The 44,902-nt window shown below is 56.1% G+C and carries 53 protein-coding genes and 4 tRNA genes; 52 read left to right on the plus strand and 5 right to left on the minus strand.

Translation table 11 applies throughout. From position 1 onward, the window contains the following. The first annotated feature begins 66 nt into the window (after nucleotides 1–66). The 50 genes from birA to bfr all read left to right on the plus strand — a co-directional run bounded on the left by birA (nucleotide 67) and on the right by bfr (nucleotide 36,635). Nucleotides 67–1,020, plus strand: a complete 954-nt coding sequence (birA, locus tag NTD85_RS08905; protein ID WP_262141990.1) for a bifunctional biotin--[acetyl-CoA-carboxylase] ligase/biotin operon repressor BirA — start codon at nucleotides 67–69, stop codon at nucleotides 1,018–1,020. Continuing rightward, nucleotides 1,010–1,759 (plus strand): pantothenate kinase, encoded by a 750-nt coding sequence (locus NTD85_RS08910; protein ID WP_003228764.1) that lies wholly within the window; start codon nucleotides 1,010–1,012, stop codon nucleotides 1,757–1,759. Before birA ends, NTD85_RS08910 begins: the two co-directional genes overlap by 11 nt. A gap of 7 nt (nucleotides 1,760–1,766) precedes the next feature. Then, nucleotides 1,767–2,204: a hypothetical protein gene (locus tag NTD85_RS08915; protein ID WP_003228761.1), complete on the plus strand. Its 438-nt coding sequence runs from the start codon at nucleotides 1,767–1,769 to the stop codon at nucleotides 2,202–2,204. A 142-nt stretch (nucleotides 2,205–2,346) separates the two neighbouring features. Beyond that, nucleotides 2,347–2,431: transfer RNA gene (locus tag NTD85_RS08920), tRNA-Tyr, on the plus strand. Nucleotides 2,432–2,455: 24 nt separating this feature from the next. Further along, nucleotides 2,456–2,529 (plus strand) — tRNA-Gly (locus NTD85_RS08925). A gap of 26 nt (nucleotides 2,530–2,555) precedes the next feature. Next, a tRNA-Thr gene (locus NTD85_RS08930) sits at nucleotides 2,556–2,631 on the plus strand. A gap of 84 nt (nucleotides 2,632–2,715) precedes the next feature. Continuing rightward, nucleotides 2,716–3,909: an elongation factor Tu gene (gene tuf, locus NTD85_RS08935; RefSeq protein WP_024164425.1), complete on the plus strand. Its 1,194-nt coding sequence runs from the start codon at nucleotides 2,716–2,718 to the stop codon at nucleotides 3,907–3,909. A 53-nt stretch (nucleotides 3,910–3,962) separates the two neighbouring features. Next, nucleotides 3,963–4,038 (plus strand) — tRNA-Trp (locus NTD85_RS08940). A 45-nt stretch (nucleotides 4,039–4,083) separates the two neighbouring features. Continuing rightward, entirely contained in the window at nucleotides 4,084–4,452 is a 369-nt protein-coding gene (secE, locus tag NTD85_RS08945) for a preprotein translocase subunit SecE (protein ID WP_003228759.1), read from the plus strand. A gap of 9 nt (nucleotides 4,453–4,461) precedes the next feature. Then, the gene (nusG, locus tag NTD85_RS08950) at nucleotides 4,462–4,995 is read left to right on the plus strand and encodes a transcription termination/antitermination protein NusG (protein WP_025113545.1); all 534 of its coding nucleotides are present in this window, start codon (nucleotides 4,462–4,464) and stop codon (nucleotides 4,993–4,995) included. A 117-nt stretch (nucleotides 4,996–5,112) separates the two neighbouring features. Beyond that, nucleotides 5,113–5,544 (plus strand): 50S ribosomal protein L11, encoded by a 432-nt coding sequence (gene rplK / locus NTD85_RS08955; RefSeq protein WP_003228756.1) that lies wholly within the window; start codon nucleotides 5,113–5,115, stop codon nucleotides 5,542–5,544. Then, nucleotides 5,544–6,239, plus strand: a complete 696-nt coding sequence (gene rplA / locus NTD85_RS08960; RefSeq protein WP_003228754.1) for a 50S ribosomal protein L1 — start codon at nucleotides 5,544–5,546, stop codon at nucleotides 6,237–6,239. Before rplK ends, rplA begins: the two co-directional genes overlap by 1 nt. A gap of 198 nt (nucleotides 6,240–6,437) precedes the next feature. Continuing rightward, entirely contained in the window at nucleotides 6,438–6,938 is a 501-nt protein-coding gene (rplJ, locus tag NTD85_RS08965; RefSeq protein ID WP_003228752.1) for a 50S ribosomal protein L10, read from the plus strand. Between the two features lie 74 nt (nucleotides 6,939–7,012). After that, nucleotides 7,013–7,378, plus strand: coding sequence for a 50S ribosomal protein L7/L12 (rplL, locus tag NTD85_RS08970; RefSeq protein ID WP_003228750.1), 366 nt, complete (start codon nucleotides 7,013–7,015; stop codon nucleotides 7,376–7,378). 221 nt (nucleotides 7,379–7,599) lie between these two features. Further along, the gene (rpoB, locus tag NTD85_RS08975) at nucleotides 7,600–11,673 is read left to right on the plus strand and encodes a DNA-directed RNA polymerase subunit beta (RefSeq protein ID WP_003228748.1); all 4,074 of its coding nucleotides are present in this window, start codon (nucleotides 7,600–7,602) and stop codon (nucleotides 11,671–11,673) included. Nucleotides 11,674–11,736: 63 nt separating this feature from the next. After that, on the plus strand, nucleotides 11,737–15,936 hold the full coding sequence (rpoC, locus tag NTD85_RS08980; protein WP_003228747.1) for a DNA-directed RNA polymerase subunit beta': 4,200 nt from the start codon (nucleotides 11,737–11,739) through the stop codon (nucleotides 15,934–15,936). Between the two features lie 215 nt (nucleotides 15,937–16,151). Continuing rightward, nucleotides 16,152–16,523, plus strand: coding sequence for a 30S ribosomal protein S12 (rpsL, locus tag NTD85_RS08985; protein WP_003186084.1), 372 nt, complete (start codon nucleotides 16,152–16,154; stop codon nucleotides 16,521–16,523). A 107-nt stretch (nucleotides 16,524–16,630) separates the two neighbouring features. After that, nucleotides 16,631–17,104 carry a 30S ribosomal protein S7 gene (rpsG, locus tag NTD85_RS08990; protein ID WP_003228745.1) on the plus strand — a complete coding sequence of 158 codons (474 nt, stop codon included), beginning with the start codon at nucleotides 16,631–16,633 and terminating at the stop codon, nucleotides 17,102–17,104. A gap of 30 nt (nucleotides 17,105–17,134) precedes the next feature. Beyond that, nucleotides 17,135–19,240, plus strand: a complete 2,106-nt coding sequence (fusA, locus tag NTD85_RS08995) for an elongation factor G (RefSeq protein WP_003228743.1) — start codon at nucleotides 17,135–17,137, stop codon at nucleotides 19,238–19,240. Nucleotides 19,241–19,271: 31 nt separating this feature from the next. Next, nucleotides 19,272–20,465 (plus strand): elongation factor Tu, encoded by a 1,194-nt coding sequence (gene tuf / locus NTD85_RS09000; RefSeq protein WP_024164425.1) that lies wholly within the window; start codon nucleotides 19,272–19,274, stop codon nucleotides 20,463–20,465. A gap of 158 nt (nucleotides 20,466–20,623) precedes the next feature. Beyond that, nucleotides 20,624–20,935, plus strand: a complete 312-nt coding sequence (rpsJ, locus tag NTD85_RS09005; protein ID WP_003186070.1) for a 30S ribosomal protein S10 — start codon at nucleotides 20,624–20,626, stop codon at nucleotides 20,933–20,935. Nucleotides 20,936–21,015: 80 nt separating this feature from the next. Continuing rightward, the gene (rplC, locus tag NTD85_RS09010; protein ID WP_003228738.1) at nucleotides 21,016–21,651 is read left to right on the plus strand and encodes a 50S ribosomal protein L3; all 636 of its coding nucleotides are present in this window, start codon (nucleotides 21,016–21,018) and stop codon (nucleotides 21,649–21,651) included. Nucleotides 21,652–21,663: 12 nt separating this feature from the next. After that, on the plus strand, nucleotides 21,664–22,266 hold the full coding sequence (gene rplD, locus NTD85_RS09015; RefSeq protein ID WP_003228735.1) for a 50S ribosomal protein L4: 603 nt from the start codon (nucleotides 21,664–21,666) through the stop codon (nucleotides 22,264–22,266). Beyond that, nucleotides 22,263–22,562, plus strand: a complete 300-nt coding sequence (gene rplW / locus NTD85_RS09020; RefSeq protein ID WP_002555488.1) for a 50S ribosomal protein L23 — start codon at nucleotides 22,263–22,265, stop codon at nucleotides 22,560–22,562. The genes rplD and rplW overlap by 4 nt, the downstream gene beginning before the upstream one ends. A 14-nt stretch (nucleotides 22,563–22,576) precedes the next feature. Next, nucleotides 22,577–23,401, plus strand: coding sequence for a 50S ribosomal protein L2 (rplB, locus tag NTD85_RS09025; protein WP_003228734.1), 825 nt, complete (start codon nucleotides 22,577–22,579; stop codon nucleotides 23,399–23,401). A gap of 16 nt (nucleotides 23,402–23,417) precedes the next feature. Continuing rightward, nucleotides 23,418–23,693: a 30S ribosomal protein S19 gene (gene rpsS, locus NTD85_RS09030; protein ID WP_003228731.1), complete on the plus strand. Its 276-nt coding sequence runs from the start codon at nucleotides 23,418–23,420 to the stop codon at nucleotides 23,691–23,693. Between the two features lie 11 nt (nucleotides 23,694–23,704). Continuing rightward, nucleotides 23,705–24,037 carry a 50S ribosomal protein L22 gene (gene rplV, locus NTD85_RS09035; RefSeq protein ID WP_003103908.1) on the plus strand — a complete coding sequence of 111 codons (333 nt, stop codon included), beginning with the start codon at nucleotides 23,705–23,707 and terminating at the stop codon, nucleotides 24,035–24,037. A gap of 13 nt (nucleotides 24,038–24,050) precedes the next feature. Further along, nucleotides 24,051–24,737: a 30S ribosomal protein S3 gene (rpsC, locus tag NTD85_RS09040; protein WP_003176422.1), complete on the plus strand. Its 687-nt coding sequence runs from the start codon at nucleotides 24,051–24,053 to the stop codon at nucleotides 24,735–24,737. Between the two features lie 12 nt (nucleotides 24,738–24,749). Then, nucleotides 24,750–25,163 carry a 50S ribosomal protein L16 gene (gene rplP / locus NTD85_RS09045; RefSeq protein ID WP_003228729.1) on the plus strand — a complete coding sequence of 138 codons (414 nt, stop codon included), beginning with the start codon at nucleotides 24,750–24,752 and terminating at the stop codon, nucleotides 25,161–25,163. Beyond that, the gene (gene rpmC, locus NTD85_RS09050) at nucleotides 25,163–25,354 is read left to right on the plus strand and encodes a 50S ribosomal protein L29 (protein ID WP_002555481.1); all 192 of its coding nucleotides are present in this window, start codon (nucleotides 25,163–25,165) and stop codon (nucleotides 25,352–25,354) included. Before rplP ends, rpmC begins: the two co-directional genes overlap by 1 nt. Nucleotides 25,355–25,356: 2 nt before the next feature. After that, a complete protein-coding gene (rpsQ, locus tag NTD85_RS09055) occupies nucleotides 25,357–25,623 on the plus strand; it encodes a 30S ribosomal protein S17 (RefSeq protein WP_003194644.1) in 267 nt (88 codons plus the stop codon). 23 nt (nucleotides 25,624–25,646) lie between these two features. Next, a complete protein-coding gene (gene rplN / locus NTD85_RS09060) occupies nucleotides 25,647–26,015 on the plus strand; it encodes a 50S ribosomal protein L14 (RefSeq protein WP_002555479.1) in 369 nt (122 codons plus the stop codon). 11 nt (nucleotides 26,016–26,026) lie between these two features. Next, nucleotides 26,027–26,341 carry a 50S ribosomal protein L24 gene (rplX, locus tag NTD85_RS09065; RefSeq protein WP_003186046.1) on the plus strand — a complete coding sequence of 105 codons (315 nt, stop codon included), beginning with the start codon at nucleotides 26,027–26,029 and terminating at the stop codon, nucleotides 26,339–26,341. 20 nt (nucleotides 26,342–26,361) lie between these two features. Next, on the plus strand, nucleotides 26,362–26,901 hold the full coding sequence (gene rplE, locus NTD85_RS09070) for a 50S ribosomal protein L5 (protein WP_003210069.1): 540 nt from the start codon (nucleotides 26,362–26,364) through the stop codon (nucleotides 26,899–26,901). Nucleotides 26,902–26,914: 13 nt separating this feature from the next. Further along, the gene (gene rpsN / locus NTD85_RS09075; protein WP_003228726.1) at nucleotides 26,915–27,220 is read left to right on the plus strand and encodes a 30S ribosomal protein S14; all 306 of its coding nucleotides are present in this window, start codon (nucleotides 26,915–26,917) and stop codon (nucleotides 27,218–27,220) included. A gap of 209 nt (nucleotides 27,221–27,429) precedes the next feature. Then, nucleotides 27,430–27,822 carry a 30S ribosomal protein S8 gene (rpsH, locus tag NTD85_RS09080; protein ID WP_003228724.1) on the plus strand — a complete coding sequence of 131 codons (393 nt, stop codon included), beginning with the start codon at nucleotides 27,430–27,432 and terminating at the stop codon, nucleotides 27,820–27,822. A 12-nt stretch (nucleotides 27,823–27,834) separates the two neighbouring features. Next, nucleotides 27,835–28,368 (plus strand): 50S ribosomal protein L6, encoded by a 534-nt coding sequence (gene rplF / locus NTD85_RS09085; protein ID WP_003228722.1) that lies wholly within the window; start codon nucleotides 27,835–27,837, stop codon nucleotides 28,366–28,368. A 10-nt stretch (nucleotides 28,369–28,378) separates the two neighbouring features. Then, on the plus strand, nucleotides 28,379–28,729 hold the full coding sequence (gene rplR / locus NTD85_RS09090; RefSeq protein ID WP_003186037.1) for a 50S ribosomal protein L18: 351 nt from the start codon (nucleotides 28,379–28,381) through the stop codon (nucleotides 28,727–28,729). Nucleotides 28,730–28,732: 3 nt separating this feature from the next. Further along, the gene (gene rpsE / locus NTD85_RS09095) at nucleotides 28,733–29,233 is read left to right on the plus strand and encodes a 30S ribosomal protein S5 (protein WP_003176409.1); all 501 of its coding nucleotides are present in this window, start codon (nucleotides 28,733–28,735) and stop codon (nucleotides 29,231–29,233) included. A 2-nt stretch (nucleotides 29,234–29,235) separates the two neighbouring features. Beyond that, a complete protein-coding gene (gene rpmD, locus NTD85_RS09100; protein ID WP_003176408.1) occupies nucleotides 29,236–29,412 on the plus strand; it encodes a 50S ribosomal protein L30 in 177 nt (58 codons plus the stop codon). Between the two features lie 3 nt (nucleotides 29,413–29,415). Next, entirely contained in the window at nucleotides 29,416–29,853 is a 438-nt protein-coding gene (rplO, locus tag NTD85_RS09105; RefSeq protein ID WP_003228720.1) for a 50S ribosomal protein L15, read from the plus strand. Continuing rightward, a complete protein-coding gene (gene secY / locus NTD85_RS09110) occupies nucleotides 29,854–31,182 on the plus strand; it encodes a preprotein translocase subunit SecY (RefSeq protein ID WP_003228718.1) in 1,329 nt (442 codons plus the stop codon). Nucleotides 31,183–31,209: 27 nt separating this feature from the next. Continuing rightward, a complete protein-coding gene (gene rpmJ / locus NTD85_RS09115; protein WP_002555468.1) occupies nucleotides 31,210–31,326 on the plus strand; it encodes a 50S ribosomal protein L36 in 117 nt (38 codons plus the stop codon). 130 nt (nucleotides 31,327–31,456) lie between these two features. Further along, complete coding sequence (gene rpsM, locus NTD85_RS09120; protein ID WP_008374135.1) at nucleotides 31,457–31,813, plus strand: 30S ribosomal protein S13; 357 nt, start codon at nucleotides 31,457–31,459, stop codon at nucleotides 31,811–31,813. Nucleotides 31,814–31,843: 30 nt separating this feature from the next. After that, nucleotides 31,844–32,233 (plus strand): 30S ribosomal protein S11, encoded by a 390-nt coding sequence (gene rpsK / locus NTD85_RS09125; protein WP_002555466.1) that lies wholly within the window; start codon nucleotides 31,844–31,846, stop codon nucleotides 32,231–32,233. An 18-nt stretch (nucleotides 32,234–32,251) separates the two neighbouring features. Beyond that, nucleotides 32,252–32,872, plus strand: a complete 621-nt coding sequence (rpsD, locus tag NTD85_RS09130; RefSeq protein ID WP_003176404.1) for a 30S ribosomal protein S4 — start codon at nucleotides 32,252–32,254, stop codon at nucleotides 32,870–32,872. 22 nt (nucleotides 32,873–32,894) lie between these two features. After that, entirely contained in the window at nucleotides 32,895–33,896 is a 1,002-nt protein-coding gene (locus NTD85_RS09135) for a DNA-directed RNA polymerase subunit alpha (protein WP_003186012.1), read from the plus strand. Nucleotides 33,897–33,938: 42 nt separating this feature from the next. Next, nucleotides 33,939–34,325 (plus strand): 50S ribosomal protein L17, encoded by a 387-nt coding sequence (gene rplQ / locus NTD85_RS09140; RefSeq protein ID WP_003176402.1) that lies wholly within the window; start codon nucleotides 33,939–33,941, stop codon nucleotides 34,323–34,325. 240 nt (nucleotides 34,326–34,565) lie between these two features. Next, nucleotides 34,566–36,020, plus strand: a complete 1,455-nt coding sequence (locus NTD85_RS09145; protein ID WP_262141991.1) for a catalase — start codon at nucleotides 34,566–34,568, stop codon at nucleotides 36,018–36,020. 150 nt (nucleotides 36,021–36,170) lie between these two features. Then, nucleotides 36,171–36,635, plus strand: coding sequence for a bacterioferritin (gene bfr, locus NTD85_RS09150; RefSeq protein WP_003228714.1), 465 nt, complete (start codon nucleotides 36,171–36,173; stop codon nucleotides 36,633–36,635). A gap of 64 nt (nucleotides 36,636–36,699) precedes the next feature. Here bfr and uvrA read toward each other — a convergent pair whose 3' ends face one another. After that, entirely contained in the window at nucleotides 36,700–39,534 is a 2,835-nt protein-coding gene (gene uvrA, locus NTD85_RS09155; protein ID WP_003228713.1) for an excinuclease ABC subunit UvrA, read from the minus strand. 191 nt (nucleotides 39,535–39,725) lie between these two features. Between uvrA and NTD85_RS09160 the strand changes: the two genes are divergently transcribed. Further along, the gene (locus NTD85_RS09160; protein WP_003228711.1) at nucleotides 39,726–41,123 is read left to right on the plus strand and encodes an MFS transporter; all 1,398 of its coding nucleotides are present in this window, start codon (nucleotides 39,726–39,728) and stop codon (nucleotides 41,121–41,123) included. Nucleotides 41,124–41,132: 9 nt separating this feature from the next. Next, nucleotides 41,133–41,651: a single-stranded DNA-binding protein gene (locus tag NTD85_RS09165; protein ID WP_003228709.1), complete on the plus strand. Its 519-nt coding sequence runs from the start codon at nucleotides 41,133–41,135 to the stop codon at nucleotides 41,649–41,651. Nucleotides 41,652–41,850: 199 nt separating this feature from the next. Here NTD85_RS09165 and NTD85_RS09170 read toward each other — a convergent pair whose 3' ends face one another. From NTD85_RS09170 to NTD85_RS09185, 4 genes are read right to left on the minus strand one after another with little or no spacing between them, the layout of a single operon-like run. After that, on the minus strand, nucleotides 41,851–43,008 hold the full coding sequence (locus NTD85_RS09170) for a glutathionylspermidine synthase family protein (protein WP_262141992.1): 1,158 nt from the start codon (nucleotides 43,006–43,008) through the stop codon (nucleotides 41,851–41,853). A gap of 2 nt (nucleotides 43,009–43,010) precedes the next feature. Further along, the gene (locus NTD85_RS09175; protein WP_262141993.1) at nucleotides 43,011–43,697 is read right to left on the minus strand and encodes a DUF1190 domain-containing protein; all 687 of its coding nucleotides are present in this window, start codon (nucleotides 43,695–43,697) and stop codon (nucleotides 43,011–43,013) included. Nucleotides 43,698–43,714: 17 nt separating this feature from the next. Then, nucleotides 43,715–44,140, minus strand: a complete 426-nt coding sequence (locus NTD85_RS09180) for a DUF350 domain-containing protein (protein ID WP_003228704.1) — start codon at nucleotides 44,138–44,140, stop codon at nucleotides 43,715–43,717. A 15-nt stretch (nucleotides 44,141–44,155) separates the two neighbouring features. Further along, a complete protein-coding gene (locus NTD85_RS09185; protein WP_003228702.1) occupies nucleotides 44,156–44,806 on the minus strand; it encodes a DUF2491 family protein in 651 nt (216 codons plus the stop codon). Nucleotides 44,807–44,902 lie beyond the last annotated feature (96 nt).

The following is a 44,902-nucleotide window of genomic DNA, read 5'->3' on the forward strand; positions in this document are numbered from 1 at the left end:
CTTGATTTCTATGCAATCGCCCGGCTCATGGCTATTATTCGGGCCTCATTGTGAGGCGAGACCTGCATGCTGACGTTGTTGAATCTTTTGAAGGATGGTCGATTCCATTCTGGCGAGGCTCTCGGGCTTGCCTTGGGTATCAGTCGGAGTGCGGTATGGAAGCAGCTTCAGCATCTTGAGGCTGAACTCGGGTTGTCCATTAACAAAGTGCGGGGCAGAGGCTATCAGCTGGCTGCGCCCTTGACGCTGCTCGATCCTCTCAAAATTGGTGCCTTGGCAGCGGTTTGGCCAATTACAGTCTTTGATTCCATTGATTCCACCAATGCAGAAGCGCTACGCGCGATCAATCAAGGTCGAGTGGCACCGTTCCTGGTATTGGCAGAGCGGCAGATTTCTGGTCGTGGCCGTAGGGGGCGTAAGTGGGTAAGCCCCTTCGCTGAAAATCTCTATTACAGCCTTGTCCTGCGCATCGAAGGTGGCATGCGCCAGCTTGAGGGCTTGAGTCTGGTGGTCGGTTTGGCGGTTATGCATACCCTGCGAAGGCTGGGCGTGTCGGGAGCTGGATTGAAGTGGCCCAACGACGTGCTGGTTGGAAACAAGAAAATCGCCGGTATCCTCCTCGAGCTTGTAGGTGATCCAGCAGATGTATGCCATGTGGTGTTGGGTATAGGCATCAATGTAAACATGCAGATTGCTGATGAGGTTGACCAGCAATGGACATCGATACGGCTGGAGACAGGCAAAAGCTGTGATCGCAACGTCTTGGTGGCTGAACTGAGTGAGCAACTGCGCGGCTATATCCAGCGCCATCAGGCCGATGGCTTTTCGGCGCTCCAGGAGGAGTGGGAGAAGGGGCATATGTGGCAGGGTCGACCGGTTTCTTTGATTGCCGGCGTTAGTCATATAGAAGGTGTAGTGCTCGGCATTGATGGTCAAGGTGCGTTGCGCTTGATGGTGGATGGCGTGGAAAAAGTATTTAGTGGTGGTGAGCTCAGCCTGAGGTTGCGTGATGATTCTTGAGCTCGACTGTGGGAACAGCTTTATCAAGTGGCGCGTATTGAGTACTGCGGCTGGAGGTCTTTTCGCGGAAGGCGTGGTCGACTCGGATCAAGCGCTGGTGGATAGCCTGCGTGCATTTGACGGCCTATTGCTGCGCAAATGTCGCTTGGTCAGTGTCAGAACCGGTGAAGAAACGGCCGCGCTCAGTCGGACTCTTGAGCAGACGTTCGGCGTTTCGGTCGTGTGTGCCAAGTCGGCCAGTGAAATGTCTGGTGTCAGGAATGGCTATGACGACTATGAGCGTCTGGGGCTGGATCGCTGGTTGGCGATGCTTGGTGGTTTTCACCTGGCTGCAGGCGCCTGTCTGATTCTGGATTTCGGCACTGCTGTGACGGCGGATTTTATTAATGCTGAAGGGGAGCATCTCGGCGGTTTTATTTGCCCTGGAATGCCATTGATGCGTAATCAGTTGCGCACTCACACCCGGAATATCCGTTACGGAGATTTGGCCGCTGAGCGAGCCTTGACGAGTCATGCCCCGGGGCGGAGCACTGTCGAGGCGGTGGAGCGTGGATGCTCCTTGATGTTGAGAGGATTTGTCCTGACCCAAATGGAAATGGCTCGATCCTATTGGGGGGAGGGCTTCACCGTCTTTATTACAGGCGGCGACGCTGGATTGGTTGCGGACGTCGTGCCTGATGCTCGGATTGTCCCTGACCTGGTGTTTGTAGGGCTGGCCATGGCGTGTCCTTTATCTTGAGGTTTGTATGCGTTGGTTGTTCCTGCTGCTTGTTGTACTCAATGTGTTCTATTACGTCTGGCATCAGCAGGAAGCGCCCTTGCGTGCAAAAGATGTCACGCCTCTCAGCATGTACCGTGGATCTCAGCAGGACATTCGCTTGCTGAGCGAAGCTGGTGGTGACTCCCGAGAAGTGCCGGGCGCGCGCCGCGCCGGACAGGATTGTCTGTTCTTGGGCGGTTTGAGTCGCGAGGAGGGCGTTTCCGGACTGCAGCAGCGGCTGGTGGCCATGAATGTGAAGGCTCAACCATTGCAAAAGGATCTCCCTGAGCCTGGTTACTGGTTGCGCATTGCGCCCGAAAGCCAGCGTTTATTGGGGGATGTGCAGTTGCAGAACCTTTCCAAGGAATTCAATGAGTTAAAACATAAAATAATGCTGTGTGAAGGGGTTGCACCGCTGGAATAGTTTGCATAGAATGGCGCCCGCTCCACAGCGAACACCTAAACAGGTTGTCAAAGCGGAGCAGTGTCAACGCAGCTAACCTCAGGTTTTTAATGAGAAAATGCTTGACAGAAGGTCGGCATAGTATAGAATGCCGGCTCGCTTAGGAGGGGTTCCCGAGCGGCCAAAGGGATCAGACTGTAAATCTGACGTCTACGACTTCGAAGGTTCGAATCCTTCCCCCTCCACCATTTTTAGCGTGAGCTGCAAGCTCCGCGGGTATAGTTTAGTGGTAGAACCTCAGCCTTCCAAGCTGATGATGCGGGTTCGATTCCCGCTACCCGCTCCAAGTTTGCAGGTTGTGCAAAGTGTTACGCTCTTGTAGCTCAGTTGGTAGAGCACACCCTTGGTAAGGGTGAGGTCAGCGGTTCAAATCCGCTCAAGAGCTCCATATAACAAGGCAGATATGAAAATATCTGCCTTTGTTTTAATGGTAGATATCGTTCGTCTAATTCTTCTGTTGAGGGTGTTATCGATGGCTAAGGAAAAATTTGATCGTTCCCTGCCCCACGTCAACGTAGGGACCATTGGTCACGTTGACCACGGTAAAACCACTCTGACCGCTGCTCTGACCCGCGTCTGCTCCGAAGTTTTCGGTTCAGCCGTAGTTGAATTCGACAAGATCGACAGCGCTCCAGAAGAAAAAGCTCGCGGTATCACCATCAACACCGCACACGTTGAGTACAACTCGCTGATCCGTCACTACGCTCACGTTGACTGCCCAGGTCACGCTGACTATGTGAAGAACATGATCACCGGTGCTGCTCAAATGGATGGCGCTATCCTGGTTTGCTCGGCCGCTGATGGTCCGATGCCACAAACCCGTGAGCACATCCTGCTGTCCCGTCAGGTAGGCGTTCCGTACATCGTGGTTTTCCTGAACAAGGCTGACCTGGTAGACGACGCTGAGCTGCTGGAGCTGGTTGAGATGGAAGTTCGCGACCTGCTGTCCACCTACGACTTCCCGGGCGATGACACTCCAATCATCATCGGTTCGGCTCGTATGGCGCTGGAAGGCAAAGACGACAACGAGATGGGCACCACTGCCGTCAAGAAACTGGTTGAGACTCTGGACAGCTACATCCCAGAACCAGTTCGTATGATCGACAAGCCATTCCTGATGCCAATCGAAGACGTATTCTCGATCTCGGGTCGTGGTACTGTTGTGACTGGTCGTATCGAGCGCGGTATCGTTCGCGTTCAAGATGCACTGGAAATCGTTGGTCTGCGCGACACCACCACCACCACCTGCACCGGTGTTGAAATGTTCCGCAAACTGCTCGACGAAGGTCGTGCTGGCGAGAACTGCGGCGTTCTGCTGCGTGGTACCAAGCGTGACGACGTTGAGCGTGGTCAGGTTCTGGTCAAGCCAGGTTCGGTTAAGCCGCACACCAAGTTCACCGCAGAAGTTTACGTTCTGAGCAAGGAAGAAGGCGGTCGTCACACTCCGTTCTTCAAAGGCTACCGTCCACAGTTCTACTTCCGTACTACTGACGTGACTGGTAACTGCGAGCTGCCAGAAGGCGTTGAAATGGTAATGCCAGGTGACAACATTCAGATGACTGTTACCCTGATCAAAACCATTGCGATGGAAGACGGTCTGCGTTTCGCTATCCGTGAAGGCGGTCGTACCGTCGGCGCTGGCGTCGTAGCTAAAATCATCGAATAAGCGGTTGTAATGTATTTTTCGGGCCGGCATAATGGTCGGCCTGATTTTGTTTTAGGTCAGTAGCTCAATTGGCAGAGCGACGGTCTCCAAAACCGTAGGTTGGGGGTTCGATTCCCTCCTGACCTGCCAGATTCACTCGGTGTGTCTGGCTTTCTTTTCACAGGATCTTCATAGATGACTCCTAAGGCTGAAGCTCAAGGCTCTCGCTTCGATCTGCTCAAGTGGCTTGTAGTAGTTGCTTTGGTGATTGTTGGCGTTGTTGGCAATCAGTATTACGCTGCTTCGCCGATCCTGTATCGTGTACTCGCTTTGCTCGTAATTGCTGCTGTAGCTGCCTTTGTAGGCCTGCAGACCGCAAAGGGCAAGTCGTTCTTTGTACTGGTTAAGGAAGCTCGCACCGAGATTCGTAAAGTCGTATGGCCAACTCGCCAGGAAACCACGCAGACAACGTTGATCGTTGTTGCTGTGGTTATCGTTATGGCGTTGCTGTTGTGGGGTGTTGACTCCCTGCTCGGCTGGCTTGTTTCCTTGATTGTCGGCTAAGGGTGTCCCGTGGCTAAGCGTTGGTACGTTGTGCATGCTTACTCGGGTTACGAGAAGCATGTCATGCGCTCGCTGATTGAGCGCGTAAAGCTGGCTGGCATGGAAGATGGCTTCGGCGAAATTCTGGTTCCCACTGAAGAAGTGGTTGAAATGCGTAATGGCCAGAAGCGCAAAAGCGAACGCAAGTTCTTCCCAGGTTATGTGCTGGTACAGATGGATATGAACGAGGGTACTTGGCACTTGGTCAAGGATACTCCTCGGGTGATGGGCTTTATTGGCGGTACCGCCGACAAGCCCGCTCCAATCACCGACAAAGAGGCGGAAGCCATTCTGCGTCGCGTGGCCGATGGTAGCGATAAGCCGAAGCCGAAGACTCTGTTTGAGCCAGGTGAGGTGGTTCGTGTTACTGACGGGCCATTCGCTGACTTTAACGGCACTGTCGAAGAAGTTAACTACGAAAAGAGCCGTGTCCAGGTGGCAGTGCTTATTTTCGGTCGCTCTACTCCGGTAGAGTTGGAGTTCAGTCAGGTCGAAAAGGTCTAGCTGAACAAGCATCCCAACCCCGCAGCCCTAGGCTGTGGGGTTTTGTCGTCACTGGGATAAACGCGCAAGTAACCGGGGAGCCTTTCGAGGCGTTCGAACCCGTAATTGGAGTGCCTCATGGCCAAGAAGATTACCGCTTACATCAAGCTGCAAGTGAAGGCCGCTCAGGCTAACCCAAGCCCACCTGTTGGTCCTGCTCTGGGTCAGCACGGCGTGAACATCATGGAATTCTGCAAGGCTTTCAACGCCCGTACTCAGGGTCTTGAAGCAGGTCTGCCGACTCCAGTGATCATCACTGTCTACAGCGACCGTAGCTTCACTTTCGAAACCAAATCCACCCCTGCTTCGGTTCTGCTGAAGAAGGCGGCCGGTCTGACCAGTGGTTCCGCTCGTCCGAACACCGTTAAGGTTGGCACTGTTACCCGTGCTCAGCTGGAAGAAATCGCGAAAACCAAAAACGCGGATCTGACTGCAGCTGATATGGATGCAGCCGTGCGTACTATCGCCGGTTCTGCTCGTAGCATGGGCCTTAACGTGGAGGGTGTGTAATGGCTAAGCTGACCAAGCGTCAAAAGGCTATCGCCGGCAAAATCGAAGCAGGCAAGGCCTACAACATTGTAGACGCTGCTGCTCTGCTGGCTGAGCTGTCGACTGTCAAGTTCAGCGAGTCGTTCGACGTTGCTGTAAACCTGGGTGTAGACCCGCGTAAATCCGACCAGGTTGTTCGTAGCGCTACTGTGCTGCCACACGGCACTGGCAAGACCGTTCGCGTTGCTGTGTTCACCCAGGGTCCAGCTGCTGAGGCCGCTCTGGCTGCCGGCGCTGACCGTGTAGGTATGGACGACCTGGCTGCCGAAATGAAAGGCGGCGACCTGAACTATGACGTAGTGATCGCATCCCCGGATGCCATGCGCGTTGTAGGTCAACTGGGTCAGATCCTCGGTCCACGTGGCCTGATGCCTAACCCGAAAGTCGGCACCGTAACTCCAGACGTAGCCACCGCGGTTAAAAACGCCAAGGCTGGTCAGGTTCGTTATCGCACCGACAAAAACGGCATCATCCACACCTCCGTTGGCAAGATCGGCTTCGATGCCGTCAAGCTGAAGGAAAACGTTGAAGCCCTGATCGCTGATCTGAAGCGTATCAAGCCAGCTTCCTCGAAAGGTATTTACGTCAAGCGCGTTACCCTGAGCACCACTATGGGCCCAGGTCTGGTAATCGACCAGAGCTCGCTGGACGCGTAAGACAAAGGTTGGTGCGATTATTCGCGCCAATTGAAAGATTGGGGTCCCTGCCTGGCGGGGGCTATCCAAGACCGTAGGCGGCGCAAGCCTTAAACCACAAGCCTACGCAGATGGTGCTCCCGGTTCCTTACCGAATCAGACACCAAAACGACATTCGGTTTCGATCGAGTGAAACGGTAACAAGCAGGAGTTAAACCCGTGGCAATTAATCTCGAAGACAAGAAGGCCATCGTCGCTGAAGTCAACGAGGCTGCCAAAGTCGCTCTGTCCGCTGTCGTGGTTGATGCACGTGGCGTAACAGTAGGCGCAATGACCGGACTCCGTAAAGAGGCTCGTGAAGCTGGCGTTTACGTACGTGTTGTACGTAACACCCTGCTCAAGCGCGCTGTTGCTGACACTGAATACAGTGTTCTCAACGACGTGTTCACCGGCCCGACCCTGATTGCATTCTCGAACGAACATCCGGGCGCTGCTGCCCGTATCTTCAAAGAGTTTGCCAAGGGTCAGGACAAGTTCGAGATCAAGGCAGCTGCGTTCGAGGGCAAGTTCCTCGCAGCTAATCAGATCGACGTACTGGCAACTCTGCCGACCCGTGACGAAGCAATTTCTCAGCTGATGAGCGTGATTCAAGGCGCTACCAGCAAATTGGCTCGTACTCTGGCGGCAATTCGCGACCAGAAAGAAGCTGCTGCAGCCTAAGGCTCGTCAACTTCTCGCGTTTTTTGTTTATTTCGATGGTCGCGTAGGCCGTCCCCCAATTCAGGAATTGAGTCATGTCTCTGACTAACGAACAAATCATCGAAGCAATCGGCCAGAAATCCGTAGTGGAAATCGTTGAGCTGATCAAAGCGATGGAAGAAACCTTCGGCGTTACCGCTGCTGCCGCTTCGGCTGGTCCAGCTGCTGCTGCCGCTGTTGTTGAAGAGCAAACCGAGTTCAACGTTGTTCTGCTGGAAGCTGGCGAGAAGAAGGTTAACGTGATCAAGGCAGTTCGTGAACTGACTGGTCTGGGCCTGAAAGAAGCCAAAGAGAAAGTAGACGGCGCTCCTCAGGTTGTAGCTGAAGGCGTTTCGAAAGAAGCTGCTGAAGACGCTAAGAAGAAGCTGGAAGAAGCAGGCGCTAAAGTCGAACTGAAATAAGTATCGACTTTGCTCCTCCAGCCCGAGCGTCAAGCGACAGGCTGATGGCTGGTGGCTCTTGCCACCGGCCTTTTTCCGTTATTGGCAGCCGACTGGGTCGGTGCTGATAAAGGTGCTGTAACCACCCGATGCGGTGGCGCAAACCATGGGGTTTGCACGATTTTCTGGCTGCTCCCGTCGGGAGGGGCCAAACAAGCAGGTGACCAAGCTGGGGAACGCTGATGGCTTACTCATATACTGAGAAAAAACGTATCCGCAAGGACTTTAGCAAGTTGCCGGACGTCATGGATGTGCCGTACCTCCTGGCCATCCAGCTGGATTCGTATCGTGAATTCTTGCAAGCGGGAGCGACTAAAGATCAGTTCCGCGACGTGGGCCTGCATGCGGCCTTCAAATCCGTTTTCCCGATCATCAGCTACTCCGGCAATGCTGCGCTGGAGTACGTCGGTTATCGCCTGGGCGAACCGGCATTTGATGTCAAAGAATGCGTATTGCGCGGTGTAACTTTCGCCGTACCTTTGCGGGTAAAAGTGCGCCTGATCATTTTCGACAAAGAATCGTCGAACAAAGCGATCAAGGACATCAAAGAGCAAGAAGTCTACATGGGCGAAATCCCATTGATGACTGAGAACGGTACCTTCGTAATCAACGGTACCGAGCGTGTTATCGTTTCCCAGCTGCACCGTTCCCCGGGCGTGTTCTTCGACCACGACCGCGGCAAGACGCACAGCTCCGGCAAACTGCTTTACTCCGCGCGCATCATCCCTTACCGCGGTTCGTGGCTGGACTTTGAGTTCGACCCGAAAGACTGCGTGTTCGTGCGTATCGACCGTCGTCGCAAGCTGCCGGCTTCGGTACTGCTGCGCGCGCTCGGCTACACCACCGAAGAAGTGCTGGACGCGTTCTACACCACCAACGTATTCCACGTTAAAGGCGAAGGCCTGAGCCTGGAGCTGGTGCCTCAGCGTCTGCGCGGTGAAGTGGCTGTCCTCGATATCCAGGACGATAAAGGCAAGGTTATTGTCGAGCAGGGCCGTCGTATTACTGCCCGCCACATCAACCAGCTGGAAAAAGCCGGGATCAAAGAGCTGGACGTGCCTCTGGACTACGTCCTGGGTCGCACCACCGCCAAGGTCATCGTGCATCCGGCCACCGGCGAAATCCTGGCAGAGTGCAACACCGAACTGTCGACTGAAGTCCTGGCGAAAATCGCCAAGGCCGGCGTCGTTCGTATCGAAACTCTGTACACCAACGACATCGACTGCGGTCCGTTCGTCTCCGACACGCTGAAGATCGACTCCACCAGCAACCAATTGGAAGCGCTGGTCGAGATCTATCGCATGATGCGTCCAGGCGAGCCACCAACCAAAGACGCTGCCGAAACCCTGTTCAACAACCTGTTCTTCAGCCCTGAGCGCTATGACCTGTCTGCGGTCGGCCGGATGAAGTTCAACCGTCGTATCGGTCGTACCGAGATCGAAGGTTCGGGCGTGCTGTGCAAGGAAGACATCGTCGCGGTACTGAAGACTCTGGTCGACATCCGTAACGGTAAAGGCATCGTCGATGACATCGACCACCTGGGTAACCGTCGTGTTCGCTGCGTAGGCGAAATGGCCGAGAACCAGTTCCGCGTTGGCCTGGTACGTGTTGAGCGTGCGGTCAAAGAGCGTCTGTCGATGGCTGAAAGCGAAGGCCTGATGCCGCAAGACCTGATCAACGCCAAGCCAGTGGCTGCGGCGGTGAAAGAGTTCTTCGGTTCCAGCCAGCTCTCGCAGTTCATGGACCAGAACAACCCGCTGTCCGAGATCACCCACAAGCGTCGTGTCTCTGCACTCGGCCCTGGCGGTCTGACTCGTGAGCGCGCAGGCTTTGAAGTCCGCGACGTACACCCGACTCACTACGGTCGTGTCTGCCCGATTGAAACGCCGGAAGGTCCGAACATCGGTCTGATCAACTCCTTGGCTGCTTATGCCCGCACCAACCAGTACGGCTTCCTGGAAAGCCCGTACCGCGTGGTGAAAGAGGGTGTGGTCACTGACGAGATCGTGTTCCTGTCCGCCATTGAAGAAGCCGATCACGTGATCGCGCAGGCTTCGGCGACCATGAACGACCAGAAAGTCCTGATCGACGAGCTGGTAGCCGTACGTCACCTGAACGAATTCACCGTCAAGGCGCCGGAAGACGTCACCCTGATGGACGTATCGCCGAAGCAGGTAGTTTCGGTTGCTGCCTCGCTGATTCCGTTCCTCGAGCACGACGACGCCAACCGTGCGTTGATGGGTTCGAACATGCAGCGTCAAGCTGTACCAACCCTGCGCGCTGATAAGCCGCTGGTAGGTACCGGCATGGAGCGTAACGTGGCTCGCGACTCCGGCGTTTGCGTCGTGGCTCGTCGTGGCGGCGTGATCGACTCTGTTGATGCCAGCCGTATCGTGGTTCGTGTTGCCGATGACGAAGTTGAAACCGGTGAAGCTGGTGTCGACATCTACAACCTGACCAAATACACCCGCTCGAACCAGAACACCTGCATCAACCAGCGTCCGCTGGTGAGAAAGGGCGATCGCGTTCAGCGTAGCGACATCATGGCCGACGGCCCGTCCACCGATATGGGTGAACTGGCACTGGGTCAGAACATGCGCATCGCGTTCATGGCATGGAACGGCTTCAACTTCGAAGACTCCATCTGCCTGTCCGAGCGTGTGGTTCAGGAAGACCGCTTCACCACGATCCACATCCAGGAACTGACCTGTGTGGCCCGTGACACCAAGCTTGGCCCAGAGGAAATCACTGCAGACATCCCGAACGTGGGTGAAGCTGCACTGAACAAGCTGGACGAAGCCGGTATCGTTTACGTAGGTGCTGAAGTCGGCGCAGGCGACATCCTGGTAGGTAAGGTCACTCCGAAAGGCGAGACCCAACTGACTCCGGAAGAAAAACTGCTGCGTGCGATCTTCGGTGAAAAAGCCAGCGACGTTAAAGACACCTCCCTGCGTGTACCTACCGGTACCAAAGGTACTGTCATCGACGTACAGGTCTTCACCCGCGACGGCGTTGAGCGTGATGCTCGTGCACTGTCGATCGAGAAGTCCCAGCTGGACGAGATCCGCAAGGATCTGAACGAAGAGTTCCGTATCGTTGAAGGCGCGACCTTCGAACGTCTGCGCTCCGCTCTGGTAGGCCACAAGGCTGAAGGCGGCGCCGGTCTGAAGAAAGGTCAGGACATCACCGACGAAGTTCTCGACGGTCTTGAGCATGGTCAGTGGTTCAAACTGCGCATGGCTGAAGATGCTCTGAACGAGCAGCTCGAGAAGGCTCAGGCCTACATCGTTGATCGCCGCCGTCTGCTGGACGACAAGTTCGAAGACAAGAAGCGCAAACTGCAGCAGGGCGATGACCTGGCTCCAGGCGTGCTGAAAATCGTCAAGGTTTACCTGGCAATCCGTCGTCGCATCCAGCCGGGCGACAAGATGGCCGGTCGTCACGGTAACAAAGGTGTGGTCTCCGTGATCATGCCGGTTGAAGACATGCCGCACGATGCCAATGGCACCCCGGTCGACGTCGTTCTCAACCCGCTGGGCGTACCTTCGCGTATGAACGTTGGTCAGATCCTTGAAACCCACCTGGGCCTCGCGGCCAAAGGTCTGGGCGAGAAGATCAACCGGATGGTCGAAGAGCAGCGTAAAGTCGCTGAACTGCGCACCTTCCTGGACGAGATCTACAACCAGATCGGCGGTCGTAACGAAGATCTGGACAGCTTCTCCGATCAGGAAATCCTGGATCTGGCGAAGAACCTGCGTGGCGGCGTTCCAATGGCCACTCCAGTGTTCGACGGTGCCAAGGAAAGCGAAATCAAGGCCATGCTGAAACTGGCAGACCTGCCGGAAAGCGGCCAGATGCAGCTGACTGACGGCCGTACCGGCAACAAGTTCGAGCGTCCAGTTACCGTTGGCTACATGTACATGCTGAAGCTGAACCACTTGGTAGACGACAAGATGCACGCGCGTTCTACCGGTTCGTACAGCCTGGTTACTCAGCAGCCGCTGGGTGGTAAGGCACAGTTCGGTGGTCAGCGTTTCGGGGAGATGGAGGTCTGGGCACTGGAAGCATACGGTGCTGCATACACTCTGCAAGAAATGCTCACAGTGAAGTCGGACGATGTGAACGGCCGTACCAAGATGTACAAAAACATCGTGGATGGCGATCACCGTATGGAGCCGGGCATGCCCGAGTCCTTCAACGTGTTGATCAAGGAAATTCGTTCCCTCGGCATCGATATCGATCTGGAAACCGAATAACACGTGACGCGATCGAGAGCGGGGCAGGATTGCCCGCTCTCTGCTCCGCCAGGAGGAAAGGCCTTGAAAGACCTACTGAATTTGCTGAAAAACCAGGGTCAAGTCGAAGAGTTCGACGCCATCCGTATCGGATTGGCCTCGCCTGAGATGATCCGCTCGTGGTCGTTCGGTGAAGTTAAAAAGCCGGAAACCATCAACTACCGTACGTTCAAACCTGAGCGTGACGGTCTGTTCTGCGCCAAGATCTTTGGCCCGGTAAAGGATTACGAGTGCCTGTGCGGTAAGTACAAGCGCTTGAAGCACCGTGGTGTGATCTGCGAGAAGTGCGGCGTTGAAGTTGCACTGGCCAAGGTTCGTCGTGAGCGCATGGCGCACATCGAACTGGCTTCGCCGGTTGCCCACATCTGGTTCCTGAAATCGCTGCCGTCCCGTATCGGCCTGCTGATGGACATGACCCTGCGTGATATCGAACGCGTTCTCTACTTCGAGAGCTATGTCGTTATCGACCCGGGCATGACCACCCTTGAAAAAGGTCAGCTGCTGAACGATGAGCAGTACTTCGAAGCGCTGGAAGAGTTCGGTGACGACTTCGACGCCCGCATGGGTGCAGAAGCTGTCCGTGAACTGCTGCACGCTATCGACCTGGAGCACGAGATTGGCCGTCTGCGCGAAGAGATTCCGCAAACCAACTCGGAAACCAAGATCAAGAAGCTGTCCAAGCGTCTGAAGTTGATGGAAGCCTTCCAGGGTTCCGGCAACCTGCCAGAGTGGATGGTGCTGACCGTTCTGCCGGTTCTGCCGCCAGATCTGCGTCCACTGGTCCCGCTGGATGGCGGTCGCTTCGCGACTTCCGACCTCAACGATCTGTATCGTCGAGTGATCAACCGTAACAACCGTTTGAAGCGCCTGCTGGATCTGTCCGCTCCGGACATCATCGTGCGCAACGAAAAGCGTATGTTGCAGGAAGCTGTCGATGCACTGCTCGACAACGGTCGTCGTGGCCGCGCTATCACCGGTTCGAACAAGCGTCCTCTGAAATCCCTGGCTGACATGATCAAGGGTAAGCAAGGTCGTTTCCGTCAGAACTTGCTCGGTAAGCGTGTTGACTACTCCGGTCGTTCGGTAATTACCGTAGGTCCGACCCTGCGTCTGCACCAGTGCGGTCTGCCGAAGAAGATGGCTCTCGAGCTGTTCAAACCGTTCATTTTCGGCAAGCTGGAAATGCGTGGTCTCGCGACCACCATCAAAGCGGCCAAGAAAATGGTCGAGCGCGAACTGCCAGAGGTTTGGGACGTTCTCGCTGAAGTGATTCGCGAACACCCGGTTCTTCTCAACCGTGCACCGACCCTTCACCGTCTGGGTATCCAGGCGTTTGAACCGGTACTGATCGAAGGTAAGGCTATCCAGCTGCACCCTCTGGTCTGTGCCGCGTACAACGCCGACTTCGACGGCGACCAAATGGCCGTGCACGTACCGCTGACGCTGGAAGCCCAGCTCGAAGCGCGTGCGTTGATGATGTCGACCAACAACATTCTGTCGCCAGCCAACGGTGAGCCAATCATCGTTCCGTCGCAGGACGTTGTATTGGGTCTGTACTACATGACTCGTGAAGCGATCAACGCCAAGGGCGAAGGTCGCGTATTCGCGGATCTGCAGGAAGTTGACCGTGTGTTCCGTGCCGGCGAAGCCGCACTGCACGCCAAGGTCAAGGTTCGTATCAACGAAACCGTCAACGACCGTGACGGCAACAGCGTGAGCGGTACCCGTATCGTCGACACCACCGTCGGCCGTGCGCTGCTGTTCCAGGTTGTGCCAAAAGGTCTGTCGTACGACGTCGTCAACCTGCCGATGAAGAAAAAGGCGATCTCCAAGCTGATCAACCAGTGCTACCGCGTGGTTGGTCTGAAAGAGACCGTGATTTTCGCTGACCAGTTGATGTACACCGGTTTCGCTTACTCGACCATCTCCGGCGTTTCCATCGGTGTTAACGACTTCGTTATCCCGGACGAAAAAGCCCGCATCATCGGTGCAGCCACCGACGAAGTGAAAGAGATCGAGAGCCAGTACGCCTCCGGCCTGGTAACCCAGGGCGAGAAGTACAACAAAGTGATCGACCTTTGGTCGAAGGCGAACGACGAAGTTTCCAAGGCGATGATGGCCAACCTCTCGAAAGAGAAAGTCATCGACCGTCACGGCAATGAAGTCGACCAAGAGTCCTTCAACTCGATGTACATGATGGCCGACTCGGGTGCGCGGGGTTCCGCAGCACAGATTCGTCAGCTGGCCGGTATGCGTGGTCTGATGGCCAAGCCGGACGGTTCCATCATTGAAACGCCGATTACTGCGAACTTCCGTGAAGGTCTGAGCGTACTCCAGTACTTCATCTCGACTCACGGTGCTCGTAAAGGTCTGGCGGATACCGCGTTGAAAACCGCGAACTCCGGTTACCTGACTCGTCGTCTGGTAGACGTGGCGCAGGATCTGGTTGTAACCGAGATCGATTGCGGCACCGAACACGGTCTGCTGATGACTCCGCACATTGAAGGCGGTGACGTTGTAGAGCCGTTAGGTGAGCGCGTATTGGGTCGTGTTATTGCCCGTGACGTATTCAAGCCAGGCACCGAGGACGTCATCGTTCCTGCCGGTACCCTGGTAGACGAGAAGTGGGTCGAGTTCATCGAGCTGAACAGCATCGACGAAGTGATCGTGCGTTCGCCGATCAGCTGCGAAACCCGCTATGGCATTTGCGCCAAGTGCTACGGCCGTGATCTGGCGCGTGGTCACCAGGTGAACATCGGTGAAGCGGTCGGCGTTATCGCTGCCCAGTCCATCGGTGAGCCGGGTACCCAGCTGACCATGCGTACGTTCCACATCGGTGGTGCGGCAAGCCGTACTTCCGCAGCCGACAGCGTTCAGGTGAAGAATGGCGGTACCGTCCGTCTGCACAACCTGAAACACGTTGAGCGTGTGGATGGCCACCTGGTTGCTGTGTCCCGTTCCGGTGAGCTGGCAATCGCTGATGACTTCGGTCGTGAGCGCGAGCGTTACAAGCTGCCGTACGGTGCCGTGATTTCGGTTAAAGAAGGTGACAAGGTCGACGCTGGCGCAATCGTGGCCAAGTGGGATCCGCACACTCACCCGATCGTTACCGAAATGAAAGGTACCGTGACCTACGTGGGCATGGAAGAAGGCATCACGATCAAGCGTCAGACTGACGAATTGACCGGTATGACCAACATTGAAGTACTCGACGCGAAAGATCGTCCAGCTGCGGGCAAAGAAATCCGTCCAGCCGTGAAGATGGTCGACGACAACGGCAAGGATCTGTTGCTGCCAGGCACTGACGTTATCGCTCAGTACTTCCTGCCAGCCAACGCCCTGGTCGGTGTGGCGGACGGTGCGAAGATCGCGATCGGTGATGTTATCGCTCGTATCCCGCAAGAAACTTCGAAGACTCGTGACATCACCGGTGGTCTGCCGCGTGTTGCCGACTTGTTCGAAGCCCGTCGTCCGAAAGAAGCGTCGATTCTGGCTGAAGTCAGTGGCACCATCGCGTTCGGTAAAGAGACCAAGGGCAAGCGCCGTCTGGTCATTACCCCGAACGACGGTAGCGATCCGTACGAAGAGCTGATTCCGAAGTGGCGTCACCTGAACGTGTTCGAAGGCGAACAGGTAAACCGCGGCGAAGTTATCTCCGACGGTCCAAGCGATCCGCACGACATCCTGCGTCTGCTGGGTGTGAGCGCGCTGGCCAAGTACATCGTGAACGAGATCCAGGACGTTTACCGTCTGCAAGGCGTGAAGATCAACGACAAGCACATCGAGACCATCCTGCGTCAGATGCTTCGTAAAGTTGAGATCTCCGAGTCCGGCGATTCCAGCTTCATCAAGGGCGACCAGATGGAACTGACTCACGTACTGGTAGAGAACGAGCGTCTGAGTGCGGAAGACAAGTTTGTCTCCAAGTTCACCCGCGTTCTGCTGGGTATCACCAAGGCGTCGTTGTCCACCGAATCGTTCATCTCGGCGGCTTCCTTCCAGGAAACCACTCGCGTACTGACCGAAGCGGCAGTCACCGGCAAGCGCGATTACCTGCGCGGCCTGAAAGAAAACGTGGTTGTGGGTCGTCTGATCCCGGCCGGTACCGGTCTGGCTTATCACAGCGAGCGCAAGCGTCGCCGTGATGCAGACAAGCCGTTGCGCGTAAGCGCCAGTGAAGTGGAAGCTGCACTGACCGAAGCGCTGAACTCGAGCGGTAACTGAGTTCTGCGGTAAATAAGCTGAGGCCCTGATCACTCCGTTCGTCGAATCGAGACAAATTGTCAAGGTTCGACGGGCGGGGAGGTCGGGGCCTTGCCTTGACTGGGGACAAGATCCTCTTTAGACTCTTGATCCCCTAAATTTGGCGGGAATCCGTTCCTGCCATTTTGCTTTTCTTGCAAGACAATAGCGTCGCAAGACAACAGTGGAGCTAGTAGATGGCAACTATCAACCAGCTGGTACGTCAGCCGCGTAAGCGTATCGTCGAGAAATCCGACGTGCCTGCGCTGCAGAACTGCCCGCAACGTCGTGGCGTGTGCACCCGTGTGTACACCACTACGCCGAAAAAACCTAACTCGGCACTGCGTAAAGTATGCCGTGTGCGTCTGACCAACGGTTTCGAGGTTTCCTCGTACATCGGTGGTGAAGGCCACAACCTGCAAGAGCACAGCGTGGTACTGATCCGCGGCGGTCGTGTAAAAGACTTGCCAGGTGTTCGTTACCACACCGTTCGCGGCTCCTTGGATACTTCCGGCGTTAAAGGCCGTAACCAGGGTCGTTCGAAGTACGGTACCAAGCGTCCGAAGTAATCGGCCGTTTTGCAGATTTTCATTTTATTGAGTCGATAAGAGTAAGGTCGGGCTTGCATCCACTGGATCTGTCCCGAACTAACCTGAAGACCGCTTGAGGGCTTATCATGCCAAGACGTCGCGTAGCAGCAAAGCGTGAGATTCTGGACGATCCGAAATACGGAAGCCAGATCCTCGCCAAATTCATGAACCACGTTATGGAAAGCGGCAAGAAAGCCGTTGCCGAGCGTATCGTTTATGGTGCCCTGGAAACCGTGAAGGCTCGTAAGGCCGGCACCGATCCCCTGGAACTCTTCGAAAAAGCACTCGACGCCATCGCTCCGCTGGTCGAAGTGAAGTCGCGCCGCGTTGGTGGTGCTACTTACCAGGTTCCGGTCGAGGTTCGTCCTTCCCGCCGTAACGCTCTGGCAATGCGCTGGTTGGTAGACTTCGCCCGTAAGCGTGGCGAGAAGTCTATGGCTCTGCGCTTGGCTGGCGAACTGCTGGATGCTGCTGAAGGTAAAGGTGCTGCTGTTAAGAAGCGTGAAGACGTGCACCGTATGGCCGAAGCCAACAAAGCTTTCTCGCACTACCGCTTCTAATTTTAGCTTCACTAATTTTGCGAGGGCTTTATGGCTCGTACTACTCCGATTAGTCGCTACCGTAACATCGGTATCGTCGCTCACGTGGATGCTGGTAAAACCACCACCACCGAGCGCGTCCTTTTTTACACCGGCAAAAGTCACAAAATGGGCGAGGTGCATGACGGCGCCGCGACCACAGACTGGATGGTGCAGGAGCAGGAGCGTGGTATTACCATTACTTCTGCTGCTATCACCGCCTTCTGGAAAGGTTCCGAGAAGCAGTATGCGCATGAGCACCGCTTCAACGTCATCGATACCCCAGGCCACGTAGACTTCACTATTGAAGTTGAGCGTTCCCTGCGCGTACTCGACGGCGCTGTCGTTGTATTCTGCGGTACTTCGGGTGTTGAGCCTCAGTCGGAAACCGTATGGCGTCAAGCCAACAAATACGGCGTTCCACGTCTTGTTTACGTAAACAAGATGGACCGTGCTGGTGCCAACTTCCTGCGCGTGATCGGTCAGATCAAACAGCGTCTGGGTCACACTCCGGTGCCGATTCAGCTGGCTATCGGTTCGGAAGATAACTTCCAGGGCCAGATCGACCTGATCAACATGCAGGCTGTTTACTGGAACGACTCTGACAAGGGTATGGTTCCTGTTCGCAAGGAAATCCCTGCGGACATGCTCGAGCTCGCCACCGAATGGCGCAGCAACATGGTTGAGGCTGCGGCCGAAGCCAGCGAAGAGCTGATGAACAAGTACCTGGAAGGCGAAGAGCTGTCGATCGAAGAGATCAAGGCCGCTCTGCGTCAGCGCACTATCGCTGGCGAAATCGTTCTGGCTGTGTGCGGTTCGTCGTTCAAGAACAAGGGTGTTCCCCTGGTTCTCGACGCCGTTATCGACTTCCTGCCTGCTCCAACCGACATTCCTGCGATCAAGGGTTCCAACCCTGATAACGAGGAAGAGGAAATGGAGCGTCACGCAAGTGACGACGAGCCGTTCGCGGCACTGGCGTTCAAAATCGCTACCGACCCATTCGTGGGTACCTTGACCTTCGTCCGCGTTTACTCGGGCGTGTTGAACTCCGGCGACGGCGTGATCAACTCGGTTAAAGGTAAAAAAGAGCGCGTGGGTCGTATGGTGCAAATGCACGCAAACGCCCGTGAAGAGATCAAGGAAGTACGCGCTGGCGACATCGCGGCCCTGATCGGCATGAAGGACGTCACCACTGGTGAAACCCTCTGCAACGCTGACAAGCCAATCATCCTGGTTCGTATGGACTTCCCGGAGCCGGTTATTTCGGTTGCCGTAGAGCCTAAGACCAAGGATGACCAGGAAAAAATGGGTATCGCTCTGGGCAAACTGGCTCAGGAAGACCCGTCTTTCCGCGTTAAGACTGATGAAGAGACTGGTCAGACGATCATCTCCGGCATGGGCGAGCTGCACCTGGACATCCTGGTTGACCGGATGCGCCGTGAGTTCAACGTCGAAGCCAACATCGGCAAGCCTCAAGTTTCGTACCGTGAGCGCATCACGAAGAACTGCGAAATCGAAGGCAAGTTCGTTCGCCAGTCCGGCGGTCGTGGCCAGTTCGGCCACTGCTGGATCCGTTTTGCTCCTGCTGACGAAGGTCAGGAAGGTCTGCAATTCGTGAACGAAGTAGTAGGTGGTGTGGTTCCTAAGGAATACATCCCGGCTATCCAGAAGGGTATCGAAGAGCAGATGAAGAACGGCGTTGTTGCCGGCTATCCGCTGATCGGCCTGAAGGCTACCGTGTTCGATGGTTCTTACCACGACGTCGACTCCAACGAGATGGCGTTCAAGGTGGCTGCTTCCATGGCGACCAAGCAACTGGCCCAGAAGGGTGGTGGTGAGTTGCTCGAGCCGATCATGGCGGTAGAGGTTGTTACGCCTGAAGACTATATGGGTGATGTAATGGGCGACCTTAACCGTCGTCGCGGCATGATCCAGGGTATGGAAGACACAGTGTCCGGCAAGGTTATCCGTGCCGAGGTTCCACTGGGTGAGATGTTCGGTTATGCGACCGACGTTCGTTCCATGTCTCAGGGTCGCGCAAGCTACTCTATGGAATTCAAAAAATACGATACGGCTCCGTCGCACATCGTCGAATCCGTAACCAAAAAACAAGGCTGATTCAGCCCCTTTAGGCTAGGAGTTAATTGTCGTGGCTAAAGAAAAATTTGATCGTTCCCTACCGCACGTCAACGTTGGCACCATCGGTCACGTTGACCACGGTAAAACCACTCTGACCGCTGCTCTGACTCGCGTCTGCTCCGAAGTTTTCGGTTCGGCCGTAGTTGAATTCGACAAGATCGACAGCGCTCCAGAAGAAAAAGCTCGCGGTATCACCATCAACACCGCACACGTTGAGTACAACTCGCTGATCCGTCACTACGCTCACGTTGACTGCCCAGGTCACGCTGACTATGTGAAGAACATGATCACCGGTGCTGCTCAAATGGACGGCGCTATCCTGGTTTGCTCGGCCGCTGATGGTCCGATGCCACAAACCCGTGAGCACATCCTGCTGTCTCGTCAGGTAGGCGTTCCGTACATCGTGGTTTTCCTGAACAAGGCTGACCTGGTAGACGACGCTGAGCTGCTGGAACTGGTTGAGATGGAAGTTCGCGACCTGCTGTCCACCTACGACTTCCCGGGCGATGACACTCCAATCATCATCGGTTCGGCTCGTATGGCGCTGGAAGGCAAAGACGACAACGAGATGGGCACCACTGCCGTCAAGAAACTGGTTGAAACTCTGGACAGCTACATCCCAGAACCAGTTCGTATGATCGACAAGCCATTCCTGATGCCAATCGAAGACGTATTCTCGATCTCGGGTCGTGGTACTGTTGTGACTGGTCGTATCGAGCGCGGTATCGTTCGCGTTCAAGATGCACTGGAAATCGTTGGTCTGCGCGACACCACCACCACCACCTGCACCGGTGTTGAAATGTTCCGCAAGCTGCTCGACGAAGGTCGTGCTGGCGAGAACTGCGGCGTTCTGCTGCGTGGTACCAAGCGTGACGACGTTGAGCGTGGTCAGGTTCTGGTCAAGCCAGGTTCGGTTAAGCCGCACACCAAGTTCACCGCAGAAGTTTACGTTCTGAGCAAGGAAGAAGGCGGTCGTCACACTCCGTTCTTCAAAGGCTATCGTCCACAGTTCTACTTCCGTACTACTGACGTGACTGGTAACTGCGAGCTGCCAGAAGGCGTTGAAATGGTAATGCCAGGTGACAACATTCAGATGACTGTTACCCTGATCAAAACCATCGCGATGGAAGACGGTCTGCGTTTCGCTATCCGTGAAGGCGGTCGTACCGTCGGCGCTGGCGTCGTAGCTAAAATCATCGAGTAATTCTCTTTTATAGAGTCTGCTTGATGAATTGAAAAAGCCCCCGCTCAGCGGGGGCTTTTTTATTGGGTTGACACCTATCTGGGGCGTCTATAGAATTGCGCCTCCTTTTAACGGGCGTATTGCGCCCGGTGGGAATAGCAGCCGGAGTCTGAAATCCAATGCAAAATCAGCAAATCCGTATCAGGTTGAAGGCTTTTGACCATCGCCTGATCGACCAATCAACCCAGGAAATCGTGGAAACCGCGAAACGTACTGGTGCTCAAGTGCGTGGTCCAATTCCACTGCCTACCCGTAAAGAGCGGTTCACCGTTCTGGTTTCCCCGCACGTCAACAAAGACGCGCGTGACCAGTACGAAATCCGCACTCATAAGCGCGTTCTGGACATCGTCCAGCCAACGGATAAAACCGTTGATGCTCTTATGAAGCTTGATCTTGCGGCCGGTGTGGAAGTGCAGATCAGCCTCGGCTAAGACTCGGTCTTGGTCGTGTAACGCTCTGAAATGGGCGGCCATAGCGGGTGAAAGCCCCGTACACTCATGAGGTTTACAACATGACTATTGGTGTAGTCGGTCGTAAATGCGGTATGACCCGTATTTTCACCGAAGAAGGTGTCTCCATTCCGGTCACGGTCATTGAGATCGAGCCGAATCGCGTCACCCAGTTCAAAACTGAAGAGACCGATGGCTATCGTGCAGTGCAAGTCACTGTCGGCGAGCGTCGTGCTTCGCGTGTAACAGCAGCTCAGGCTGGCCACTTCGCTAAAGCGAACGTTGCCGCTGGTCGCACTACCATGGAATTCCGTCTTGAAGAAGGCGAGTACCAGGCTGGCGATCTGATCAACGCTGAAATCTTCGCCGCTGGTCAACTGGTTGATGTAACCGGTCAGTCCAAAGGTAAAGGCTTCCAGGGTACGATCAAGCGTTGGAATTTCCGCGGGCAAGATAACACCCACGGTAACTCCGTATCCCACCGCGTCCCAGGCTCTATCGGCCAGTGCCAGACTCCTGGTCGTGTATTCAAGGGCAAAAAAATGTCCGGTCATATGGGCGCTGAGCGCGTGACCGTGCAGTCCCTGGAAGTAGTGCGCGTGGACGCTGAACGCAATCTGTTGTTGGTCAAGGGCGCTGTTCCTGGCGCTACTGGCGGCAACCTGGTTGTACGTCCAGCAGCCAAGGCTCGCGGTTAAGGGGAAGCTGACATGCAATTAAATGTAAATGACGCTCAAGCGATCGAAGTTTCCGAACTGACATTTGGCGGCGAATTCAACGAGACGCTGGTTCACCAAGCAGTCGTGGCCTACATGGCCGGCGGCCGTCAAGGTAGCAAGCAGCAAAAGACCCGTTCCGACGTTCGTGGTGGCGGCAAGCGCCCATGGCGTCAGAAAGGTACTGGCCGTGCTCGTGCCGGTACTATCCGTAGCCCAATCTGGCGTGGCGGCGGTACCACTTTCGCAGCTCGTCCACAGGATCACTCCCAGAAGCTGAACAAGAAGATGTATCGCGCAGCAATGCGTTCCATCCTTGCTGAGCTGGTGCGTACTGATCGTCTGGTCGTGGTTCAGGATTTCGCTGTTGAAACTCCGAAAACCAAAGATCTGCTGGGCAAGCTGAACAACATGAGCCTGACCGATGTTCTCATCGTGTCGGACGCTGTTGATCAGAACCTGTACCTGGCTGCTCGTAACCTGCCACACGTAGATGTACGTGACGTGCAAGGTTCCGATCCAGTTAGTCTGATCGCATACGACAAGGTGTTGATCACCGTGTCGGCCGTGAAGAAATTCGAGGAGCTGCTGGGATGAACCAGGAACGCGTATTTAAAGTTCTGCTTGGCCCGCACGTTTCCGAGAAGGCTACGGTTCTGGCAGACAAGAAAGGCCAGTTCGTTTTCAAGGTTGCTACTGATGCAACCAAGCTGGAAATCAAGAAGGCCGTCGAAAGCCTGTTCAGCGTGAAAGTAGAGCGCGTCACTACCCTGAACGTTCTGGGTAAGAGCAAGCGCACTGCTCGCGGTCTGGGCAAGCGTAATGACTGGAAGAAGGCAGTTATCTCCCTTCAGCCAGGCCAAGATCTCGATTTCAGCAGCAGTGCTGAGTAAGGAAGGGGTGCATCATGGCAATCGTTAAATGCAAACCGACTTCCCCTGGCCGCCGTTTTGTGGTCAAGGTGGTCAACCAGGAGCTGCATAAAGGCGCTCCTCACGCACCGCTGCTCGAGAAAAAATCGAAGACTGGTGGTCGTAACAACAATGGCCGTATTACCACTCGTCACATCGGTGGTGGTCATAAGCAGCATTACCGTATGGTCGATTTCCGTCGCAACGACAAAGATGGCATCGTCGCCACTGTCGAGCGTATCGAATACGATCCAAACCGTACTGCTCACATCGCACTGCTCTGCTACGCAGACGGCGAGCGCCGCTACATCATCGCCCCTAAAGGCGTGAGTGCTGGCGACCAGCTGATCGCAGGCGCTCTGGCTCCTATCAAGCCAGGCAACGCTCTGCAACTGCGCAACATTCCAGTCGGTTCTACCGTACACGGCATCGAACTGAAGCCAGGTAAAGGCGCACAGATCGCTCGTTCCGCTGGTGCTTCGGCTCAGCTGATCGCTCGTGAAGGCGTGTACGTTACCCTGCGTCTGCGTTCCGGTGAAATGCGTAAAGTCCTGGCTGAATGCCGTGCGACCCTGGGCGAAGTCTCGAACTCCGAGCACAGCCTGCGTTCGCTGGGTAAAGCTGGTGCCAAACGCTGGCGTGGCGTTCGCCCAACCGTTCGTGGTGTTGCCATGAACCCGGTTGACCACCCACATGGTGGTGGTGAAGGTCGTACCTCTGGTGGTCGTCATCCGGTATCGCCATGGGGCTTCCCGACTAAGGGCGCGAAGACTCGTGGTAATAAGCGTACCGACAAAATGATCGTCCGTCGTCGCAAGTAAATAGAGGGATACGACAGTGCCACGTTCTCTGAAAAAAGGTCCTTTTATTGATCTTCACCTACTGAAGAAGATCGAAGTGGCGGCGGAAAAGAACGATCGCAAACCAATTAAAACCTGGTCGCGTCGTTCGATGATCCTGCCACAAATGGTCGGTCTGACCATCGCAGTACACAACGGCCGTCAGCACGTCCCAGTTCTCGTGAACGAAGACATGGTTGGCCATAAACTGGGCGAGTTCGCCGGTACCCGCACTTATCGTGGGCACGTGGCTGACAAGAAAGCCAAGCGTTAAGGGGTAAGGAAATGGAAGTAGCCGCTAAGTTGTCGGGCGCTCGAATCTCCGCCCAGAAAGCCCGCTTGGTCGCCGACCAGATCCGCGGGAAGAAGGTGGGCGAAGCGCTCAACCTGTTGGCTTTCAGCAGTAAGAAAGCCGCCGAGATCATGAAAAAAGTGCTGGAGTCGGCCGTAGCCAACGCCGAGCATAACGAAGGCGCAGACGTTGATGACCTGAAGGTCAGCACCGTTTTCGTCAACGAAGGGCGTTCGCTGAAGCGCATCATGCCACGTGCCAAAGGCCGTGCTGATCGCATCGTCAAGCGGTCTTGCCATATCACTGTCAAGGTTGCTGACAAGTAACGGAGTCGAAGAGATGGGTCAGAAAGTACATCCCATTGGCATTCGCCTGGGAATCGTCAAGGAGCACACCTCCGTCTGGTACGCAGACGGTCGGACTTATGCGGACTACTTGTTCGCTGATCTGAAGGTGCGTGAGTATCTCCAAGACAAACTAAAAAGCGCGTCCGTAAGCCGTATCGATATCCATCGTCCGGCCCAAACTGCACGTATCACCATCCACACCGCTCGTCCAGGTATCGTTATCGGGAAGAAAGGTGAAGATGTTGAGAAACTGCGTCAGGACCTGACCAAGCAAATGGGTGTGCCTGTGCACATCAATATCGAAGAGATCCGCAAGCCGGAACTCGACGGTATGCTGGTTGCGCAGAGCGTAGCTCAGCAGCTGGAGCGTCGCGTAATGTTCCGTCGCGCTATGAAGCGCGCAGTACAGAACGCCATGCGCATTGGTGCCAAAGGCATCAAAATCCAAGTGAGCGGTCGTCTCGGCGGTGCTGAAATCGCACGTACTGAATGGTATCGCGAAGGTCGTGTGCCACTGCACACCCTGCGTGCCGACATCGACTATGCCAACTACGAAGCTCACACCACTTATGGTGTGATCGGTGTAAAGGTTTGGATCTTCAAAGGCGAAGTAATTGGTGGTCGCCAAGAAGAGCTGAAGCCACAAGCACCAGCGCCTCGTAAAAAAGCTGCTAAGTAAGGGGTACGCCAAATGTTGCAACCAAAGCGTACGAAGTTCCGCAAGCAGATGACCGGCCACAACCGTGGTCTGGCACTGCGCGGTAGCAAAGTCAGCTTCGGCGAGTTCGCGCTGAAGTCTGTTGCTCGTGGTCGTCTCACCGCTCGTCAGATCGAGTCAGCGCGTCGTGCTCTGACCCGTCACGTAAAACGTGGCGGCAAGATCTGGATCCGTGTATTCCCGGACAAGCCGATCTCCAAAAAACCTCTCGAGGTTCGTATGGGTAAAGGTAAGGGTAACGTGGAGTACTGGGTTGCCCAGATTCAGCCAGGTAAAGTCCTGTATGAGATCGAGGGTGTTTCTGAAGAGCTGGCGCGTGAGGCTTTCGCCCTGGCTGCTGCAAAGCTGCCGCTCGCCACCTCCTTTGTTAAACGGACGGTGATGTGATGAAAGCGAATGAACTTCGTGAAAAATCCGCACAGCAGCTGAACGAGCAACTGCTCGGCTTGCTGCGCGACCAGTTCAATCTGCGCATGCAGAAAGCAACTGGCCAGTTGGGGCAGTCTCATCTGCTCTCGCAAGTTAAGCGTGACATCGCTCGCGTGAAGACTGTGCTCAACCAGCAGGCAGGTAAGTGATCATGGCTGAAGCCGAAAAAACTGTCCGTACGCTGACTGGCCGTGTTGTCAGCGACAAGATGGACAAAACCATCACCGTTCTGATCGAGCGTCGCGTTAAGCACCCGATCTACGGTAAATACGTTAAGCGTTCGACTAAGCTGCACGCGCACGACGAAACCAATCAGTGCCACATCGGCGACAAAGTCACTATTCGTGAAACTCGTCCGATGGCCAAGACCAAGTCTTGGGCGCTGGTTGATGTTCTCGAACGCGCTGTGGAAGTCTAAGGGCTAGGGGTCGGAGAAATTATATGATTCAGACTCAATCCATGCTCGATGTGGCCGATAACAGCGGCGCTCGCCGCGTTATGTGCATCAAGGTGCTGGGTGGCTCCCATCGTCGTTACGCTGGTATCGGTGACATCATCAAAGTTACCGTGAAGGAAGCAATTCCTCGCGGTAAGGTGAAAAAAGGCCAAGTGATGACTGCTGTTGTAGTCCGCACTCGTCACGGCGTACGTCGTGCTGATGGCTCCATTATCCGCTTTGATGGCAACGCTGCTGTTCTTCTGAACAACAAGCAAGAGCCGATCGGCACCCGTATCTTTGGGCCAGTGACCCGTGAACTTCGTACTGAGAAGTTCATGAAGATCGTCTCGCTCGCCCCAGAAGTGCTGTAAGGAGATCCGACATGCAAAAGATTCGTCGTGACGACGAGATCATCGTGATCGCCGGCAAAGACAAAGGTAAGCGCGGTAAGGTGCTGAAGGTTCTTGCTGACAACCGTCTGGTTGTTGGTGGTCTGAACCTGGTCAAGCGTCATACCAAGCCTAACCCGATGTCGGGCGTACAGGGCGGTATCGTCGAGAAAGAAGCGCCACTGCACGCTTCCAACGTCGCCATCTTCAACGGCGAAACCAACAAGGCTGACCGCGTTGGTTTCAAAGTAGAAGACGGTAAGAAAATTCGTGTCTTCAAGTCGACCCAAAAAGCGGTTGATGCTTGAACACTGCTAGGTAGAAGACCATGGCACGACTAAAAGAGATTTACCGGAAGGAAATCGCTCCGAAACTTAAGGAAGAACTTAAGCTTTCGAACGTGATGGAAGTTCCGCGCGTTACCAAAATCACCCTGAACATGGGTCTGGGCGAAGCGATCGGCGACAAAAAAGTCATCGAGCACGCTGTTGCTGACCTGGAAAAGATCACCGGCCAAAAAGTCGTTGTGACCTACGCTCGTAAATCCATCGCTGGCTTTAAAGTCCGTGAAGGATGGCCGATCGGCGTCAAGGTGACTCTGCGCCGTGAGCGTATGTACGAGTTCCTGGATCGTCTGCTGTCGATCTCCCTGCCTCGGGTTCGCGACTTCCGCGGCCTGAATGCCAAGTCCTTCGATGGTCGTGGCAACTACAGCATGGGCGTGAAAGAGCAGATCATTTTCCCGGAAATCGACTACGACAAGATCGATGCTCTCCGCGGTCTGGACATTACCCTGACCACCACTGCCAAGAACGATGATGAAGGCCGCGCTCTGCTGCGTGCTTTCAAATTCCCGTTCCGCAACTGATTGGAGTAGGAAAATGGCCAAGAAGAGCATGAAAAACCGTGAGCTGAAGCGTCAGCTCACTGTTGCCAAGTACGCCACCAAGCGTGCAGCGCTGAAAGCTATCATCGTCGATCTGAACGCAAGTCCAGAAGCGCGTTGGGAAGCTACCGTAGCTCTGCAGAAGCAACCACGTGACGCTAGCGCTTCGCGCATGCGTAACCGTTGCCGCCTGACTGGTCGTCCGCACGGCGTTTACCGCAAGTTCGGCCTAGGCCGTAACAAACTGCGTGAAGCGGCAATGCGTGGTGACGTTCCAGGTCTGGTTAAAGCCAGCTGGTAATCGCTGTCAAAGCCTTGATGGTCGGGGTCGCAAGAACCTGACCATCGGTGGCCTTGAATCTGAATCAAGCCCCTTTTGGGGCTTGATTCATTTCTGGGGTGTGTCTAGAATGACCGGCTCGCCTGAGCCCGTGTTTTTCATGCCCGGAGTTTCTCGGCGACAAGTAGTAGCCGCAAGGCTAATTTTTCTGTATTAGGAGCGTCTAGCCCATGAGTATGCAGGACCCGTTAGCGGACATGCTAACTCGAATCCGTAATGCCCAGATGGCTGAAAAGTCCGTCGTAAGCATGCCTTCTTCCACGTTGAAGGTGGCTGTAGCTAAAGTCCTGAAGGACGAAGGTTACATCGCGGGTTATCAGATCAGCAGCGAAACCAAACCACTGCTGTCTATCGAGCTGAAATATTTCGAAGGCCGTCCGGTTATCGAAGAAGTCAAGCGCGTTAGCCGTCCAGGCCTGCGTCAGTACAAGTCCGTCGAAGATCTGCCTAAAGTACGTGGCGGTCTCGGTGTGTCTATCGTCTCCACCAACAAAGGTGTGATGACTGATCGTGCTGCGCGCGCTGCCGGTGTCGGCGGCGAAGTTCTTTGCACTGTGTTCTAAGGGGGGATAAGCATGTCTCGCGTCGCTAAGAACCCCGTTAAGCTGCCAGCCGGTGTCGAAGTAAAATTCGCAGGCCAACAGCTTTCGGTGAAGGGTGCCAAGGGTACTCTTGAACTGAACATCCATTCGTCCGTTGAGATCGTTGAAGAAGCTGGTGAGCTGCGTTTCGCTGCTCGCAATGGCGATCAACAGACTCGCGCAATGGCCGGTACCACGCGTGCGTTGGTAAACAACATGGTCCAAGGCGTAAGCCAAGGCTTCGAGCGCAAGCTCCAGCTGGTCGGTGTTGGTTACAAGGCGCAAGCAAAAGGTCAGGTGCTGAACCTGGCTCTTGGCTTCTCGCACCCAGTGGATTACGAACTGCCGGAAGGCATCACCGCTGAGACTCCTAGCCAGACCGATATCCTGATCAAGGGCATCGACAAGCAGCTGGTAGGTCAAGTGGCCGCCGAGATCCGCGACTTCCGTCCACCAGAGCCGTACAAAGGCAAAGGTGTGCGCTACGCGGACGAAGTCGTCCGTCGTAAAGAAGCCAAGAAGAAGTAGGGCATAGCAAATGACCGACAAAAAAGTTACTCGACTGCGTCGCGCTCGCAAAGCACGCCTGAAAATGCACGAACTCGAAGTCGTGCGTCTCTGCGTGTTCCGCTCTTCGCAGCACATCTACGCCCAGGTCATTTCGGCCGACGGCAACAAAGTCCTGGCAAGCGCCTCGACTTTGGATAAAGAACTGCGTGATGGCGCCACTGGCAACATCGACGCGGCCACTAAGGTTGGCCAGCTGGTCGCTACGCGTGCTAAGGCCGCTGGCGTCTCGCAGGTGGCTTTCGACCGCTCTGGCTTCAAGTACCACGGCCGCGTTAAAGCGCTGGCTGATGCTGCTCGTGAAGCTGGGCTGGAGTTCTAAGTTATGTCAAATAACGACCAAAAGCGCGACGAAGGCTACATCGAGAAGCTGGTTCAAGTTAACCGCGTAGCCAAAACCGTTAAAGGCGGCCGTATCTTCACTTTCACCGCGTTGACCGTGGTTGGTGATGGTAAAGGGCGTGTTGGCTTCGGCCGTGGCAAGTCGCGTGAAGTGCCTGCTGCGATCCAGAAGGCAATGGAAGCTGCTCGCCGCAACATGATCCAAGTTGACCTGAACGGCACTACCCTGCAGTACGCAATGAAGTCCGCTCACGGCGCTTCGAAGGTGTACATGCAGCCTGCTTCTGAAGGTACCGGTATCATCGCTGGCGGCGCTATGCGTGCTGTCCTCGAAGTTGCTGGCGTTCAGAACGTTCTGGCCAAGTGCTACGGCTCGACTAACCCGGTAAACGTGGTTCACGCCACTTTCAAGGGTCTGAAAGCCATGCAATCTCCTGAGTCCATCGCTGCCAAGCGTGGCTTGACTGTCAAGGAGATCTTCTGATCATGGCTACCGTTAAAGTAACGCTGATCAAAAGCATGACCGGCCGCATCCCTAACCACAAACTGTGCGTTAAGGGTCTGGGTCTGCGTCGCATCGGTCACACTGTAGAAGTCCAGGATACTCCCGAGAATCGCGGGATGATCAACAAGGCCTACTACATGCTGCGTGTCGAGGGTTAATCGATGAAACTCAATGATCTGAGTCCAGCGCCGGGTTCCCGTCGCGAAAAGCATCGTCCGGGCCGTGGTATCGGTAGCGGTTTGGGTAAGACTGGTGGCCGCGGCCACAAAGGTCAAACCTCCCGCTCCGGTGGCACCATTGCTCCAGGCTTTGAAGGCGGTCAACAGCCGCTGCATCGTCGCCTGCCGAAGTTCGGTTTCGTTTCCCTGAAAGCCATGGACCGCGCAGAAGTGCGTCTGTCCGAGCTGGCTAAAGTGGAAGGCGACATCGTCACCGTGCAGTCCCTGAAAGATGCCAACGTGATCAACGTCAACGTACAGCGTGTGAAAATCATGCTGTCCGGTGAAGTGACTCGCGCTGTCACTATCGGCAAGGGAATCGGCGCCACCAAAGGTGCGCGTGCGGCTATCGAAGCAGCTGGCGGCAAGTTCGAGGAATAAATGGCTAAGCAAGGTGCTCTCTCTGCGCTCGGCAAAGGCGGTATGTCTGAACTCTGGGCTCGTCTGCGTTTTCTGTTCCTGGCGATTATCGTCTACCGAATAGGCGCACACATCCCGGTTCCAGGTATCAACCCTGACCGACTCGCAGACCTGTTTCGACAGAATGAGGGGACCATTCTTAGCTTGTTCAACATGTTCTCCGGCGGCGCGCTGGAACGGATGAGCATCTTTGCACTGGGGATCATGCCGTACATTTCGGCATCGATCATCATGCAACTGATGACAGCCGTCAGCCCGCAGCTGGAGCAGTTGAAGAAGGAAGGTGAAGCTGGCCGTCGCAAGATCAGCCAGTACACCCGCTACGGCACCGTCGTCCTCGCTCTCGTTCAGGCTATTGGCATGTCCATTGGTCTGGCGGGGCAGGGCGTTGCGTTCACTGGTGACTTTGGCTTCCATTTCGTCGCGGTATCCACTTTTGTGGCTGGTGCGATGTTCATGATGTGGCTGGGTGAGCAGATTACTGAGCGTGGTGTAGGCAACGGTATCTCGATGTTGATTTTTTCGGGTATCGTCGCCGGTCTTCCGAGAGCAATCGGGCAGTCTTTCGAGTCTGCGCGTCAGGGTGATATCAATATCTTCGCCTTGGTTGCCATCGGTTTGCTGGCAGTAGCGATTATCGGTTTCGTGGTGTTCATTGAGCGTGGTCAGCGTCGTATCGCTGTTCATTACGCCAAGCGTCAGCAGGGCCGTAAGGTTTTTGCTGCGCAGACAAGCCACTTGCCGCTGAAGGTGAACATGGCCGGCGTTATTCCGGCTATTTTCGCGAGCAGCATTTTGCTGTTCCCGGCTTCGTTGGGTGCCTGGTTTGGTCAGTCTGAAGGTATGGGCTGGTTGCAGGACATCTCGCAGTCGATCGCTCCTGGTCAGCCGTTGAATATTCTGCTGTTTAGTGCAGGGATTATTTTCTTCTGCTTCTTCTATACGGCGTTGATGTTCAATCCGAAAGACGTAGCGGAAAACCTGAAGAAGTCCGGTGCCTTTATTCCGGGCATCCGTCCAGGTGAGCAGTCTGCGCGCTACATTGATGGCGTACTGACTCGCTTGACCATGTTCGGTGCTCTTTACATGACGGCCGTGTGCCTGTTGCCCCAGTTCCTGGTGGTTGCAGCAAACGTTCCGTTCTACCTTGGCGGGACCTCGTTGCTGATCGTGGTCGTGGTTGTGATGGACTTCATGTCCCAAGTACAATCGCACCTCGTTTCGCACCAGTACGAATCCCTGATGAAGAAAGCCAACCTGAAGGGTTACGGCAGCGGCATGTTGCGCTGAGTACCCATAAGGTTCGAGGAGTTGGTGATGAAAGTTCGTGCATCGGTGAAAAAGCTGTGCCGTAACTGCAAGATTATTCGCCGCGAAGGTGTTGTTCGAGTAATTTGCAGCGCGGAACCGCGTCACAAACAGCGCCAAGGCTGAGTGTGATTGTGCTTCAAGCCCGGCAGCTAGTGCGCTGCCGGGTTGATTATTTGTTATTACAGCGATATTATCTCGCGCCCTATTTCTTGGCTTCCGGGGCGTAGGTAGCTGTCAATTGGAGTCCCACTGAATGGCCCGTATTGCAGGCGTTAACATTCCAGATAACAAGCATACTGTTATCTCGCTGACCTACATCTATGGTGTTGGTCGCACTACTGCGCAGAAAATCTGTGCAGACACTGGGGTAAACCCAGCAGCAAAGATCAAAGATCTGAGCGACGAGCAAATTGAACAGCTGCGTGGCGAAGTGGCGAAGTTCACCACTGAAGGTGACCTGCGTCGCGAAATCAACATGAAAATCAAGCGCTTGATGGACCTCGGTTGCTATCGCGGTCTGCGTCATCGTCGCGGTCTTCCAGTACGCGGTCAGCGTACCAAGACCAACGCGCGTACCCGTAAAGGTCCGCGTAAGCCGATCCGCAAGTAATCGCCCCAGCGAATCGACAGGAATTTAATCATGGCAAAACCTGCTGCTCGTCCTCGTAAAAAAGTTAAAAAGACAGTGGTTGATGGCATCGCCCACATCCATGCTTCTTTTAACAACACCATCGTGACCATTACCGACCGTCAAGGTAACGCTCTTTCCTGGGCTACCTCCGGTGGTTCGGGTTTCCGCGGTTCCCGCAAGTCCACCCCGTTCGCTGCTCAAGTAGCTGCTGAGCGTGCTGGTCAAGCTGCGCTGGAATACGGCCTGAAAAACCTCGACGTTAACGTCAAGGGTCCAGGTCCAGGTCGTGAATCCGCAGTCCGCGCTTTGAACGGCTGTGGCTACAAGATCGCCAGCATCACCGACGTGACGCCAATCCCGCACAACGGGTGCCGTCCGCCGAAGAAGCGCCGCGTGTAATCCAGGAGATTGTAAAGAATGGCTCGTTACATTGGTCCAAAATGCAAACTCGCTCGTCGCGAAGGCACCGATCTCTTCTTGAAGAGCGGCGTGCGCGCGATCGAATCGAAGTGCAACATTGAAGCAGCACCTGGTATCCACGGCCAACGCCGCGGTCGCCAGTCCGACTACGGCACCCAACTGCGTGAAAAGCAGAAGGTCCGTCGTATTTACGGCGTTCTCGAGCGTCAGTTCAGCGGCTACTACAAAGAAGCTGCTGGCAAGAAAGGTGCAACCGGTGAAAACCTGCTGCAACTGCTCGAATGCCGTCTGGACAACGTTGTATACCGTATGGGCTTTGGTTCGACTCGTGCCGAATCCCGTCAGCTGGTATCGCACAAGTCGATCAGCGTTAACGGTCAGACCGTAAACGTTCCGTCGTATCAGGTTCGTGCTGGTGACGTGGTCGCAGTTCGCGAGAAAGCAAAAAACCAACTTCGCATTGTCCAAGCTCTCGATCTGTGTGCCCAACGTGGCCGCGTAGAATGGGTAGAAGTAGACACTGAGAAGAAGTCGGGCGTTTTCAAGAACGTTCCTGCTCGCAGTGATCTGTCCGCCGACATCAACGAAAGCCTGATTGTCGAGCTCTACTCCAAGTAAGGGCTAGAAAATAGGTGCATCCATGCAGATTTCGGTAAATGAGTTCCTGACACCCCGCCACATTGATGTGCAGGTTGTCAGTCCAACCCGCGCCAAGATCACTCTCGAGCCTCTCGAGCGTGGTTTTGGCCACACCCTGGGCAACGCGCTGCGCCGCATCCTGTTGTCCTCAATGCCCGGCTGCGCAGTAGTCGAGGCCGAGATTGACGGTGTGCTCCACGAGTACAGCGCCATCGAAGGTGTACAGGAAGACGTAATTGAAATCCTGTTGAACCTTAAAGGTCTGGCCATCAAGCTGCACGGTCGTGACGAAGTTACGCTGACCTTGTCGAAGAAGGGTTCGGGGGTGGTTACCGCTGCCGATATTCAGCTGGATCATGATGTCGAGATCGTTAACCCCGATCACGTAATCGCTAACCTGGCGTCTAACGGCGCCCTGAACATGAAGCTCACCGTAGCTCGTGGTCGTGGTTATGAACCAGCCGACTCGCGTCAGAGCGATGAAGATGAAAGCCGCAGCATTGGTCGCTTGCAGCTTGACTCTTCGTTCAGCCCGGTTCGCCGTATCGCATACGTGGTGGAAAACGCCCGTGTCGAGCAGCGTACCAACCTGGACAAGCTGGTTATTGATCTGGAAACCAACGGTACTCTGGATCCTGAAGAGGCTATCCGCCGCGCTGCAACCATCCTGCAACAGCAGTTGGCTGCGTTCGTCGACCTCAAAGGTGACAGTGAGCCAGTGGTTGTCGAGCAGGAAGACGAGATCGATCCGATCCTGCTTCGCCCGGTTGACGATCTGGAACTGACTGTACGTTCGGCTAACTGCCTTAAGGCGGAAAACATCTACTACATCGGTGACCTGATTCAGCGTACCGAAGTAGAGCTGTTGAAGACTCCGAACCTGGGCAAGAAATCCTTGACTGAAATCAAGGACGTTCTGGCCTCCCGCGGTCTGTCCCTCGGCATGCGCCTCGACAACTGGCCGCCTGCAAGTCTTAAGAAGGACGACAAGGCGACTGCCTGATCGTCGTAATCACCGAACGTAGTGTTTGGTAAGGAATGAACCATGCGTCATCGTAAAAGTGGGCGTCACCTGAGCCGCACCAGCTCGCACCGCAAGGCCATGTTCCAGAACATGGCGGTGTCGTTGTTCGAGCACGAGCTGATCAAGACTACTCTGCCAAAAGCCAAAGAACTGCGCCGCGTTGCCGAGCCGCTGATCACTCTGGCCAAGACAGACAGCCTGGCTAACCGCCGTCTGGCTTTCGACCGTACTCGTTCGAAAGCTATCGTTGGTAAGCTCTTCAACGACCTGGGCAAGCGTTACGCTACCCGTGAGGGTGGCTACCTGCGCATCCTCAAGTGCGGTTTCCGCGCTGGCGACAACGCGCCTATGGCGTACGTCGAGTTGGTTGATCGTGCTACTGCTGGCGAAGCTGTATCCGCCGAGTAAGACGTCAGTCTGAAACGAAAAACCGGGCCTAGTGCCCGGTTTTTTGTGTCCGCAAGAAAAAGCGCTGTTCGTACAAGATTTTGACATTGTTCAGTTGTCACTATGTGCTGGGAAACATCATTAGTAATTATCTATCGATGATTGCAAGTTAATGAATTTGTAGGTGTCACATCGATGATCAATACTTCCCAGCAAGCCGATTAGCCGGCCGTTTCAAGACTGACAGAGGAAGAAAACCGTATGAGCCAGATCAAAACGCTTACGACCGCCAGTGGCGCACCTGTCGCTGATAACCAGAATTCTCGCTCCGCCGGCCCTCGTGGCCCGTTGCTGCTCGACGATTTTCACCTGATCGAGAAGCTTGCCCATTTCAACCGTGAAAATATTCCTGAGCGCCGCGTACACGCCAAAGGCTCGGGTGCTTACGGTACTTTTACTGTTACCCGCGACATCACCGAGTACACCAGCGCCAAGCTGTTCGAATCTGTAGGCAAACAAACCCCGACATTCCTGCGTTTCTCTACCGTTGGCGGTGAGCGTGGTTCGGCTGACACCGAGCGTGATCCGCGCGGTTTTGCCCTGAAGTTTTACACCGAGGAAGGCAACTGGGACATCGTTGGCAACAATACTCCGGTGTTCTTCATTCGTGACCCGCTGAAGTTTCCCGACTTTATCCACACCCAGAAGCGTCTGCCGCAGAGCAACCTGAAAAGCGCGCAAATGATGTGGGACTTCTGGTCGCATTCGCCTGAAGCGCTGCACCAGGTGACCATCCTGTTCTCGGATCGCGGCATCCCCGACGGCTACCGTCATATGCACGGTTTTGGCAGCCACACCTACAGCCTGATCAACGCAAGAGGCGAGCGTCACTGGGTGAAATGGCACTACAAGACCCAGCAAGGGATCAAGAATCTCGCGCCGGCTGAAGCTGCTCGTCTGGCCGGTACCGATCCGGATTACGCGCAGCGTGACCTGTTCGAAGCCATCGAGCGTGGCGACTTTCCGAAATGGCGTGTGTGCATTCAGATCATGACCGAAGCTCAGGCTGCGGCGCATTACGAGAACCCGTTCGACGTGACCAAGACCTGGTCGCAGAAGGAATTCCCGCTGATCGAGGTCGGTGAGCTGGAGCTGAACCGCAATCCGCTGAACTACTTCGCCGAGGTTGAGCAAGCTGCATTTGGCCCTAGCAACATGGTGCCCGGTGTGGGTCTGTCGCCGGATCGCATGCTGCAAGGCCGCGTGTTCGCTTACGCCGATGCGCACCGTTACCGCGTGGGTACCAATCACCAACAATTGCCGGTAAACGCGCCGCGCAGCCCGGTGAACACTTATCAGCGCGACGGTTCGATGGCGTTCGGCAGCAACGGTGGTGCAGCGCCTAACTACGAACCGAACAGCTACATCGAATCACCGAAACAAGCCCCGCACTACACCGAACCCGCGCTGGCCTTGAGCGGTGCTGCTGATCGTTACGATCATCGCGAAGATACGGACTACTACAGCCACGCCGGTGCGCTGTTCCGCCTGATGAATGACGAGCAGAAGGCCTTGCTGGTCAGCAATATCGCCGGCGCCATGAGCGGTGTTTCGCCTGATGTGGTTGACCGTCAGTTGCAACATTTCTTCAAAGCTGACCCGGCGTATGGAGAAGCAGTCGCAAAGCTGCTCAACGTACAGCTTAACGAAGTCTAAACGAGAAGCAGAACCGCCCTCATTAGGGCGGTTTTTGCGTTATTTAGGCTGATTTTCTCAGAATATCTTCGCTTTTATTGCGCGAAACGGGGTGACCTTCCGGTCAGCTTGGTTCAAACTACAGACTTTCAAGCAGGGAGATGTAGGGCGATGCAAGGCCACCCAGACGTTATCGATTACCTCAACACGTTGCTGACCGGCGAACTGGCCGCGCGTGACCAATATTTTGTGCACTCGCGGATGTATGAGGACTGGGGTTTCACCAAGCTCTACGAACGAATCAACCACGAGATGGAAGAAGAAGCAGGTCATGCAGACGCACTGATGCGCCGGATCCTGATGCTCGAAGGTACGCCGCGCATGCGCCCGGACGATCTCGACGTCGGTACCACCGTGCCGGAGATGCTTGAAGCCGATCTGCGTCTTGAATACAAAGTTCGCGCCGCACTGTGCAAAGGCATTGAACTGTGCGAGCAGCACAAGGACTACGTCAGTCGCGAGATTCTGCGTGTTCAGCTCAACGACACCGAAGAAGATCACACCTACTGGCTGGAAAAGCAGTTGGGCCTGATCAAACTCATCGGTCTCGAGAATTACCTGCAATCTCACACCTGATTGCACAGACACAAAAAAGCCCCTGTCACTGTTGAAGTGACAGGGGCTTTTTCGTTCCTGGCTTTTAAGCCCGGTCGCGAATCAACAACGGCTTGAGGTAATGACCTGTGTGAGACTGCTTCATCTCGGCCACTTCCTCAGGCGTGCCGGTGGCGATGATCTGCCCACCCTTGGAGCCGCCCTCTGGCCCTAGGTCCACCAACCAGTCGGCAGTCTTGATGACGTCCAGGTTGTGCTCGATCACCACTACCGTATTGCCGTGGTCGCGCAGGCGATGCAGCACGTCGAGCAATTGCTGGATATCCGCGAAGTGCAGACCGGTGGTCGGCTCATCAAGGATGTACAGGGTCTTGCCGGTGTCACGCTTGGACAGCTCGCGAGACAGCTTGACCCGCTGCGCTTCACCACCGGACAGCGTGGTCGCCGACTGCCCGAGTTTGATGTACGACAGGCCCACATCCATCAACGTCTGCAGCTTGCGCGCCAGCGCCGGTACCGCGTCGAAGAACTCCCGGGCTTCCTCGATGGTCATCTCGAGGGTTTCGTGGATGCTCTTGCCCTTGTATTTGATCTCAAGGGTTTCGCGGTTGTAGCGCTTGCTCTTGCACACATCGCAGGGCACGTAGATGTCCGGCAGGAAGTGCATTTCCACTTTGATCAAGCCGTCGCCCTGGCAGGCCTCGCAGCGACCGCCCTTGACGTTGAACGAGAAACGCCCCGGGCCGTAACCTCGGGAGCGTGACTCGGGCACGCCGGCGAACAGTTCGCGGATTGGCGTGAACAGCCCGGTGTAGGTGGCCGGATTGGAGCGCGGCGTACGGCCGATCGGGCTTTGGTCAATGTCGACGACTTTGTCGAGATGTTCCAGGCCTTTGATGCTGTCGTGCGCGGCCGCTTCCAGCGTGGTCGCACCATTAAGTGCAGTAGCGCTCAACGGGAACAGCGTGTTGTTGATCAGCGTCGATTTGCCCGAGCCGGAAACGCCGGTCACGCAGGTCAGCAGGCCGATCGGGATTTCGAGGTCGACGTTGCGCAGGTTGTTGCCGCGCGCGCCCTTGAGCGATAGCGTCAGCTTCTTGTTACGCGGCGTGCGTTTGGCCGGCACTTCGATCTTCACCCGGCCCGACAGATATTTACCGGTCAGGGAATCCGGGTGCGCCATGACTTCGGCCGGCGTACCTTCAGCCACGATCTGCCCGCCGTGCACCCCGGCGCCCGGGCCGATATCCACCACATAGTCAGCCAGACGAATCGCGTCTTCGTCGTGCTCGACCACGATCACCGTGTTGCCGATGTCGCGCAAGTGCTTGAGGGTGCCGAGCAAACGGTCGTTATCGCGCTGGTGCAGACCAATGGACGGTTCGTCGAGGATGTACAGCACCCCGACCAGACCGGCGCCGATCTGGCTCGCCAGACGAATGCGCTGCGCCTCGCCACCGGACAGGGTGTCGGCGCTACGATCCAGCGACAGATAGTCGAGGCCGACGTTGACCAGGAACTGCAGACGCTCGCGGATTTCCTTGAGGATCTTGTCGGCGATTTCGCCGCGACGGCCGGTCATCTTCAGCTCGCCGAAGTATTCGCAGGCATCGCCAATCGGCAGGTTGGTCACTGCCGGCAGGGTTTTCTCGCCAACCCACACGTGCCGCGCTTCGCGGCGCAGACGAGTGCCGCGGCAATCCGGGCAGGCCTGGGTGCTGAGAAACTTGGCCAGTTCTTCACGCACGCTGGCCGATTCGGTTTCGCGGTAACGACGCTCAAGGTTCGGCACGATGCCTTCGAACGGGTGCGAACGTTTGACGATGTCGCCGCGATCGTTCAGATATTTGAAGTCGACATTCTGTGAGCCGCTGCCATGCAGAATGTGTTTCTGCTGTTCGGCGGTCAGCTCGTTGAACGGCTTCTCCAGGCTGAACTTGTAATGCGAAGCCAGCGAGCCGAGCATCTGGAAGTAATAGACGTTGCGCCTGTCCCAACCGCGAATCGCGCCCTCGGCGAGAGTCAGTTCACCATTGACCAGGCGCTTGATGTCGAAGAACTGCTTCACGCCCAGACCATCGCAGGTCGGGCAGGCGCCGGCCGGGTTGTTGAAGGAGAACAGCTTCGGCTCCAGCTCGCTGATGGCGTGGCCACAGATCGGGCAGGCGAAGCGCGCGGAGAAGATCATCTCTTCGCCCGGCTCATCGTCCATCGGCGCCACCAGGGCAATGCCGTCCGCCAGCTTCAGTGCGGTTTCGAAGGATTCGGCCAGACGCTGCTGCAGGTCGGCACGGACCTTGAAACGGTCGACGATCACATCGATCGAGTGCTTCTTCTGCTTGTCCAGTTTCGGCAGTTCGTCGAGCTCGCAAATGCGGCCGTTGACCCGGGCGCGGACGAAGCCTTGGGCGCGCAGTTCTTCGAACACCGACAAGTGTTCGCCCTTGCGCTCGCGGATCACCGGGGCCAGCAACATCAGTTTGCTGCCTTCCGGCTGGGCCAGCACCAGGTCGACCATCTGGCTGACGGTCTGCGCTTCCAGCGGAATGTCGTGATCGGGGCAGCGCGGCGTACCTACGCGTGCATAGAGCAGACGCAGGTAGTCGTAGATTTCGGTGATGGTGCCAACCGTGGAGCGCGGGTTGTGCGAGGTCGACTTCTGTTCGATGGAGATGGCCGGCGACAAACCTTCAATGGTGTCGACATCGGGCTTTTCCATCATTGACAGGAACTGTCGGGCGTAGGCCGACAGGGATTCGACATAGCGGCGCTGACCTTCGGCGTATAGCGTGTCGAAGGCCAGGGACGACTTGCCGGATCCGGACAGGCCGGTGATGACGATCAGTTTGTCCCGTGGCAGGGTCAGGTCGATGTTCTTCAGGTTGTGGGTACGGGCCCCACGTATCAGGATCTTGTCCAAAGTGGCCTCGCTCGGCGGGCGTCGAAAACGTAGGAGTATACGGGCAAATACTGGATGGATGCACACTATCAAACGAAGGGTTTTTTACCTTGCATGAAGAGAGTTTCATCTATACGCGTCATAGCGTCGCGATATACCCCGTCTTTCGATGGGACTGGTAGAATCGCCGCCGGTTCACACGAGGTTTTTCCATGCACGATCCCCACAGCGAACGCATGAGTGGCAGCGAGACCCGCGCAGCGAGCGGTCTGGCCCTGGTGTTCGCCTTCCGTATGCTTGGCATGTTCATGGTGTTGCCGGTACTGGCGACCTACGGCATGGACCTGGCGGGAGCGACCCCGGCCCTGATCGGGCTGGCGATTGGCGCTTACGGCCTGACCCAGGCGATTTTCCAGATTCCGTTCGGGATCATTTCCGACCGCATCGGCCGGCGTCCGGTGATTTTCCTTGGGCTGGTGGTCTTCGCCCTCGGCAGTGTGCTGGCGGCCCAGGCCGATTCGATCTGGGGCGTGATTGCCGGACGTATCCTGCAAGGTGCCGGGGCGATTTCTGCCGCGGTGATGGCCCTGCTCTCCGACCTGACCCGTGAACAACACCGCACCAAAGCCATGGCGATGATCGGCATGACCATCGGCCTGTCGTTCGCCGTGGCCATGGTGGTCGGGCCGCTGCTGACCCGCGCATTCGGCCTGTCCGGGCTGTTCCTCGCGACGGGCGGCATGGCCCTGTTCGGGATCGTCATCGTGATGTTCATGGTGCCGAAATCCACCGGGCCGCTGAGCCATCGTGAGTCCGGCGTGGCGCGTCAGGCCTTGATGCCGACGCTCAAACATCCGGATCTGCTGCGCCTGGATCTGGGCATTTTTGTGTTGCACGCGATGTTGATGTCGAGCTTCGTCGCCCTGCCGCTGGCACTGGTGGAAAAGGCCGGGTTGCCCAAGGAGCAGCACTGGTGGGTTTATCTGACTGCGCTACTGATCTCTTTCTTCGCCATGATCCCGTTCATCATCTACGGCGAGAAAAAACGCAAAATGAAACGAATTTTGCTCGGCGCCGTCCTGACGTTGATGCTCACTGAGCTATTCTTCTGGCAGTTCGGTGACAGCTTGCGGGCGCTGGTGATCGGCACGGTGGTGTTCTTCACCGCGTTCAATCTGCTGGAAGCTTCGTTGCCGTCGCTGATCAGCAAGGTTTCACCGGCAGGCGGGAAGGGCACGGCCATGGGCGTGTATTCCACCAGCCAGTTCCTCGGTTCGGCACTCGGCGGGATACTCGGCGGCTGGCTGTTTCAGCATGGCGGTCTGTCGGTTGTGTTCCTTGGATGTGCCGGTCTGGCTGCCATCTGGCTGGCCTTTGCTGTTACCATGCGCGAACCTCCCTACGTGACGAGCCTGCGCTTGCCGTTGTCGCCCGAGGCGATCCGCGAAGCGGGTCTGGTCGAGCGCCTCAAGGCCCTCGTAGGGGTAACAGATGCAGTGATAGTTGCTGATGAAGCGGCTGTTTACATCAAACTGGACAAAGAATTAGTGGATCGCGACACCCTCGAACGCCTGGTGAACAACCCGGCCGAGGCTGCTTGCGAAGCCTAGGAGAACGTTATGGCCCGTGGGGTTAACAAAGTCATATTGGTCGGCACTTGCGGCCAGGATCCCGAAGTTCGCTACCTGCCTAACGGTAACGCCGTGACCAACCTGAGTCTGGCAACCAGCGAACAATGGACCGACAAGCAAACCGGTCAGAAGGTCGAAAAGACCGAGTGGCACCGTGTTTCGATGTTCGGCAAGGTTGCCGAAATCGCCGGCGAATACCTGCGTAAAGGTTCGCAGGTGTACATCGAAGGCAAGCTGCAGACCCGCGAGTGGGAAAAAGACGGTATCAAGCGTTACACCACCGAAATCGTGGTCGACATGCAAGGCACCATGCAACTGCTCGGCGGCCGTCCTCAACAGGGCGATCAACAAGGCGGTGGCAACAACTACCAGCAGCAGGCGCCACGTCAACAGGCTCCACGCCCGCAGCAGTCAGCTCCGCAACAGCGTTCAGCCCCGGCTCCACAGCAGGCTGCACCGCAACCGGCTCCGGATTTCGACAGCTTCGATGACGACATTCCGTTCTGATTCGATGCTGCATCCGCGCTGAATAAAAAGGCCCGTCGTTCAACACGACGGGCCTTTTTTGTGGCGCAAGGTCCGCGATTAGCGCTGATCTACTGTGGGAGCGGGCTTGCTCGCGAAGGCGTCGGGTCAGTCAAAGCATTTGTTGAATGGCAGTCCGCTTTCGCGAGCAAGCCCGCTCCCACCGGTGCGGATGTATGTCTCAGTCGAGGATCAGGTGCGGCAGAAACCGGCTCGAATCCTTGGTGATCAGACTGTTGTCTTCGCGCACGCCAATCCCAGCCGCCTGATCACCAATCACCCACGAGCCGATCAGGGTGTAGCTGTCATCGAACTTCGGTAATGGCGCAAATTCCTGCAGGATGAACGGCGCATCGGTGTAGGGCCCGTCCTCTTTGACGATCAGACCTTCCGCCGTTTGCAGTTCGATGTTGGCGCCTTCGCGGGAGAAGTACGGTTTGCGTACCCAGCCCTTGGGCACCGCACTGGTCGGATTCGGATCAAGGTGCGCCGCGAGCAGATTCGGATGCCCCTTGTGCAGCTCCCACAGCAAAGGCAGTGCGCCTTTGTTCGACAGGATCGATTTCCACGCCGGCTCAAAGAACTGCGTATCGCTGTCGGCAATTGCAGCACCGAACGGCTCGTGGAAGATGAATTCCCAGGCGTGCAGTTTGAACAGGTGCGGGATCCAGCGATCTTGCAGATCGACGAAGCGACCCTCGGCGGTCAGGCCGATGTCTTCGATGTCGATATGCCGGGATTCGATGCCGACTTTTTCCGCGATCAGGCGCAGGTAATCGGTGGTGCCTTTGTCCTCGACCGAATCTTTCATCGAGGCAAAGTAGAACGGCCGCTTGAGCTGCAATTCGGCAAAGGCCTGATGCAACTTGGTGTCGATGCTGTTGAACTGGTCGGCGTGACGCGGCAGCATCCCGCGCTCGATGCACTGTTCCAGCCAGCCCCACTGAAACGCCGCCGCCTCATAGAGGCTGGTCGGCGTGTCGTAGTTGAGCTCCAGCAGCTTCGCCGGGCCGTTGCCGCTGTATGAAAAGTCCATGCGCCCGTACAGATGCGGATGACCTTCCAGCCAGGACGTGCGGATCATGTCGTAGTACGGCGCCGGGATGCTCAGGCGATCCAGCAACTCTTCGCTATGCACCACGCGATCGACCAGGTCCATGCACATCTCGTGCAGTTCGGTGGTCGGATCCTCCAGATCGTTTTCAATCTGCGCGAGCGTGAACTGGTAGTAGGCGCTTTCGTCCCAGTACGGTTCGTCATCGATGGTGTGGAACAGAAAGCCGAGGCTTTCGGCCGTCTGTTTCCAGTCGGGGCGCTCGGCGCAGTGGATCTTCTTCATGGTCAGCTGCTCGAACTGCCCCAGCCGCCCCAACCGCTGCGGGCGGAAGACTGGCTGCCGAAACCACCGCGGGACGTCGAGGAAGCGACGTTGACCGGTTTGCTTCGGGAGTTGTCGTAGCGAGTGTCGGTGCGAGTTGCCGGCGCCGATTCGATTTTGCGGTACTGCGCCGAGGTGTTGTAGGTCTGGCGGGTATCGCGGTCGCGATAGACCGTGCGGTTGGCGTTGTTGCTCATCGCATTGCCGATCAACCAGCCTGTGAGCCAGCCGTTACCTGCGCCACCGGAACCGGAAGAGTGGGAAGTGCTTTGCGCATTCTGCGCAGCGGCGGCTTCACCGGCAGGCATCTGCGCATTGGCAATCGCATTCAGGTCCTGCGGCGCCTCACCGCTCTGTGGCACCTTGAAACCGCCGAGCTTCGGCACGAAGCGACCGTCGGAGTTTTTCTGGCACCAGTCGGCGGCAAAGTCTGCGTCGCACTTGGCCTTGTCATCGTAGGCCGGTGCAATGCGTCGGTGCTCGGTCAATGCCGCGACATAGGCGTTCGAGCAGACATCGGCGGCCACTTCGGCGCCGACGCACTCCTCGACAGTTTGAAAGCGTTGCTGATCCTGCGCGGCAACCTCGCCGGAAATCGCCAGCGCCACCGAAGCGGCGAGAGACAGTTGAACGTACTTGCTGCGTTTCATCGAAGGCTTCCTGCCGATCAGTTGGACGGGGTCATGCACGCGGCGTTGAGCATGCCGACGCTGATGGCCACCGCGGCCACGTAGATACCGGAAGCGATTTCACCGTTGGCGATGCGCTGGGACGTGCCTTTGAGCACCAGCCCTGTGGCGAGGAAGGCCAGCAGTTGCACCACGGCCGCAATAACTGCCCACAGCACGAAATCGAGGACGTTGACCGAAAACGCGATCACATTGCTGGCCGGAATCGCGAAACCGATGATCGCCCCCGCGAGGGCAATGGCGGCGGCGATGTTGCCGGAGCGAATCAGCTCGAACTCTTTGTGTGGCGTGATGCGGGTGTAGACGAACTGAAACAGCATGAACAACAGCACGGCGCCGAGCAGGTAGACGACGAAACCGACCAGCGCGGTCTTGTTCAGGGAAACGGCCAGCACTTCCAGCATGAAAAACTTCCTTTTTTAAATGGTGCTCAAATCAGTCGTGTACAGCGAAATGCCCAGTGAGGTGCTCAGGCTGACGGTGCCTTCCTCGTCCTGTTCGACGGAGAACAGCAGCAGCTCGCGGCGATCGGTCAGGCCGGTCTCGCGGGCGTAGAGCATCGAGTGGTGCTCGATGGTGTAGGACTCGTCCGGGTTGATCACGTGTTCGGTCAGCGGCACCAGTTCGGTCTGGCCCTGCTCGGTGCCCCATTCGCGGCTGTACTGGACGCCGTCGTGGGTGTAAGTCGGCAGGCCGATCGGGCTGGCGGGGCCGGCCAGGCGCTGCAGTTCGGCGTCACTGTTGACGGTCACGTAACTGAGGTAGTTGAACAGGGTGACCGACTCGATCTGGTCGTCACCGGTGACGTGGATCTGTAGCCAGAAATCCTCGTCATTCATGTAATAGCGGTGCAGTTTGTTGGATTGGCCGAGGTCGACCCAGCCGGCGCTCCAGATTGCCTGATCGAATGGCACTCGCACTGACGTCGAGCCGTCGAGCAGCAGGGCGAGGGTCGAATCGAATCTGACAGCCTTGCCTTGCGCCATCCCGAGTGGGCCACTGGCAACGGTTGGCGTTGGCGCAGCGGACTGCCAGTTGCTGGTGCCCAGCAAATCTTTGAACCATCCCATGGGTACATTCCTTGAGGCGGGTGGAGGTGTTCGTCGTAAAAAGCGCCGCTAGTGTACCGGGCCGGGCGGTAAACAAGCAGAAGCAATTGCATGGCG

The organism is Pseudomonas sp. 13B_3.2_Bac1 (assembly GCF_025466205.1).
Classification (GTDB): Bacteria; Pseudomonadota; Gammaproteobacteria; order Pseudomonadales; family Pseudomonadaceae; genus Aquipseudomonas; species Aquipseudomonas fluorescens_H.

Coding starts and splice junctions, on each gene's coding strand:
- NTD85_RS09135 (WP_003186012.1), top strand. CDS start 32,895: ATGCAGATTTCGGTAAATGAGTTCCTGACACCCCGCCACATTGATGTG.
- rpsH (WP_003228724.1), top strand. CDS start 27,430: ATGAGTATGCAGGACCCGTTAGCGGACATGCTAACTCGAATCCGTAAT.
- rpoB (WP_003228748.1), top strand. CDS start 7,600: ATGGCTTACTCATATACTGAGAAAAAACGTATCCGCAAGGACTTTAGC.
- bfr (WP_003228714.1), top strand. CDS start 36,171: ATGCAAGGCCACCCAGACGTTATCGATTACCTCAACACGTTGCTGACC.
- NTD85_RS08910 (WP_003228764.1), top strand. CDS start 1,010: ATGATTCTTGAGCTCGACTGTGGGAACAGCTTTATCAAGTGGCGCGTA.
- rplK (WP_003228756.1), top strand. CDS start 5,113: ATGGCCAAGAAGATTACCGCTTACATCAAGCTGCAAGTGAAGGCCGCT.
- secE (WP_003228759.1), top strand. CDS start 4,084: ATGACTCCTAAGGCTGAAGCTCAAGGCTCTCGCTTCGATCTGCTCAAG.
- rplC (WP_003228738.1), top strand. CDS start 21,016: ATGACTATTGGTGTAGTCGGTCGTAAATGCGGTATGACCCGTATTTTC.
- rplF (WP_003228722.1), top strand. CDS start 27,835: ATGTCTCGCGTCGCTAAGAACCCCGTTAAGCTGCCAGCCGGTGTCGAA.
- rplD (WP_003228735.1), top strand. CDS start 21,664: ATGCAATTAAATGTAAATGACGCTCAAGCGATCGAAGTTTCCGAACTG.
- rplQ (WP_003176402.1), top strand. CDS start 33,939: ATGCGTCATCGTAAAAGTGGGCGTCACCTGAGCCGCACCAGCTCGCAC.
- rplN (WP_002555479.1), top strand. CDS start 25,647: ATGATTCAGACTCAATCCATGCTCGATGTGGCCGATAACAGCGGCGCT.
- rpsN (WP_003228726.1), top strand. CDS start 26,915: ATGGCCAAGAAGAGCATGAAAAACCGTGAGCTGAAGCGTCAGCTCACT.
- rpmJ (WP_002555468.1), top strand. CDS start 31,210: ATGAAAGTTCGTGCATCGGTGAAAAAGCTGTGCCGTAACTGCAAGATT.
- rpsC (WP_003176422.1), top strand. CDS start 24,051: ATGGGTCAGAAAGTACATCCCATTGGCATTCGCCTGGGAATCGTCAAG.
- rplV (WP_003103908.1), top strand. CDS start 23,705: ATGGAAGTAGCCGCTAAGTTGTCGGGCGCTCGAATCTCCGCCCAGAAA.
- rpsJ (WP_003186070.1), top strand. CDS start 20,624: ATGCAAAATCAGCAAATCCGTATCAGGTTGAAGGCTTTTGACCATCGC.
- fusA (WP_003228743.1), top strand. CDS start 17,135: ATGGCTCGTACTACTCCGATTAGTCGCTACCGTAACATCGGTATCGTC.
- tuf (WP_024164425.1), top strand. CDS start 2,716: ATGGCTAAGGAAAAATTTGATCGTTCCCTGCCCCACGTCAACGTAGGG.
- NTD85_RS09185 (WP_003228702.1), bottom strand. CDS start 44,806: ATGGGATGGTTCAAAGATTTGCTGGGCACCAGCAACTGGCAGTCCGCT.
- rpsM (WP_008374135.1), top strand. CDS start 31,457: ATGGCCCGTATTGCAGGCGTTAACATTCCAGATAACAAGCATACTGTT.
- rplB (WP_003228734.1), top strand. CDS start 22,577: ATGGCAATCGTTAAATGCAAACCGACTTCCCCTGGCCGCCGTTTTGTG.
- rplE (WP_003210069.1), top strand. CDS start 26,362: ATGGCACGACTAAAAGAGATTTACCGGAAGGAAATCGCTCCGAAACTT.
- rpsD (WP_003176404.1), top strand. CDS start 32,252: ATGGCTCGTTACATTGGTCCAAAATGCAAACTCGCTCGTCGCGAAGGC.
- rplP (WP_003228729.1), top strand. CDS start 24,750: ATGTTGCAACCAAAGCGTACGAAGTTCCGCAAGCAGATGACCGGCCAC.
- rplL (WP_003228750.1), top strand. CDS start 7,013: ATGTCTCTGACTAACGAACAAATCATCGAAGCAATCGGCCAGAAATCC.
- rpsL (WP_003186084.1), top strand. CDS start 16,152: ATGGCAACTATCAACCAGCTGGTACGTCAGCCGCGTAAGCGTATCGTC.
- rpsE (WP_003176409.1), top strand. CDS start 28,733: ATGTCAAATAACGACCAAAAGCGCGACGAAGGCTACATCGAGAAGCTG.
- NTD85_RS09170 (WP_262141992.1), bottom strand. CDS start 43,008: ATGAAGAAGATCCACTGCGCCGAGCGCCCCGACTGGAAACAGACGGCC.
- rplW (WP_002555488.1), top strand. CDS start 22,263: ATGAACCAGGAACGCGTATTTAAAGTTCTGCTTGGCCCGCACGTTTCC.
- NTD85_RS09160 (WP_003228711.1), top strand. CDS start 39,726: ATGCACGATCCCCACAGCGAACGCATGAGTGGCAGCGAGACCCGCGCA.
- rpsQ (WP_003194644.1), top strand. CDS start 25,357: ATGGCTGAAGCCGAAAAAACTGTCCGTACGCTGACTGGCCGTGTTGTC.
- NTD85_RS09175 (WP_262141993.1), bottom strand. CDS start 43,697: ATGAAACGCAGCAAGTACGTTCAACTGTCTCTCGCCGCTTCGGTGGCG.
- rpmC (WP_002555481.1), top strand. CDS start 25,163: ATGAAAGCGAATGAACTTCGTGAAAAATCCGCACAGCAGCTGAACGAG.
- rpsK (WP_002555466.1), top strand. CDS start 31,844: ATGGCAAAACCTGCTGCTCGTCCTCGTAAAAAAGTTAAAAAGACAGTG.
- NTD85_RS09165 (WP_003228709.1), top strand. CDS start 41,133: ATGGCCCGTGGGGTTAACAAAGTCATATTGGTCGGCACTTGCGGCCAG.
- NTD85_RS08915 (WP_003228761.1), top strand. CDS start 1,767: ATGCGTTGGTTGTTCCTGCTGCTTGTTGTACTCAATGTGTTCTATTAC.
- rpmD (WP_003176408.1), top strand. CDS start 29,236: ATGGCTACCGTTAAAGTAACGCTGATCAAAAGCATGACCGGCCGCATC.
- rpsG (WP_003228745.1), top strand. CDS start 16,631: ATGCCAAGACGTCGCGTAGCAGCAAAGCGTGAGATTCTGGACGATCCG.
- rplX (WP_003186046.1), top strand. CDS start 26,027: ATGCAAAAGATTCGTCGTGACGACGAGATCATCGTGATCGCCGGCAAA.
- NTD85_RS09180 (WP_003228704.1), bottom strand. CDS start 44,140: ATGCTGGAAGTGCTGGCCGTTTCCCTGAACAAGACCGCGCTGGTCGGT.
- secY (WP_003228718.1), top strand. CDS start 29,854: ATGGCTAAGCAAGGTGCTCTCTCTGCGCTCGGCAAAGGCGGTATGTCT.
- rplO (WP_003228720.1), top strand. CDS start 29,416: ATGAAACTCAATGATCTGAGTCCAGCGCCGGGTTCCCGTCGCGAAAAG.
- birA (WP_262141990.1), top strand. CDS start 67: ATGCTGACGTTGTTGAATCTTTTGAAGGATGGTCGATTCCATTCTGGC.
- NTD85_RS09145 (WP_262141991.1), top strand. CDS start 34,566: ATGAGCCAGATCAAAACGCTTACGACCGCCAGTGGCGCACCTGTCGCT.
- rplA (WP_003228754.1), top strand. CDS start 5,544: ATGGCTAAGCTGACCAAGCGTCAAAAGGCTATCGCCGGCAAAATCGAA.
- rplR (WP_003186037.1), top strand. CDS start 28,379: ATGACCGACAAAAAAGTTACTCGACTGCGTCGCGCTCGCAAAGCACGC.